Genomic DNA, 56,200 nt, shown 5'->3' with positions numbered 1-56,200 from the left:
CTCGGCACTGGCCCCGCCGCGCGCGCCGCTCTGCGCGAAGATCTCGCGCGCGAAGCCTGCCCAGGTCACTGCGCCGGCGTTGCTGAAATGATAGGTGCCGGTCGGCGCTGCCGGGTTCTCGACGAGCCGCATCGTGATCGTCGCGAGCGCGGCTGCGAGATCGGTCGCCGATGTCGGGCTGCCGTGCTGGTCGTCGACGACGCGCAGGGTCGGGTTGGTCGCACCGACGCGGAGCATCGTCTTGATGAAGTTATTGCCGTGGGCGCTGACCACCCAGGCGGTGCGCACGATCGCGTGTCGTGCGCCCGAGGTACGCACCGCGAGTTCGCCACCGAGCTTCGAGGCACCGTACACGCCGAGTGGGGCAACCGGATCGGTCACTTCCCAAGCGCCATCGCGCGCGCCATCGAAGACATAGTCGGTCGAGACCTGGACGATCGGGATGCCGGCCTTGGCGCAGCTTTCCGCGAACGCTGCGGGCGCCATCGCATTGACAGCCCAGGCGGTGACGACGTCACTCTCGGCCTTGTCGACCGCGGTGTAGGCACCGGCCGAGATCACGGCTGCCCAAGGCTGCCCGTCATGACCTTGGGCGACCATCGCGGTGATCGCGGCGGTATCGCGCAGGTCGAGCTCGTCGATGTCGATCGCGGTGACCGCCCAACCGTCAGGCCATGCATACCGCTTCAGCTCGGTGCCGAGCTGGCCGTTACCACCGGTAACGAGGATTCGCTTTACGTCGCTCATACCGACAACCCGCGGCGCTGGTCGGCCTTGTGCTCGGCCACGATCGCCTCCCACCAGCCCTGGTTGTCGAGATACCAGGCGACGGTTTTCTCGATCCCCGTCTCGAACGTCTCGGCAGGCTCCCAGCCAAGCTCGTTCTTGATCCGGCTCGCGTTGATCGCATAGCGCTTGTCGTGACCCGGACGGTCCGCGACATAGGTGATCTGCGTCGCGTAGGACTGGCCGTCGGCACGCGGGCGGAGGCGATCGAGGATCGCGCAGACGGTCTTCACGACCTCGAGGTTCTGCTTTTCGTTATTCCCGCCGACATTGTAGGTCCGACCGGGCTCGCCTTTCTCGAACACCGCGTGCAGTGCGCGGACGTGATCCTCGACGAACAGCCAGTCGCGGACCTGGTCGCCCTTGCCGTAGACCGGCAGGTCGGCACCCGCGAGCGCCTTGACGATCATCAGCGGGATCAGCTTTTCGGGGAAATGATACGGCCCGTAATTGTTCGAGCAGTTGGTGATCAGCACCGGCAGCCCGAACGTGTGGCCCCACGCGCTGACGAGGTGATCCGAGCCAGCCTTCGACGCCGAGTAGGGCGAGCGCGGGTCGTACGGCGTCTCTTCGGTGAATAGCCCGGTGTCGCCGAGCGAGCCGTAAACCTCGTCGGTCGAGATATGATGGAAGCGGAACGCCGCCTTCGCTTCGTCGTCGAGGCCGAGCCAATAGGCGCGCGCCTCGCTGAGCATCGTGAAGGTGCCGACGACGTTGGTCTGGACGAACGCGCCGGGGCCGTCGATCGAGCGGTCGACATGGCTTTCGGCTGCGAGATGCGTGACAATTTCGGGCTTGAACTCGGCGATCGCGGCCTTGACGGAGTCTGCGTCGCAGATGTCGCCTTGGACGAAGCGGTAGCGGTTCGAACTGGCGACACGCTCGACCGTCGACAGCGTACCGGCATAGGTCAGCTTGTCGAAGTTCAACACCTCATGGTCGGTGTTCTCGATCAGGTGACGGACGAGCGCCGAGCCGATGAAACCGGCCCCGCCGGTGACGAAGATGCGCATGGGTCTGTCCTTCAGGCGAGCGGCGCCAGCGGGCGGCCGTCATAGGGAAAGGGGCTGTCAAAGTCGGCGAGCAGCGGCTGCACCGCATCCTTCGGCGAAAGCTCGGGCGTGGTACCAGCGGGCATCGGCCAGTCGATGCCGCCCGAACCAATCGCCGGATCATTCCAGCGGATGCCGCCATCACTGTCAGGCGCGTAGGTGTCCGAGCATTTGTACGAGACTTCACAATTGTCTTCGAGCGTCACGAAGCCGTGTGCAAAGCCGATCGGGATGAACAGCTGGTGGCCGTTCTCGGCCGACAGCTCGGTGCCGACCCACTGGCCGTAGGTTGGCGAGCCCTTGCGGATGTCCACGGCGACATCGAAGATCGCGCCACGAATGCACCGCACCAGCTTGTCCTGGCCGCGTGGCGGCTTCTGAAAATGCAGTCCGCGGAGCGTGAAGGCCGGCACAGACAGCGAGTGATTATCCTGCACGAACGTGCAGTCTATCCCGATTTTCTCGAAGGCGGGCACCGAATAAACTTCGGTAAACCAGCCACGATCATCGCCAAAACGTTTTGGATGGATAAGCTGAACCATCGGAATGATTTAAACCCCTTGCATGAATATGCTTATCTCAATCACACTTAATCCAATGCGAAATATTTGCGATACAATATCAAACGTTTTACACAGTCAATACTTCGAATTTAACGCCTCTTCGTCGCCATCCTATTGATACTTCACATCAATCTGATAGTGCGGGAAAGCCTAACATTATGTCCACATTCTTCGAGTCAGGTTTCTACGTATCGGTTATGCCGATAGGCAATGCCATTTTGCCGCACCCTCGAACGTTGTATGTTGCTCAAAATTTGGCCCCCGCCGTGCCCTAGCCTTGTTCATCTGCATTACGACGGCGCGCGTCAACGCATTTTATGCTGCAACTGCTCAGCGAAACGAACTACCGTTCTTTACAAACCAAGAAAAGTCGTAAATGCCAGTTGCTTGGCATGACTTTTTCAAGATGTCCTTCTAGATCATTATGATCGCCTGATTGGAATAGCTAGCATTGACACCGGAGCGCGACTTGGGGCCAAGACTCGTTGATGCCGGACAGAGGATGACGGCTGCGGCGTGAGAAATGACAGACAAGAGGACGGTAGGGCAGCAGTCGTAGCGGGTACCGATGCGAAGCCAGTCCTTTAGGCAGCGAACATTACCTCGACCAGCCGCTCGAGCGGGTTCGTCCACCAATCAGATAGCCGCCGGCCTGCTAGCAGCGTTACCTGATCCGGAGACGAATTGCCTGCCCGCTTCCGAGGAATAAGGAGGCCGCGCAACAACGGGGGGAGCCTTCAGCGGACAGGTTTTACATTCCAATACCCAAGCCGCGGCCACGGCCCGGCCCAATCAAACCCGCCTGCTCCGGCCGACAATTGCGCCACTGGTCGCCCTCCTGGGCCGCAAGTCAGCGCCTGAGACAGCGCCGAACGCCGCACCGCAGAAGCGACGGCCGAGACAAAGAGGGCGCCGCATAAGCGGCTCAAACTCGCCTGACCCGGATGCCGTGGCTGGAGCGCAGCCGCGGCATCCGATTTCACTGCCGCAGACTGATCGATCCGTCGCTGTCGGTTTGCGATGTCAGCGGCAGCACGGCGGTGACCGCGGCGGCGAAGCTGCGGGCATCGCCCGTATCGACGGTGCCGCTGATGCGCGCGTTGGCAAAGCCCGCTGCATCGAGCCGGACGGGCGTATCGACGTAGCGATTGACGGCGGCGATGGCGTCTTGGAGCGTCATCCCGTCGAGCACGATCCGGCCCCGCGTCCATGCCGTCGCGGGCGTCGTATCGACGACTTTGATTGGGCTGACGCGCCCGCCGTTCAGCGTCAGCGCTTGCCCCGCGCGCAACCGCGCCACCGGGCGGTCATCGGCACTGACGCGCACACTGCCCTCGACCAGCGTGACGTCGACCGAGTCACCGTTGCGATGCACATCGAACTGGGTGCCCGTCGCCAATACCCGAGCGCCGCCGACATCGACGGTAAAGGGTCGCGCGGCATCATGCGCGACGGTAAAATAGGCTTGCCCGTGCTCGAGCGAAACGCGGCGCGCACCATCGACGAACTTCACCGTCATGGCCGTATCGGTATCGAGCATCACGCGTGATCCATCGGCCAGCATCAGTTTACGCTGTTCGCCAATCCGGGTCGCGTATCTATCGCCGCCCGCCGGCCACTCAGTGACCAAGGTGACGCCCACGACCACGAGTGCAAGCGCGGCGGCAGCCAACGTGCCAATCGAGAAGCCGCGATTACTCGATGAATGCGCGGGGCGGTTCATTGCCTGCTCGGTCGCGGCGAGGATTGCTGGGCGATCGGCAAGGCTGCCCGACTGATTGTAGAACCGATCGACCGCGATGTACGCGTCGCGGTTTCCCTCGAGTCGGCGCCATGCGAAAAACTCCTCGAGCGTCCGCGCGGACACGGGCAGCGTCTGGAGACGCGCATACCAGTGTGCCGCCTGCGCCCGCGCGCCGTCGCCGCTCACGTCATTGTCGTTCATGGATCTGTGCCGCCGCCTAGTCGCGCAGCCTGCTCATGCAGTGTGACAAAGCCTTACCCATCCGCCATTCGACGGTCTTGATCGAAATGCCTAGCTTCACCGCTATCTCAGCATTGGTCATATGTCGGAACCGGCTCAGGACGAAGACGTCACGCAGTTTGTCGGGCAGCTCGAGCACGATGCGCTCCAGCTCGACCGTGGCTTCCTGCTCCGACATCCCGTGACCGAAGCCGCCGCCTTGATCGGCGGTGATGGTCCTTGAATGCTGTTGGCGAACCGTCTCCCGCCGCTTGGCGTCACGAAACAGATTGAGAGCGGTCTGGAACAAGAACGCTCGCGGATGCGTGATCTCCGGAGCGCCGGGCCTGGCGGCGCGCACCCAAGTATCCTGTACAATGTCGTCGACATCGGCCGGCTGCAAACGCAATCGCCCGGCGATAAGCCGGCGGAGCCAGTCGGTATGGTCTTGATACAGAGATTCCATTTCCGGCCAGTGCACGCCCTCACTGGTGAGGCGCGGCGGCGCGTCGTCGTTATACCCTGCCATCAGCCCGCTCCATCTTGGCGAACGAACCCACCGATTTGACCAATCCAGCTCATCGGATCGCACGAATGTAGAGTATACTCCGTGGATATATACTCTTCAAGATCGTGCTTTCAGATAGATGAATGCGCGAGATATCCTAGCCCAAAACCTGCGAGCTCTTCGCCGCACGAAGGGCTGGTCGCAGGAGGAACTTGCGGATCGGGCGCAGATCGACCGCACCTATGTGAGTGCGCTCGAGCGCTGCATCTATGCGGCAAGCGTAGATGTCCTCGACCGATTGGCGAACGCGTTGGGTGTCAACGTTGCAGCCCTCTTCGACGAAGGTACTTCCGCCACCTCCAAGGAATAGGTCGTTGATGGAGGCATACCAGACGTTGTATCAGGCTCGCCCCCGAAGACTTGATCATTGTACGGGAACTAGGTCTGCGAACGTTCGCCTTCGCCCGACTCGATGCTCTCGCCTCGACGTAATCTGTCGCGACAAACTCATAGAGATCAGGGTGATATGAGCGTGATAGCACTCATACTCAGACCGCTTATCCGCTAGAAAATAAATTTGCCTACCGCTGATTTCACTCAGAACTATCGTCACGTCCCCCAATTATGACTTAGGGTCACTGAATCCATACCAAGAAGGTATTTTTCCGCCATCTCCAATACTTGACACTCGAAATCTGACATTTCAAACCTGCCGCCGGTGAGTGTTCAGGCTCACTGAGTACAGGAGACTGTCATGCAGACCGGAACACCTGACCGCATTCTTCGTCTTGGCGCCGTGCTCAATCGTACGGGCCTGACCCGCTCGACATTGTACCGGAAAATTCACACCGGCACCTTCCCCAAGCAGGTACGTATTGCGACCCGCTGTACGGGGTGGCGCGAGTCCGCGGTCAGTGACTGGATGCGCGACCCGCTGTGCTACAGCGTCGATGACCACGCGGGCGATTAAGCGGGCTGTCGGACCGGAGCGAACAGCCCACCAATCCTGCGATGGCGCGCGAAGCGAGTCCGTCGAGTTGTTCGACTGTTATCGGTGTGAAACACGAAACCGAGGCATTACCGGACACGCCGAACGCAAGAAAGCGCGCCACGCGCGCCTTCAGCTAGCAGGCCTGTCGACCATGCTGTTCATCGCCCGTCGCATCCGCATGGAATGCCAGCAGATGATCGGCCGCCCTGCTCAACGATCCACGCGATGATCTCCCGGTCGCTCCAGCGCGAGGCGAATAGCGTCAGCTTGTATAGATGCGGAAACGTCCACTCCTGGATCATCTGATAGATCATCGAGTTGCCGGGGGCCGTCGCGGCGCTTGACCTCATCGAGCTTTACGAAGCGGTCCGGGAGGCCCTTCCCGGTGCTCATCTGCCGGTCGCGCGGTTTCGAACAAAATTACGGTCGCTTTCGAGGAACGCGGCCAACATGGCAGGAATGAGTTCTGCAACCGGCTCCTCGCGTCCGTAGGTTTCGGCGTATAGCGCGGCATAGTCGTGCAGCATCTGATGCAGATCGGGCGTAACAGTGATCGACAGCTTGACCGGCGTCCGGTCCGGCAGCTTCGCCAGTTTCAATTCGGTCATATTGTGCTCCTATTGGCGCCACGGCGCGAGGATCAGATCCTTGTGGACAACCAGCCGCACGGCTGAGCCTGGCCGGATCGTGATCGTCGGCTGGATGTTGAGATTGCGCTGGGTGACCTCATCACCGGCGCGCGACACATTGCCTTGCATCGACTGACGGATTGCCTGCACGAGATCGCTATCGCCCGACAGCGACAGTTCCGAGCCAACCCCGAACACTGTCGATAGCGCGATACCTTTCAGCAATTGCCAAGTGTGAAAGTCGACCTTGTCCTGCAATCCGACATAACCCGACGGATCAGTGGCAGGCACGTTATCGATGCGCAGCGAGCTACCGTCAGGCATGATGATCCGCTGCCACACGATCAGCGCGCGCTTCTGCCCGAACGCCACGACGCTGTCATAGCTTCCCACCAGACGTGCGCCCTGCGGTACGAGCAGGATACGTCCTGTCGGACTGTCATAGACGGTTTCGGTCACCTGGGCTGTTACGAGGCCTGGCAGGTCAGAACGCAGCCCGGTAATCAGGCTCGCCGATATGACGCTGCCTGCGGACAGGAGATAGGGTGACGCGGCCGGCTCGATCCGGTGCGGATTACTGTCGCCCTTGGGATTGAGCGCCGCCACGAACGCCGCCTTGCGGTCCTGCGCGTTTGGGTGGGTGGTCGGATCAAGCGCCACCTTGGATGGCTCGGCCACAGTCGGCACGTCCCCAGGTGACGCCGGCGTAGCCACTGCGGCTGGCGAGGTCGTCCCGCTGGAAACGAGCACACCCGACTCGCGCGCGGCCTTGCCTTGGGCGAGAAGGCGTTCGCGTTCGGCCGCCTCCGTCTGATCGGCCTCCGTCTGATCGATCGCCGTTTGTCCGGTCGATGGCGACTCCAGCGCAAGCTGCCGCTGGCGTTCAAGGATAGGTCGCCCGAGATCGCCGGGGAGCGGCGGCCCCAGTTTGGGGGCATCGCCATAGGTGGAGGGCAAACCGTTCACTGCGTCGGCCGCCGCCTTGCCGTTCGGCTCGGACATGTCGGTCTGCTCGGAGGCATGGCGAAAGATCGTAGGCTTGAGCGCTATCCAGGTGATCGCGATCAGGCTGACCGAACCGATCGCGGCGATCGCAATGATCACGCCGCGTCGGAAGCGGATCGCGCGCGCCGGTTTTGCCCGGATCGCCAGTGTTTCCGGATCGACCTTTGCCGGGGCGGCCGGTTGGGCTTCCTCGCTCATGCCCCCCTCCCCTGCCGTCCGCCCTCATCGATGCGGGTGATGCGGACTACATCCTGATGTTTGGTGCCCAGCCGGAGTTCAGCGCGATCGAAAATGCGATCGACGACGTAGAAGCGACCCGCGACACGATAATTGACGAGGCTGACCTCGCCCTTTGCATCGACGAGGAACAGCGGTGGCGCTTCGCCGACCGACAGGCTTGGCGGGAATTCGATGAAGGTCTGCCGGCCGTCGTCGAACGCGCGCACTGGCCGCCACATCGGCGTATCGCCGCTGACATCGTAGTTGAATCGCAGCGCCTCGACCGTGAGACCCGACGCGACAGGCTTGGCCGCCTCGGTCGCTTCGCTGGCCCGGCGCAGCGCGATGAGCTGGTCGGCGGGGTACGTCCACGAAAGGGCCGCCATCGCCGTTGCCGTCGTGCTGGTCAGGGTCACATGGTAGCTGCGGCGGTCGGTGGTGATGACGAGGTTGGTCGACAGGCCTGGGGCGAACGGCTTCACAAGAATATGGGTGCGCCTGTCCGTGCCGCTGCCGCTGGTGGTATCGCCGATGACCCACCGCACCGTATCGCCCGACGCCACAGCGCCCAACGCCTCGCCAGGCTGGAGAGCGATGTCGGTCACGCGTTCGGGCGCGGTGTAGACCTGATAGATGGCCCCATCCGCATAGGGATAGACCTGTACGGCGTTGATGAACCCATATGCCGTCGGCTGCAGGGTCGCCGCACCATTGGCGGCACGCACGCGGCGTTCGTTTGCCGAGATCGGTTTGTATCGGCGGCCACGCGGTACGACAGGCTTTGCAGGCGGCACCGTTGCCACCACCGGCGATGGGACCGGCGTCGCAGTGGCGACTGATGACTTGGGCTGTGCTGCGGGCCTTCGTGGCTGGGAAGACGCCGGCAACGTCAGCAGCACGGTTGCGCTGGCGAGCAACAAGAAACGTCGGGTCATGGCTGTGTCTCCGGGCTGGGTTGAACGGGCACCGCGCCAAGACCGGGGTCGATGGGCGAACCCTGCGGCATGGTTGCGGACGCGGTCGAATTCTGCGCCGGGACCGAAGCCGGCGCCGGACCGGCGACGTCGAGTTCGCGGCTCCAGTCGATCGCATCGACGTAGAGGCCCAGCGGGTTCTTGCGCAGAATGTCGGCGGTCGATGGCGGCTTGGTGACGATTGTCAGAATCGCGGTCCAGTTCGATCGGCCCGTCTGATTGCCGCGTTCATAGGCGGTCTCGGTCCATTTGAGCTGGAATGATCGATCCGACGCCCGCACCACGCTGGTGACCTGCACCGACACCGTGCGTTCGCCGATCCGGGCGAACGGATCCTTGGTGCGGGCATAGTCGCCGAGGAATTGCGCGCCGCGGCGGGTCGTGAAGTCATAGGCGGCGAGCCAATTGGCGCGCATCAGTACAGGATCGAGCGATACGCCGCGCACGGTTTCGATGAACTTTGACAGGTGCCAGGCGATCTGCCGATCTGTCGGTCGAAAGGCGGCGTCGGCCGCAGTCACCGCGCGGGCCTCGCCAAGCCGGTCGACCTCGACGACATAAGGCGTGACCCTGCTTTGCGTCGATTGCCAGAGCAGCCCGCCCGCCAAACTGGTCGATAGCGCCAGACAGCCAAACGCCATCAACCGCCAGTTGCGCGCCTGTACCCGGGCCGATCCAATGCGATCGTCCCAGACCTGCCCGGCGCGCTGGTAGGGAGTCTCTGGCTCGGGAGATCGTCCATAGCGCTGGACGGCACGTTTGAAGATCATCACTCATCCCTTTCCTTGATGTCGGGTGTGGCGGATCCGCCGCCGCGATCGCCGTCCTTGATCGCCTGGAGGGCAACATGGCGGTGGTGGCGGGCGGTCTGTTCGCGACGCATGACCCGCGCCCAGGCGGGAGCGCCGTCGCTGGGAGGCGTCGTATCTGCAGACGACGATCCGCCACCGGGCGGGTTGAAGGCGCTCCGTGCGGCGGCACGGCCGCTGCTCGCGGCTTCGCTCAGGCCAAGCGCCTGCGACATGCGACTGCGTGCCGTGTTGCCGGCCGCGCGCGCGATGCCACCAAGGCCGGTGCCCACACTCGACGATCCAGCCGTTTCCTGGCCGAGCTTGTAGGCGGTCGACGCCGCCGATCCCATCGACGTGCCGGCGCGGACCGCGGCCAGCGCGCTGCTGCCAACGGCACCTGCTGCGCCCAGCGCAGCACCGCCGCCGACCGCCGCGATGCCAGCCGCGCCTGCCGTGGTACCCAGCGCGGCGCCCGCGCCGAGCTGCGGCGCACCGGACACCAGGCCCGAGGCGATGCCCGGCGCGAAGATGCCAAGGCCGAAGATGGCGAGGCTCGCAAGCACCAGCGACATGGCCTGGCCGATGTCGGGTTCCTGCCCCTGCAAGGCAGCCGTGAACTCGGTGAAGAAATTCGAGCCGATGCCGACGATGACCGCCAGCACCATGACCTTGATGCCCGACGATACGACATTGCCGAGTACGCGCTCGGCGAGGAAGCTGGTGCGGTTCCATAGCGCGAACGGCACGAGGATGAAGCCGGCCAGCGTCGTCAGTTTGAACTCGATGATCGTGACGAACATCTGCACGGCGAGTATGAAGAACGCGATGATCACCAGCACCCAGGCGAACAGCAGCACCGCAATCGTCAGGAAATTGTCGAAGAAGCTGGTGAACCCCATCATCTTCGCCGCCTGGTCGAGCAGCGGCCACGCAGCGGAAAAGCCGGTGGCAGCCAGCCGGCCCGGCTTGAGCAGATCATCGGCGGACAGCACGCCGCCGCCAGCGGTGAGACCCGCCTGCGCGAACGAGCGAAAGATGATGTCGGCGAGCGTCGAGAAGCTGTTCAGGATGAACGCGAACGTGCCGATATAGAGGATCTTCCGGATAAACCGACCGATGACATTGTCGTCGCCACCCATCGCCCAGAACAGGCCGGCCAGCGTGATGTCGATGCCGATCAGCGTGGACGTCAGAAAGCCGACATCGCCACCGAGCAGCCCAAAGCCGCTGTCGATGTAGGTAATGAACGCGGCCATGAAGCGGTCGATGACGTTGAGATCGTTCACGGTGGGGTTTTCCGACGCACGGGGGAAAATGCCGCGGGGCGTGACGGGGGAGCGTCGCCACGCCCCGCGACGACGGCGACGGTCAGGGGGAACCGCCGCCGTCAACCGGTCGGCGCTACTGGGGGCTGTAGGCCGAGCCGGAACCAAGGAACTTGGTGGTGGCAGCCCGCGCCTCGGCCTCGCCCTGGACACGGCGCGCCTGCTCGATCGCCTGGGCGCGATATTGCGACGCCATCAGGGTCTGGATCTGGAACTGCTGCTTGGCCGTGAGTGCGAGGAGCTGGTTGGTCGCCTGCTGGGCTTGCAGTGACCCTTCGGCGCCCTGGCTGCGCGCGACGATGCCGCGCAATGTTTGTGTATCCGCCTGGACATTCTCGACAACCTGGGACTGCACGCCCATCGTCTGCTTGTACGCTGCCATCGCCGTGTCGAGCCGCGCCTTCGCGGCGACCACGCGCTGGTTGCTGGTCAATGCCTGATCGAGATTGGCGACACGGAACTGGATGCCCTGCGCCTGCCCCATCAACTGGTCGATCTGCCGGAGCGTCTGGGTGATCGCCTCCAGCTCGGGAAAGCCGATCGTGGCAAGATTCTTCGCCTGGTTGATCAGACTCTGTGCCTGATTCTGCAGTGACCGGATCTGGTTGTTGATCTGTTGCAGCGTGCGCGCGGCGGTCAGGACATTCTGGCTGTAGTTCGACGGATCGAACACGACGATCGCGTGAGCGCCGGTTGTCGGCAGGGCGACCGCCATGATGAGCGCACCCGTTGCACCCAAACCAAGGGCAGAGGCGATCAGATATTTACGCACGCGACTATGGGATGACGGGGGTTTCATGACAGGCTCCTTGACCCGGGGGAGCACGCAATTTCGGGCAGTTTTCGGTATGCCGTCAGAGCCTGTCTGGTGACGGCACGAACATCTTTGGGCCGATCACCGCGGATGCTTGAGCCCTGCCCCCGACCTTCATGCTTTCGCGCCAACCACGCGGCAGACAGCACCGAGCGATCTGTCTGCATTCGTCGCCGAAGCTGGACATGCCTTGCATGTCATGGGGAGGTCGCGACGCGAGGCTGCCGTCGATCGACCTTGGCGCAGCGTCAGCGCCCGCCATCGAACTGGACGAATAGCGACGCCGCCCAATCCAACCCGGCATCGGTAAGAAATCGGGCGCCAAAAGTATCGGCGCCATGCTCGGCAAGCATCGCGTCAATACGGGCCTGGATCAGCGCATCGGACGCGCCACACAGTGCCAGCGCGATCGGTCCAAGCCCAAGCTCGAACAGGCGGTTTCCTCTCGCAGACTGCAGATAATAGTGCCGTTTGGGTATTGCGCGGGCGACAAGCTCGATCTGCCTGTCGTTCAGCCCGAACCGTTCATAGGCGTCCCGGCTCTGCGGTTCGATCGCTCGATCGTTGGGCAAGAATATGCGCTGCGGACAGCTCTCGATGATGGCGGGCGCTATGCTGCTTGACGCGATGTCAGCCAGGCTCTGCGTCGCGAACAGCACTGCGACATTCTTCTTGCGCAGGACCTTGAGCCATTCGCGGATACGGGCGGCGAACAGCGGATGGTCGAGAAAAAGCCAGGCTTCGTCGAGGATCAGCAGCGTCGGGCGTCCGTCGAACCGCTCCTCCAAACGGTGGAACACATAGGTCAGCACGGGTGCGACCACGCCCGCCTGCCCCATCAGCGCCTCGGTCTCGAAGCACTGGACGTCGGCGAAGGCACGGTCTTGTTCTGCCGCATCCAGAAGCCGGCCATAGGGACCGTCGAGAGTGTAGGCGCCAAGCGATATCCGCAGCGCATTCGACTGGAGGAGCAATGTGAAACCCGTCAACGTCCGCTCCTCGGGCGGTGCCGAGGCGAGGCTGCCCAGCGCCGACCAGATGGCGTCTTTGACATCCGGTGTGACGGCGACCTTCTCGCCGGCCAACAGCGCGGCGATCCATTCGGCCGCCCAACTCCGCTCGGCGAGGTCGTCGATCCGGCGCAGCGGCTGGAACGCCAGCGTTTCCCCACCATCGGCGCCCAGGCCCAACGCATGATATGCGCCGCCCATCGCAAGCACTGCGGCCCGGGCAGAGAAGCCCTTGTCGAAAATGTAGACCTGAGAGCCCGCATAACGACGGAACTGCAACGCAATCAGTGCCAGCAGCACGGACTTGCCCGCACCGGTTGGGCCAACGACCAGCATATGCCCAACGTCGCCGACATGGGTGGATAAACGGAACGGTGTCGAGCCTGCCGTCTTGGCATAGAGAAGCGCTGGCCCGTCGAGATGCGCGTTGCGCGCAGGGCCGGCCCATACCGACGACAGCGGCATCAGATGCGCGAGGTTCAACGTATGGACGAGCGGCTGACGGACATTGGCATAGACATGCCCTGGCAGCGAAGACAGCCATGCTTCGACCGCATTCACGCTTTCGCGGATGGTGGTGAAGCCGAGGCCGTTGACGATCCGCTCGACCTGCCGGACCTTGGCGTCGACACGGGCACGATCGGTATCGGCCACCGTGATCGTTGTGGTGAGGTAGCCGAAAGCGACATGATCACCGCCTAGCGCCTGGAGCGCCAGATCGGCGTCGATCACTTTGTTGTCCGCATCGCTATCGAGCAACGGGGACGGTTGGTTATACATCACCTCACGCAGCATCGCCGTGATCGACTTGCGCTTGTTGAACCACTGGCGCCGCAACTTCGTCAGCGCCTTGGTCGCATCCGACTTGTCGAGGGAAATGAAGCGGGTCACCCAGCGATAGCCGAAATCCTGATGATTGAGCGCGTCGAGAATGCCGGGGCGGCTCATGTTCGGAAAGCCGAGCACGGTCAGCGTGCTGATATGTCGGTTACCCAGCTTCGGTTCGAGGCCGCCGATCAGTGGCGTGTCGGCGAGCAGCGCATCGAGATAGACCGGAGTCTCGGGTACCGCGACCGGATGACGGCGATCCGATACCGCGCCATGGAGATATGTGAGCGTCTGCGCGTCATCGAGTGCCCGCACCTCGGGCATGAAGCCGGCGAACAGATCCAGCGCGCGATCGGTCTCGGCGACGAAGCTTGCCAGGGCGGCACGCCAGTCGCGCGCCTTGCCTGTGTCGGGCCGGTCGACCAGGGATCGGCCCGCCGCATCGACGCTGTCGACCGGTGGCAGCCAGGTCAGCGTCACATGATAGCGGCTTACATAGTGTTCGCCCTCGGCAAGGAAAGTGGCGCGCCGCTCGCGATCGACCAGCCAGGACGCGGGATCGGGGAAATCGCTGTCGGGATAACCCATTGCCTCGCACCGCTCGGCGTCGAAGAACAATGCCCATCCGGTGCCGAACCGCTGGAGGACGTTATTGGCGCGCGCGCAAGCCGACACGAGTTCGGCTTGGGTTGCGGATTCGAGATCGGGGCCGCGGAACGCCAATGTGCGCTGGAAGCTGCCATCCTTGTTGAGGATGATGCCGGGCGCGACCAATGCCGCCCAGGGTAGATGATCCGCTAGGCGATCTGCGCGGTGGCGATATTCAGCAAGGTTCAGCACGCGAGATAGCCTTTCTGACGAAGGTGACGCAGCAGCACGGGTGCGAAATCCGGATCACGCCGGGCGGCGAAGACGGCGAGGCTGTGCCCCGCCGCCCAAAGCAGAAGACCGGCCGGCCATTGTTGAAGTCCAAGGCCAACGGCCGCGCAGACGGTACCGTTGACGATCGCGATCATCCGGGGGGCGCCGGCCAGCAGGATCGGTGACCCGAGGCTGCTGTGAATCGGGGCATCGAAACCGACGACATGGCCATCGGCAATGTGCTGGCCGCTGCCCGTCATGCGATCAGCGCTCCGCCGCCGAACGAGAAGAAGGACAGGAAAAAGCTCGATGCGGCGAACGCGATCGACAGGCCGAACACGATCTGGATGAGCTTGCGGAAGCCACCTGCGGTCTCACCGAACGCCAGCGTCAGGCCTGTGGTGATGATGATCAGCACCGCGATGATCTTGGCAACGGGGCCCTGTACCGATTCCAGCACTTGCTGGAGCGGCTCCTCCCACGGCATGCCCGCACCGGCAGCCTGAGCATGGGTGGCGATCATCAGCGAGAGACAGGACGCGGCAGCGATCAGGAAGGTCGAGCGGCGGACGGGGATATGGGTACTATGCATGGTCTTCTCCTTGCGGACTGGGGCTAATGTCCACGACGGCGTAGCTGCCGCCGGGATCGACGCCCGTGACGCGGACGATCGATTGGATGCGCCGGGCAAGGCCGCGGCCGGCGATGAATATGACGATGTCGATCGCATCGGCGATCAGACGGCGGGGTACGGTAACGACGGCCTCCTGCACGAGCTGTTCGATGCGATAGAGCGCCGATGTCGCGCTGTTGGCGTGAACGGTGGCGATCCCGCCGGGATGGCCGGTGTTCCAGGCCTTGAGCATGTCGAGCGCTTCGGGCCCGCGCACCTCGCCAACGATGATGCGGTCGGGCCGCAACCGCAGCGTCGAGCGGACCAGATCGGCCATGCCGACGACACCTGGGCGCGTGCGCAGTGCCACCGTGTCGGCGGCCGGACTTTGCAGCTCGCGGGTATCTTCGATCAGGATCACCCGCTCGTCGAGGTTCGCCATTTCGGCGAGCAGCGCATTGGCGAGCGTGGTCTTGCCCGAGCTGGTGCCGCCCGCGACCAGGATGTTGCAGCGATCGGCGACCGCTTGGGCGAGCAACCGCGCCGCATCGGCCGACATGATGCCGTCGCTCACATAGTCCAGCAGCGTGTAAAGCCGGGTCGCAGGCTTGCGAATCGAGAAACAGGGCGCTGTCGCCACAGGAGGCAGAAGGCCTTCGAACCGTTCCCCGGCATGGCCGTCGGTGCGCGGCGGCAGTTCGGCGGACACGATCGGCGCATCGCCATGCACTTCAGCCCGAGCATGGCTCGCGACCAGACGGATGATCCGTTCCACCTGCATGGGGTCCATGCGGATACCGGTATCGCTGCGGCCTGCACCAAGCCGGTCGAGGCGTAGCGCGCCGTCCGGGTTGACCATGATCTCGACGACGCGCGCATCGTCCAGCGCCATGCCGATGTCCGGCCCCATCGCGGTACGCAGCATGGCGCGCCTTCGCTCTGCGGAGAGCGTATTGCTCATGGAATACGCTCCGGGTCATTACCGATCGTGCGTCGGCCTGCGGCGATCTGCCTGCCGACCTGTGCAATGAACGCCTCGAACCGCTTGGCGGCGATGGCGCGCCCCGCCTGGTCGTTCTCGGCAAGCGGCGCGTGGATGGCGAGTTCGTAGCGGACGAACAGGGCGAGCGTTTCAAGCAGGATATGACCGTCGCGCTCGATCCGGCCGAGTGCGTTGGTCATGCGGTCGAGCCGCATGCCGAACCGGTCGTCGAGTTCGTTGCTCCCGCGACGATTGAGCCAAGCGGTGACCGCATCGGCAAGGATCGCCGACTTGGACGTGCCCGGCTTCGCGGCCAGCGCGTCCAACCGATCACTGATCGGTTTGGGCAGGAAGAGCTGATGGCGGATTTTCGGCTCGGCCATGGTTCAGAAACCCGGCATCAGGTCTTTGGACGGCGCGAGTCCGGCGTCGACGGCAAAGGTTGCCCGCGCGTTTGTGATAGCGCGTGCCTGATCCATCGCCCGCTTGTCGGTAGCAGGGTCGGTACTGCCTTCGCGGAGTCCCAGCGGATCGTCCGTGGCGGGTGCGGGCGTCGGCGCTTCGTCGGGCTCATCGCCGGGATGGCGGGCCTGCTCCTGCCCGTCGCCAGCGCTTTTACCCTCGGTAGAATCTTCCATGCCGGCCAAGCGCGTATCGGTGCTGCGAACGGTTCCCGCCCAGTCATCGACGCGATGCGGCGGGCGATCAGCATAGTCGCCGTCCGTCAGCACAGGCGGGGGGAGTAGGCGCCCGGTAAAGGCCACGTCCTCATAATAGCGAAGCTTGGTCGCCCGGATTGGCGGCATGCCAGCGACCAGCACCAGTTCGTCGGTTGGCACGAGCTGCATCACCTCGCCTGGCGTCAAAAGCGCACGGGCGGTCTCCTGACGGCTGACCATGACATGGGCAAGCCACGGGGCAAGCCGATGCCCGGCATAATTGCGCATCGCGCGTTGTTCGGTGGCGGTACCGAGCGCGTCGGACAAGCGTTTGGCGGTCCGTTCATCGTTGGTCGCGAACGCGATTCGGACATGGCAATTGTCGAGAATGGCGTTCTGAGCGCCGTACGCTTTCTCGATCTGGTTCAGGCTCTGCGCGATCAGGAAGGCGCGGACGCCATAGCCGGCAAGGAAGACGAGACTGGTTTCGAAAAAGTCCAGGCGCCCGAGCGCTGGAAACTCGTCCAGCATCATAAGCAATTTGTGGCGAGCAGACGTGGAACCGTCGCTGGGATTCACCGCGTGGAGCTGCTCGGTCAGCCGGCGACCGATCTGGTTGAGCACCAGGCGAATCAGAGGTTTGGTACGGCTGATGTCGGACGGCGGCACGACAAGATAGAGCGAGACGGGCGATTTGCCCTCCACGAGATCGGCGATGCGCCAGTCGCAGCGTGATGTTACCGTGGCGACGGTGGGATCGCGGTATAACCCCAGGAAGGACATGGCAGTCGAGAGCACGCCGGATCGTTCATTGTCGGATTTGTTGAGCACCTCTCGCGCAGCCGACGCCACAACGGGATGCACCATAGGCGCATCCTCACTGCCGAGATGGTTGGTGGTCATCATCCGACCCAGGGTCGCGGTGAAGGAACGCTGGGGATCGGAAAGAAAGGTCGCGACCCGCGCCAAAGTCTTCTCCTCCTCGGCATAGAGGACATGCAGGATCGCGCCCACCAGCAGCGAATGACTGGTCTTCTCCCAATGGTTGCGCCGCTCCAGCGCGCCTTCGGGGTCAACGAGGATGTCGGCAATGTTCTGGACGTCTCGAACTTCATTGATACCACGCCGGACCTCAAGCAGCGGATTGTACCGCGCGGACCGCGCATCGGTCGGGTTGAACAGCAAGCAATGCGAGAAGCGCGCGCGCCAGCCGCCAGTCAGCGTCCAGTTCTCGCCCTTGATGTCGTGAATGACGGCAGAGCCGGTCCATCCCAGCAAAGTCGGCACGACCAAGCCGACACCCTTGCCCGAGCGGGTCGGCGCGAACGCCATAATATGTTCGGGGCCGTCATGGCGAAGATAGCGGGCGCCGATCCGGCCAAGAAAGGCGCCGCCTTCGTTAAAGAGCCCTGCGCGGCGTAAATCAGTGAGTGTCGCCCAGCGAGCGGAGCCGTACGTGGTTATGTTTTTGCGTTGTCGAGCACGCCACAACGACCCGATGACCGCTGCTCCGCAGCCAACGAACCCGCTGGCGCCTGCGATTACGCCAGCCTCGTCAAAGATCGTGGGGGCATAGGCGTCGAAGTGATACCACCAGCCGAACAGCGCCCACGGATGATAGACAGGATGTCCGAACGCGATGAACCAAGGTGCACCCAGTTCCGGCTGATGAGCCAGCGCCGCCGCTGCCCACTGGGTCGCGAACCAGATGCCCGCCAGAACTATAGCGAAGACGGTCAAGATCTGGCCGATAAGCAGTTTGGTCGGGGTCATGCGGGCCTCCGCCCGCGCAAAGATGATCACACACGGGCCGGCGTGTAGTTTCCCTTGGGCACCTTCCCGGCGTCAGCCCCCTTCTGATGCCTACCGGTACCGATGAAGGGCCTCTCGGTGCGGTTTTGGATTAAAGCCGCGTCTTCACTCAGTTGCAAAGCCTCGGCAACCCGATCAAGCAGGGCTTGGAGGTTACCGGCCTGCCGCGCTGACAACGACCGCTGGGGCACGGCGGGTGCTTTTTCCCGGTCACCTTCTCAATACAGCATCGTTTTCGGCAAGTAATCTATTCTAGGGGCCGCGTTGATAAGTATTGTGCGAGACGGGGGAGGGTCAGCTGCAACGTGTTCGTTGGCTTAAACCTGACGATGCAGGATCGCAGCCCCATATTCCGGGATCGCATGGCTAACGAGATGCCCCGACACCTCGATGGAGTAGCGCCAAACTTCATCGTCTGGATCGGAAAGGGCGAGCCGGAGCATCTTGTCAAAGCGACCTTCGCCAATCTGCTCGGGCAGGTTCTGAGATACGTCCTGCAGACTTAGCGCATGCGATCGAAAGAGCCGAGCATGACTTTCTGGCAAAATCGCAGGGTCAGGATCGGTAGCCGTTTCGATTGCGCTGCTCCTCATTATCACGATAGATGACGTCCACCGAATTGCGATCAAGCAGGTACTGCCATCATCCTCCAGTCTGCCGCCATACCTTATCGCAAAAGCGACCTGAACGGCGTCGAAGTTCTGCTAGTCACCTCCCGCAAGCGATCCAGGTGGGTATTGCCCAAGGGTAAGGTAAAGCGCGGAATGCCAGCGCATCAATCTGCCGCCCGTGAGGCCTTCGAGGAAGCAGGCGTCGTAGGCACGATCAGCGCCGTACCCGTTGGGACCTACCGTCAGGTCAAGACCGACGAAGACGGCCAAGCCAAAATGATAGCCATACGGGCGTTTCCAATGCTGGTCCGTCAGGAAAACGTCAGCTGGCCCGAAATGCGGCAACGAGAGAGACGCTGGATGCCCATCAACGCAGCGATTGAGGCCGTTAAAAATGGCGAGCTTCGTGCGCTGCTGATCACTTTCGCCGGTGCAATACCGGACTTCGCCTGATGTCGGCGATGCTCAATTGAGCATCCCTCGCGAGAAAGCCGGATCGGACACGAACGCCCACCTGCGGACATTCGTTTTGGCATTCTAGGTTTTACAAGCCGCCGTTTAAACGACAGGGTTGCGTACCAAATTCAAAGTCCTATTCTCGCTCGGGTATAATTGGAGCATCGCACTATGATCCCATTCCTGCTTATCGCGCTCACGGCAGCGGCGCCCTCAAAGACAGCCAATACCGAGCAGAGTTCACCTCAGAGAATATGCCGAGAATTTAAGACAACTGGTACCCGCCTTTCAAAGAAGGTATGCCGCACTGATGCTGAGTGGCGAGCGTATGATGTCAATCAAAAACACGAAGCCGAACTCCGCGATGATCTTCGAAACCGCACCTTTCGAAAAAACAGATAAGACATAAATGAAAGAGGGCAACGGCGCGTCCGCTTTCCTCTCCATCCCAGACATTCCCAAAATTCGATCCCTCGCGAGAATGCGGGATAGTACCAGAAGCGCCCACATCCGGTCGTTCGATGGTGTTCAGGCATCCACCAATTGCAGACATTCGTTTATGCTGGCAGTCTTACTAGAATGACGTGGAAACGACTTGGTCTCGCCACTTTGCTGGGTGGTATTGCTCTCCCCACGGGCTTCTACCCAATGAAGGCGGCTCTGACTGAGTGGTATTTGCATGCCGCTCCTCACGACGGGCTGTCCGGCTTAGGCGTACTTGCAGGGAGTCTCTATTTCGCTCTAGCTTGCGGACTAGTGACTTTCGGAACCGTTCTGAGCCTACGCCGTCAGCGTCCATAGCTGCCGTTTGGCCATTCCGCTTTCGCCCACTTGTACACATTCGTCGATGAGACCAGAATGCGTCCATGCGCTACGAACGCTTTGACGCTTGGTTTCGAAAAGAGTTCGATTGGACCTTCTGGTCAATCGTTGCCGTCGTAAGCGTTATGTGGGGCGCGACGATCTTGGATTTTGCGCTCGGCCTTGGGTGGGGTTGGGACAAAGAAGTCCTGTGGGTGGCTCCATTGATCTTACTGACCGCATTTGCGGTTCGTATCTGGAAAGTAGTCATCGACAAGCTCGTGGACCGCTTTCGGAAAGGCAACTAACCTCCATTCCGGCCATCCTGCTTACGGCCATTTGTTACCGTTCGCGGCGCAGGTAGCGCTTCCCGAAAGCCGACGTTACGATTGGTTCGAAATAGAGATGGGGGCAGCATGAAAGCCGCGTTTTGGCGTTTTGCACACCAGCATTATCAAAGCAGGACGCCGTTGCTCCTCGTTGATGCCGCAGCATTCGTATGGTTCGCGTTCTTCGCGCTAATCTATGGAGCGGCTCTGCTGGCTGGTCGCCGGATTTCATACAGGTGCTGATCGGTCTGCTTCTAGTAGGCGGTCCGTTGATGGTGGGGGTGCTACATCGCCGGATCAGGATCGAAGCGGCTAAAGCCCCGGACGCGCTGTATAGGAAGCGACTGCTCACAAGTCGGTAATTCACGGCGTCCGTTTTCCAGCGCATCGTCCCGAAAGCCGCCAGTCCGCTTTCCTTCCCATTGTCACCATTCAGCGTCCCGATGCGTGGAAAAGCCGGTCGAAATTGCCATTGTGCGACAAACAGGTCAGGCCGTCCGAAAACGTCCCTCGCGCAGACCGCAGGCGCCGCACGCGAGCTGCTGGGCGTAGAGCGGATCGCCGCGGTAGCCGACAAGGGCTACTACAAAGGGGAGGACATCGCTGCCTGCGAGACGGTCGGTGTGATCCCCTACGTCGCACGTCCGGAGCGTGGTCCTGCCATCGACCAAGGCTATTTCGGCAAGGACGCTTTCCCCTACGATGCGGCGCAGGACTGCTACACCTGCCCTGCCAGGCAGCGCCTCGATCCGTTCAGCCTCGGAGAAGGGCGTTCATTGCACCATCCGCTACGGCAACCGGCAAGCCTGCCGGGACTGCACACTCAAGCCACAATGCACGTCTGGTACGGCGCGGACCATCAACCGTTGGGAAGGCGAGGCGGTGCTCGACCGCATGGCCGAGCGGCTTGCCACCCGCCCCGACATTCTCGACCGGCGCCGCGAAACGGTTGAGCACCCCTTCGGCTCGATCAAACAGTGGATTAATCAAGGTGCGTTCCTGACGCGCGGGCTTGCTAGCGTGAACGCGGACTTCAGCCTCACCTCGATCGCCTACAATCTGAGGCGAGCCATCACGATCCTTGGGATCCCCGCCATGCTCCAGGCCATGCAGACCTGAAAGGCACGCGTCTGGCTGCCAGAAACACCCTTATAAGTCGGCTCTCAGCGGCCAAGGCGCAGTTCTTGCGATATCAAAGCGGGCTTAGGCCGAAAATAGCGTCAGCGACGGCGCTTCTGACACTCGATCGATTTCGCATTTCCCCAGAATGCGTTTTCGGACGGCCTGAGGTGTTTTGCGCCGCCTGCGCGGCCTTACCGGCGCTTATGCCCAGCGACGGATACTGCTAGAGCGGTGATCAGTCCGTGGACGAGATCAATCGTCGTCGACCAGGAGGTCGCAGCACACCCGCCAATGTTCAAACGGACGCTAGCGTCGGCACCAGCGGAAGGGTCAATTTGGCTAACGCCCTAGATAACACTTATGAGCGGATTGATACTTCCATTTTTATGTATCGCTCCAAATAGATGGTCTCGCGCAGTCTGAGATTGCCAGAGACCAATCAAATACCTAGATGCGCGTCCAGAAATGGAGCGCTGCTATGTCTGACACTACCCTCGATCTGAACCCCATTGAGCTCGCCACGGAATTGACCATCGCGTGGTTAGCAAACCCCAACATGCGTACCAATGCTGACGACGTTCCGGCCTTCCTGAACAAAATGTACGAAACTGTTTCGCTGCTGGTCGGCGGAAACGCTGCGGCTGCTGAACCTGAGGCACCTGCTCAAGAATACACCCCGGCCGTGACGGCGCGTAAGTCGCTTGCCAGCCCTGATCACATCATCAGCATGATCGATGGCAAGCCGTACAAGACGCTGCGTCGCCACCTTGCCACTAACGGCATGACGCCAGTGGAGTATCGTGAGCGTTATGGCCTGAAGGCTGATTACCCCATGGTCGCTCCGACCTATTCGGAAGCACGTCGCACGATGGCGAAAAGCATTGGCCTGGGTCGCAAGCCCGGTCAAACCAATGCAGCCAAGGCAGACGCCAAGCCCACCCCGGCTCCGCGCAAGCGCAAGACCGAAGAAACGGCAGCCGAATAAGCCATGGCATAGCTTCCCGGAAAACGGGAGCCGAGCCCCTGTGGAAATGCAGTCTACGTCCCTGGAGGCGCGTCCTCAGGGCCTCCAGGGTCATCAGACGGCGATCATGGCCACTAAAGGGCACGATGCGCAGGTAGCGGGTCTTCAAGGGCCCGGCTCGCTGCCACCAGCCGGAAAATGCCTGTAAAAGGTTGCGACCGAGACGCCGATCGCTTCGGCTACGTCCCGGGGACGATCGCCCGCAGCGAGCAGCTTCATAGCCGTGGCCCTCTTTTTTGGCGTCAGGACCGACTTGCGCCCCCTGCCGGGCCCGTTCTTGCCACGGGCTGCCAGTAGCCCGGCCATTGTTCGTTCGCGGATCAGCTCACGCCCCATTTCTGCGATCGATGCCAGAATGTGAAAGAGCAACCGGCCGGTCGGCGTCGCTGTGTCGATCCCGTCGGTCAGGGACCGTAACTCGATACCGCGGGTAGCAAGGTCAGCCGCCAGTTCGACAAGGCCCTTCATCGAACGGCCGAGGCGGTCGAGCTTCCAGACGACGAGCGTGTCGCCCCGGCGGGCTACGTTCAACGCTTCCGACAAACCTGGACGGTCGGCTTTCGCCCCACTCGCCGTGTCAATGCAGATCCGCTCGCATCCCGCAGCGGTCGGAGCGTCCGTTTGCAGCGTCAAATTCTGGTCCGAGGTCGAGACCCGGGCATATCCGATGAGCATCAGCGGGGATCCGCCATGTCAGCGCGACTGCTTCAGGAACGCGGTGAAGCAATCTGCGCTCTCACCCAGCGCGTCGCCGTTGGGGCCGCCGAAGGCGGGCGGTGGTACGCGAAGGTTCAGCCGGCCAAGACCGTACAGGACTTGAGCATAATCCAGCCCGGTACGGTCCTTCGTTTCCTTGGCCGAACTGTGTCCTGAGGCATAAGCGCGCAGTGCGTCGTCGATCGTCATGGTTCGACCCTTCTCAGCTAGCCAACAATGTTGGCGTTCAATGAGAATGAACAATGAGAACGTGTTTTGAGAAAGTGGAAATCCAGGCCGGCTATGATCTGTGGCCGCCGAGGATGATTCATTGGTGAGATCGCTAGCCACGTTGCCGCCAGCGGGATAACCGATGTCGTAAATTTGGAGATCACGCCATGCCTGTTGCGATGCTCGCGCTGCTCAGTGTCCCCGCCCCCCTGGTACCGTTCGCAACCCAGCGAACGGAGGTCGTGTCGTTCACCGCCAGGGATGTCACCTGTTCAGGGCAGCCGATAGCAGCCGATAGTATCGTTCGGCCTTTCACGGCAGTTGCGACGCGTTACGGTCTCGCTATTACCGGAAGCCCCTCACCCACATATCGGTTCTCCTTCGTAATCGATGCGCAGGGACGTGCTCGCACGATCCGCCGTGATATGACGGAATTGCCGGGTTGGTATGTCGACACGAGCGATCTTGCCCCTGCGCTGGCGGCTTCGAGCTTTCCAACCGGAATGCCGCAGGCGAAATGCAGCGTGTCCTTCAAAGCATCGGTCACGCTGATCGAGAAGGCGTCGATGCGGAATTTGTACGAGCTGGCGAGCCGTCCGGACTCCACAGGGTTCGCGCCTGCCCTGTTTGAACGAGTTCGCCCCGCAGACTCAAACTGCCCCCGCGAACCAGGCCAGTACCGGCGTCTTAACCTGCCGGCCTTCGAAAAGCTGCCGCAACCGGCGCGCCGACCAGCTTGGGTGTTTCTGGCATTCGACGTGAACGCCGCGGGTAAGCCTGGAAACGTCCAGACATTGGGTACGTCCGGCGATACAGGGCTCGAGCGCGCCGGTCGAGAAGCTTTGCTGGCCAACCGCTATGAGCCGGGAGCGGGTTTTCACGGATGCACCTATCACTTCTACCATAACGGCAGCGCCAACCTGGCGGCCCCCGTACCGGTGCCAGACACGCCCCTGGATACTGGAGACCAGCCGGGTTGTATCGTGGATCCCAAATCGATCCCGGGTCTTCTCGACGGAAGCGCCTACCCCAGAGCGTTCTGGCGCCGCGGGATCGAAGGGGCGGCCGTAATTGGCTATGATACGGCGCCATGGGGAGCGGTAGGGAACGTAAGGGTTCTAGGTTCTGAACCGGACGAGGCGTTCGGCGATACCGCGCGCAATGCGCTTTCCAATGCACGGGTAGTAGAAAGCGATTCAGGCCGTCGAGGCTGTGTTCAGCGGGTCAAGTTCAAGCTTCCGCTGAAGAGCACCCGGTAACGAGCACTGCCTGGCTGGCGTTCCTGATTGGGAACGCCACAGGCTTCTCAATTGGCGTTCATCTGCGAGAACGCCGAACGGTCAAAATTGCCCAAATTCGGACGTTTGGGCATGCGATCAGATCTCCCGATGGCCGCCATCCGTTATGATAGCTTACGAGCAGTAGTAGAAATCGCAGCAAGCGTCGCGCATCCATACTATCGACGTCGCCGGGTTAAGACAGATATGCTGTCTCTATGAGCTCCGATAACCCGTTGACGGCCCAAGATTTGAAGGACGAATTGGAAGTGTTACTACAACTCGCGGACGACCTCGGCCTCACGGTCGTTGGTGCGTTGCTAGCTTCCGCAATCAACGTGATCCCGATCGTTCGACATTGATATAATTCCTCCCCATCTCGACCATTTCAATTTAAACCAATAAGCTTTGTCGTTGATCAAACCGCCTTTTTAAGCGGCTCCGGTAACTTGTTGTCCGGGAGCATGTTCCGCAAATGCTCGTGTACCATGTGCTTGTTGAACGGCTTGGAGATGAACGTAGCCTTTTCGGGCATCTCGCCCGCTTTCGGTAGAACATGACCGGAAGCGATGACGATTTCGATCGCAGGCCAGCGTTCGGCGACATGCCGCGCCAACGCAAAACCGTTGGTATCGCCGGGCATGTCGACGTCAGAGAACAGCAGTACGATGCTTTCCCAGTTGGTGGCTAAGACGCGCTTTGCCTCGTCGCCGTCCATGGCTTCGTAGAAGCGGAATCCGGCGTCTTCGAGGATGGCAGTCGTATCCATCATGATGAGCGGATCATCATCGACAACGAGGGCGTAGGGTACGGTTGAAAGGGTCATGGAGCCCTAACCCTCCCGCCATAAGCAGAGTTGCGGCGCGCGAGGATTTTTGGTTGATTTCTTAGAATGCGACTGCGGCATGGCCGCATTTGCGGGCCATGCCAGGTGTCGTTTGCAGGCTACTAACCGAGTAGTTTTGTCACAATGGTCATCGTTGTCTACTGACACTAAAGGACTAAAAAACATAGCGTCCAACGACATAAGGCCCGTTGAGCGCGCGAACGGAGTGACGTGTGCGAGATATCCAGGAAGAAGCGCGGATCGTCCGCGAACTGACGCGCGGCGATGGCGGATCTGACCCTTTTGCCTCGGCCGTGCGGGCAACGCGCATGCCGATGATCATCACCGACCCCCGGTTGCCCGACAATCCCATCGTGTTTGTGAACGACGCCTTTGGGAAGCTGACCGGTTATGCCCGCAGCGAGATCATGGGGCGCAACTGCCGGTTTCTGCAGGGACCGAACACGGACATGGCCGACGTCGGCCGGGTGCGGGACGCGATACGTGCGCGGGAGTCGATCGAACTTGACCTGCTAAACTACAAGAAGGACGGCACACATTTCTGGAACCGGTTGCTGGTTTCGCCCGTGTTTAACGACGACGGGGGGCTGCTCTATTTCTTCGCCTCGCAGTACGACGTCACTCTTGAGCGCGAACGCCTCGTCAATCTTCAGCTCGATCGCGATGCCCTCGAAGCAGAGGTAGAACGCCGCATTGCCGAGCTTCAGGAGAGCGAGCAGCGGCTTCAATTCGCCCTGGATGCCGGTCGCCTGGGGGCCTGGAGCATCAATCTCGATACGTACCGGCTGACGGCATCTGCCGAGTGCAAGAGGATATGCGGTCGTGCCCCGACCGATCCTCTGACCCTCGACGAACTGCGAGAGTCGATCCATCCGGAAGACCGGCAGATGCAGGTCGACGGCATAGAGCGCGCCGTACGCGACCGATCGCTGCTGGACCTTGAGTACCGCTTGCAGACGCCGGCAGGCGAGGAGCGCTGGGTACAGATCCGGGGACAGGCGAGCTACCGCGCCGATGGCAAACCGTTGGCACTCGTCGGGACGACCCAGGACGTGACCGCACGGAGGCGCGCTGAGGAGCATCGGACCCTCTTGGCTAATGAGCTAAGCCACCGGGTGAAGAACACGCTTGCGTCCCTGCAGGCGATCGTCTCGCAAACGATGCGCCGGGCGACCTCTGTGGAGGAGGCCGGCACGACGCTGGAAGCACGCATACACGCGATGTCGGCCGCGAATGACTTGCTGATCAGTGGCAGGTTCGAGAGCACGTCTCTGCGTGCGCTGGTTGAGCGCACGCTTATCCCCTTCGGGGTGGAAGACGGTCAACGGTTCAAGCTTTCCGGCAAGGACCTTCAGCTCCCGCCACGCCTTGTCGTCGCATTCGCCCTTGCCCTCCATGAGCTTGCAACCAACGCCGCAAAATATGGCGCGCTATCGACCGCCGATGGGGTGATTGATCTGAGCTGGAAGGTCATGGACGGCTGGCAACCGCATGATCTCCACCTCACTTGGGTAGAGTCAGGAGGCCCACCGGTTGAACCGCCGACACGGACCAGCTTTGGAACACAGCTCATCCAGCGTGTTTTGGCGCACGAAACCGGCGGAACAGCTAAAATCTCATACCTTCCTGGCGGCGTCGTGTTCGAAGCCGTCGCACCGTTGGTCGACAGCGCCGACAACGACAACGACAACGAGCAGCATGATCGAGCCGAAGAAAGGAACTAAGGGGCTAGCCTCTCACAAAGCACTAAGCACAGTGCTTTCGGCTTGGCGTTATAGCCCCTATCCGTCTTGCCACTTATGGGTGAACAACGGCCCGTCCCCACAGGGTAGCAAGGACGGACCGGCCACGGCCGGAGGACGACCGCGGCAAGGCATAAACGATACCCGTCATATTAGTTTCCGGCGGTTTTTGCCGTTTTGCTTCGACTTCCCAACCCGGCCATTTCCAAAATTCGATCCTCTTTGAAAAGCCGACAGTTGCCCAATGTCTGCTATCGCCGCCCGCCTTCCCGAAAGCAGCCTGTCCGCTTTCCTTCCCAGGCCGGACACTGGCCGTGCGGGGAATACCCCCTCTGCCGAACCGCTATCACCAGCGCGTTGGTCGTTGTAGCGTGGCCATTGAACTTTAAGGCGGCTTGATGGCTGAGCTATCGGAACTGAGATACGCGGTGGAAATCGCCGATATAAGTTTGCCGCGCGCGTGGACTACGGTGGCAGTACGCTTGTCGATCCAGGGAGCCCTTTTTGAGCTGCGCCTTTGTCGGCGCGACCTGGGTTCGAGGGCTTTTCGGATATTTGATCGGCAGACCGGTGAACCTTACGCCGAATGACCGTACCCGAACGAACGGCACCTATCGAGGACAGGTCGCCCGAAAGCCGCCCGTCCGTTATCCTTCCCAACCCGGACATTCCCGAAATTCGATCCTGGGTGAGAAAGCCGGATCGCCCAACCATGGACGTTGACACCGCACTTCCGACTTCCCGATAACAGACGTTGATCGTGTGTCCGGTGACGCACACCGTCAGGTGCAGGGAGATTGTCGTGAAGCGTCGACTTATCTTAGCCGCTTGTACTTCGATGATGTTCGCGCCGTTCGCAGTTAACATCTATCTCATGGAAAACCGTCCGGTGGTGGCCGTAGGCCCCCGTTTGGCGGCCATTCCTTCCGATTGGCTTTGCGGGCGCGTGTATTCGGGACCTTACTGCGTCGAAATAACCGAACGTGACAGGCATCTCGAAAGGTGGTCAATCCTTTTATTGGTCCTTTTGGGTCTGCCCGCCCTTCTTTGTCAGATACCCGACGTGTTGAAACGAAAAAGATCGAGCGCGGCATCTCGCGCGTCGGAACGTCGGCTTTTCAAACAATAAGCGGCCATTCCGTTACCGTTCCCAACCCGGCCATTCCCGAAATTCGATCGTGAAACGGAAATAAAAACGGGCTCAGCGTCATGGCCCGATAGCGGGAGTGTCAGATAGGTAGCTTAGGACGACTTGATGGAGGTACGGAATTACCTCATCAGTGCGGCCTAATCGTTGACCGATTATCTCTGCTTGATGGAACGTCGAAATGGATAACCAACGATCGTCGCCTTCCCATGTACGGCTAACGCGTAGGCGCATTGGATCGACATTCGTCGTGGCGATCTTCCTGCTAGTGTTCCCCAACTTTACCGGAGCCATTTCTGCTTTCGGTCCAGGAATAGTTGGATTCCGTCACTATATTGACGGAGGCCTTTCGTCTTCGATGAACAATCTGTACCCGGGCACAAATTGTGAGATATATAGTAACGCCTTAACTGTTACTGATGTTTTACCGTCGATTTTTGATATGTGGGCCGAAACATACGCAAGGTCATATAACACGACAATGCACTGACTCTTCACAGGTTCAATAACTACTAAATGCGGCGCTCTTATAGACCCAGATGCTGATATTTTTCCTCCAAGCGACATGGACGTCGCACCAGCACGCTAATGCGCCATTGACCGCGCAATTAATACATTCCGGAAATTCGATCTCTTTTGAGAATGGCGTTTCGGCTGCTAGCGCCCGATCGTGTTGAAAAAGTTGGTCTCGGTGCGAGGTAGGTACGCGGTAGAAACTAAAGACAAAGCTGCCTGACGGATCAGGCGGGTGCCATCTGTGTGGACATTGGGATGAGTTGGGCCATCTCGCGGCGGCTCTGAACGGTGGCGGCGAGTATGAACTTGTCCTTGGTGTGGACCGGCGCTGAAAGCGGGACCCCGGCCAAAGCGAGACAACTACCTGTAATCTTTCAGGATGTATGAGTTGTAAAGGGGGGGGGGGGCGATCAAGACAAGCGTAGACGCAGTTTCAACAGCTTGGCAAAATCTGCCGGGGTCCTTTTTTCGGCGCTGATCCGCGCTCAAGCTCGGCAAGAACCCAGTATCTAGAATTCGTCGTCTACCAAAGCCGTCACCACCGACGCTCTCCAGGCGACGAAGATTGACCTGCGCCAATTGATTTATGCCGCGATACAGAAGCGCACGTTAGCGTCCCAACGCTGACGTCACCGTTCGCATACGGGCATCGATCTCGTGGCTATTGCGCCTTCAAATTATCCGGCCGCCGAGTCGCATAAACAAATGTGTTTGACATTGGCATCCGTACAATCGCACCGATAGAACCATTGTAAAATACGGAGATACTGTCCCCTGTCGACTTAATTAACTTGATATCCTTTGGGTTAATATCATTTTCGATGGAGCGGTTATACGGGTTTACGCTCTCTATTACCTGTAGTTTCGACCCTTCAGAATATTTAAAAACCACCGCTTCTGATAAGGAGCGAATGTATACCTGATAAAAAAAGCTTTGGTAAAAAGCAGGTGTTCCGAAGGGATATACATGTATATTGGATGCGATCCCTTGAGCCATGAAAACAGTTTCGCGATGGACGCGATCTATGCTTTCGCGCCGATTCGGCTGAGGAGTTTTCCATTGGCCATAATATTTTGAGACGCCTTTGGAACTATCCGCAACGGGGCGGGCCGGTGTAGCAGTTGGCACTGTCGGAACGTCTTGGGCTATCAGGGCGATCAGGCAGATAGCAGCAATCATGGTCAATCCCTTTGGAACGCTCGTTGCCCATGCAGAAGGCATCGACACGTCGCCGGCTTGAGGCTCGTTTGTGCCAACCGGAAGGTCCGAAATATGAGGTACCAGTAATTGGTCCTCCTCAGCGCCGGCCAAAAGCCGTGCTGCGGCCAACGATGAGGAGACTCCCAATTTGGCACGTGCCATCCTCAACCGCTTCTCTACGGCATGTGGCGAAATACCTAGATCGGTTGCCATCTCCTTCGCGGTCTGAGGGAGCAACCGGCGGCGCAGACACTCTTTTTCGTTTGCTGTTAATCTGGCGAGGGCGGCTTCTCGCTGCTTGTCAATCCGCGGACTGTGGGTGTCGCTCATGCAGACCTGCTACCGCAACGACGCCTGCCTTCCACGAACATAGTGTTGTTGATGCAAAAATCACGGGTTTCGCATCAGCCCAAGAACGGCAGGGAATCGGAGGCTCCGGCGATGCAAAAAACCGAGGCATCTAAGATACCCGCTCAGTGGCCGGTTTCCTAGGTGTGGCCTCCGAAGCGGAAGGTCCGCATTCCACCAGAAAGCAGCCGGTCTGCTCTCGTATCGAATGATTAGAGCCACCCTTTCAAGCGCCTGATCCGTAGTCCATGCCCTACCCCACTTTGGACGACATGCCGTTCTGGTCAGGATCCCCCATTCGGGTACATCTTCATACGGGTAAAAATCGTCGGGATCATAGCGCTCTGGGGTTCGTGACGATCCCGCGAGAGCCAGGTCCTTTATCATCCGCGGTGACGCTGAGCCCAGGTGACCGGCGTCAGCTTGGGCTGGGTACAAAAGCAAGCGTCCCGCAGCCAGTCGAGCTCGCCCACCTCTCCTGCCGTCGCGATCTCGGTCCACCATGTCCGCTTGTCAGCATGCCAGCGGTACCCCCTCGCCTTCAGCACATCCTTTGCCTCGAACGGGGCGTTCGTCGCCTCGATCCGGACACTTGGCTGCTCTGCCTGTCGGATGAGCTTGGCCAACGCCGTCTCTCCGTCGGGTAGCACGCGGCCTAAAAGATTAATCGTTGCCCAAACGTCGACTGCGGCCCGGTGGCCTTGATGGAACATGCCCTGCTGCATCAGGAGATGGCCAAGCTTGCGGCCGTCGAAGCCGAGTTCGCGCCAGGGCACCTCATTGCATGAACACGCCCAGGCATGGCTGGCGATGGTCGGCAGGCGCCGCTCGACACGAGGGGCATCGAATGCGGCATTATGGGCAATGGCGACAGTGGTGCTGGCGATCAGGCTCACGGCCTCGTCGACATCGATCCGTTTGCCGGCGACATCGGCATCGGTGATGCCCGTAAGCCGAGTGATCTCGGCCGGGATCGGCACGCCAGGGTCCTCGAACCACTGGCGAGGCTGGCCGACCTGCACGATCACGCCGCGTGCATCGAAGGCGATGCGCTGGATCGCAAGATCGATGATAGGATGATCCGCGTCGAGGCCGATGGTTTCAACGTCGATGACCGCGGCGGTGCGCACGTGCCCCTGCGGCTCTGTAATAGGATAGTCCGCGAGCGGAGGTAGCGCACGCAACACCTTGTAGCCGGGGTGTTCACCCAGCAGGGCGGCGGCGCGCTCGTGTGCGGATGTTTCATTGCCCATAGGCAGTAGCCATTACCCTGTCGTGACCCGCTTGCACCACTGCCCGGACAATGGGTTGGCGGATCGGTCGCGATGGGGATATTGATGGCCTTGCCGGTCACCCGATTGCGCCCCTCACGTGCCGGGCCGTCCTTGACCTTCAACTTGCCGAGGCCTGCCAGTGAAACGCCGTTGCTCTTGCAGGATGCGGCGAGGATCGTGGCGGTGCCGTTTAGGTATGCCTTTTGCATACCTCTCAATAGCTGGTACTTTAATCCCGTCTTGATAGCGTAAAAAGGACTAGACTAATAAGCTGCACATATAGCAGAGCACGGGATGTTCATCCGAGCCTATCTTCGCGCTTCTACCTCCGAACAGGATGCGTCGCGCGCCAAGAGTGCTCTCGACGTGTTTGCGGCCGAGCGCGGGCTTCGGTTTGCGGCACGCTATGTCGAAAACGAAAGTGGAGCCAAGCTTCACCGGCGAGAGCTGTTCCGCCTGCTGTCGGATTGCGAGCCGGGAGACGTGCTCCTGGTCGAGCAGGTTGATCGACTTTCCCGCCTCACCTCACCAGACTGGATCAAACTGCGCAACCTAATCGACGCCAAGCAGGTCCGGGTAGTTGCACTCGACCTGCCGACGTCGTGGATCCTGACGGCACCGACGGATGAGTTCACCGGCCGAATGTTCGCAGCGGTCAACGACATGATGTTGGACGTACTCGCCGCGGTTGCCCGTAAGGACTATGACGATCGCCGTCGTCGACAAGCCGAAGGACCCGCAAAAGCCAAGGCAGCGGGGCTTTATAAGGGGCGTCGCGAGAACAAGACCCGCAACGCTCCTATCTCGAGCCTTCTTCGCAATGGCCGAAGCTGGCGCGATATAATGGATACGACTGGGTGCAGTCGAACGCTGCTCGCCAAGGTTGCTCGTGATCGCCGTCGACAGGCAGAGGCTGACGCAGCAATTTCAGACGCGCACCCTTAATGCGTTCAGGCAGACTCTAGACCCTCATAATGAGGTGTCCGATTTCTCTACTACCGACCCTGTTTGAACGGGTTTTGTGTACCAATGCCCATGCCCACTCAGGGTATACCCAGAATGACAGTGGGCGCGTGATAGGTTCGGCCTGATGTCGGAGCTCGTATTGTGTCGTATCCCTTAAAGTGGCACATGCTCCTTACAAGCATTGAGTAGGAACACCGCGATGGCTACGCAATCCATAGACGTTAAAGTTGCCAGTAACGGTCGGATGATTCTGCCGGCATCGGTTCGCAAGGCGATGGGGCTCCACGGAGATGCAAAGGTCATTTTGACGGTTGAGGACGATCAGGTCCGTCTGTCGCCGATCGGACACGGGGTTTCTCGCGCTCAGGCGCTTTATCGAGAGCATGCCAAGCAGGCCCGAACAATCGACGACTTCCTATCTGATCGCAAGGCAGAGGCCGTCACCGAGGCAGGCGAGTCTTCGCATTCGGACCGGCAGGGAGATCCAGTATGACATCTGTTGTAATGGATGCATCCGCAGTGCTGGCGTTGGTTCGGGATGAACCAGGCGCCGACAAGGTCACACCTCACATCGGACGAGCAGCGATTTCCGCCGTCAATCTGCAGGAGGTTATCAAGGAACTCCTGCTTGGTGGTTTGGGCGCAGCCACCATCCGCGAGATCCTAGACGAGCTTCGTCTCGATGTACGTCCTCACGACGTGGAGGCAGCATATGCGGCCGCTGATCTGCACACTCAAACGAAAGAGTTTGGGCGCGGCCTTGGTGATCGCTCCTGTCTAGCGCTTGCGATCCTACTGGGCGTTCCCGCCCTCACTGCAGATCGCGAGTGGAAGAAGGTAAAGGCCAAAGGGCTCAAGATGGAGCATATCCGCTAGCAGCCGTCGCCAAAACCGGTCAGCGAAGGATTCCCGTTTTCCCGTGTCGTTTAGGCAATTTCGAGAAAATCGATTTGGGAACAGATTTCGAGAAAACGGCACCCAACACCCGTGCTTTTCATGGCGTTGAGCTGGGGATTCCCCACTCGACCTTCGTTTTTAGGAAGACCGGGTCGGCCCCGCAGCAGCCTCCGACCGTAAAGGCAGTGTCAGCGGGTTGTCGGAATCGAGGGCGTCGGGCTGCCCGAACGTTCGCAGGTCGGGACGGCGACCCGCTGGATGATTGCGAACAGGACGATCAAAACCGGAAGAACGAGCAAACTGGCTTCCGGTCCGGTGGTGCCCCCCGTCAGCAATGGCGAGCCGTCAAGGGTGGCGGACAGCAGGCTGGCTGGGGGTTTGCTTCCGCTGTTGTTAAACCCGAAGATGAAGCTCTGACTGAAATTCCACGAGGCGTGAAAGCCGAGTGCGAACCAGAGGGAACCCGTTTTTAGCAGGCTGTACGATAATGCCAGGCCGAGCAGTCCAGCGGCGATGATGCCAAGTACTGTCTCGCCCTCGTTTCCGATGTGCCCGTACATGAACCAGGCACTACTCAAGACGGCGGTTGGCCAAAAAGAGAGCGCGCGGCAAATTTGCACGAAGGCATAGCCGCGATGCAGACCTTCCTCACCTGCTGCTTGAGCCAGCCACAATATCGCAGACATCATCAAGCCCGAAATCGCTGCTGATATGGTCGGGGTGGCGATCCCGAACGTGACAGCACCCAACAGCCACATCAAACCTGCCATAATTGCGAGTAGTATGAAGCCGGTCGCGAGCCCCCAAGCTGTGAGCTTCATTGCGCTGCCGAATGCCCATGCCGAGAGTTGAAACGGCTCTTTGAAGATTCGGAGAACCAGCGCGGTCGGCACAATAACCAACCCAAGCAGCAACAACACTGCCCTCGCCGTGCCTGTCGCCGTGCCGCCTTGCGCGAGTTGAAGAAGGGATGCGCCGAGGAGGCCCTTCGCCACAGCCGAGACGAGAAGCGCGCCGACAAATGCCAGGGTTAGATAGCTGACTGCCTTTCCAATGGCGCTTAGCCTTGATCGGGAACCCGATCGAGTTGCCAAGAACGATTTGGTCGTCATCGGTCCTCCTGCCGCGCCGCGCGATCTTCGTGTGTTGCTGCGGTATAACACAGCGGTCAACGAGGCATTCCGACGGCACCTCGCTTTTCTCGAAATTCGATCCTCATGGGAACGTCGCGGCCGTCTCGATCCCGTTCCCAGCTGGGAAGGCTGAATAAGCAGCCTCCTCGTAGTTACCCTTTTGTTGGGTGCGCCAGCTCCATCCTTATTGAAGGCACCTCGCTACCTGCCGCGAGGCAAGGTCGCATGACGTGCCCGGTTTCCACGAAGCCGAGCTTGCGAAGCACCCGGCCCGAAGGAGGATTGTCCTCAAAATAGCCAGACGTGATGACGGGAAGACCGAGACGTTTGAAACCAAAGGCAACGACCGCCCTAGCGGCTTCGGTCGCTATGCCACTCCCCCAATGGGCAGGGGACAGCCAATAACCCAACTCAGCGGCGTCAGCGCCCTCTTCCGGCGTCAGGCCGATCGCACCGAGAAGCGTGTCGGACCCTCGCAGAGTAACAGCCCATACCCACTCGGCAGGAACGACATAATCTAGGAAAAAGCGGGCATCGGCTGGACCATACGGATGCGGGACACGCGCCAAGCGGCGTGCCACTTCCCAATTTCCGACAACGCCAACTATGGCGTCAATGTCGCGATCGTCAGGACGCCGAAGGGATAGGCGTTCGGTGGCGAGATCGGGTCGATTGCCCAATGACAAGTCGGTGTTCATTGCGTCTGAATAAGCTGGCTTACGTAGCAATCGCAACAGCGGGCGAATTACTGATGGCGCCCGTGTTCATGTGATCGCGCTCACTGACGCAGAACTGACTCCGCATGCCGAATTCCTGTTCGGTTGCAACCGGCGGGATGCCTTCGCATCGCGGCGCGTGTCCTGAAGTGCTCTTTTTCTCGTTTCCCGATCCCGATTGAAACCATTATCGGAGTGGCGTGAAGCTCACTGAAGGGGGACATATGCGTTTGGTGATTTGGGCGATTGGTTCGGTGGCTTTGTTGATAGCATCGACCGCAAGTGCACAGAATATGGAAATTCAGTCTTTGATTGATCGTTTCGACACCGCTCGCCTTCAGCACGACTCGGCCACCCTCACGAAGACTCTTGCAGCTGACTACGAGGAAATATCACCAGTTGGCGAAGTTGATGATCGCCAGAAGGTGCTGGGGTTCTACGCTCCTGAGTTGAAGCGTACCGCGCCAGCGATGACCAGCGAACCTTTGGTCATTCGGTCGCGCGGCGACGTCGCTATTATCACGACGCGTAAGTCATTCGCTATTCCAGGTGGACCAGTTCGGTCGGTTCGCGTTCGTTACGTTGCCGAGCGGGCAGCAGGCAAATGGCTGTTGGTTTCCGCGCAGTACACCCCGATCCCGCCAGCAAAGGCGGGTTGATTCACATCGCTAAACTGCTTGCGCCAGGCAGGCTTCTCAGAACGTCGCGTTTTGGGAAGCCTGCCATAATCCCAGTTCACCATCGATTCCGGGAATGCCTGGACCGTCTCGATCGCCGTTCCTAATCGGGAATGGCGCTTACGCTGCTGTCTGTCGCTTCATGGCCCATGCGAAGGGGCTGCTCACCAGCACAAACATCATAAAAGCGATTTGCTCGATCACCTGCGGGGAGTCAGCCAAAGATTGCAGGAGCGGTGGAAAGTATCGCGCCTGAATCCAGACGTTATGAGTAACATCAGTTACAATGATTCCAACCGTTAGTGCGACGCCGATGTTAGGGCGCGCGAACAAAAGGATGATGGCGGCAGGATCGATGAAGGCCAGCATCGTCCAGAAGGTAGCACTTGCCTTCGGAAATCCTCCGTAATCCCAATGTAAACCGTGGTGATATATCGCGTACCAATGGTTGTAGGTCGCGCCGAGTAGGCAAAGTGCATAGAAGGTCCGCAGGATTAGCCTGCGACGCGGTGTTCGAGGGTGAAGCGTTCTATGCATGGCTCTACCCTCATAGGCAGGGCTACGATCGTCAATGCTGCCGGCTCGATCGAACAGCGCCATTCTCGTTTCCCGATCCCTCGCGAGAAAGCCGGATCGTACCAGAACGCTCAATAGCAGCCCTTGCTGCCGATCATCGCGCCTCCTAAACCGGACTGGGATCGCGAGGAAATATCATGACGATTAGTGGCCGGGTTGCGGACCGGATCGGAGTTAGAATGAGTATCCTCGGCCCGATGACGTTGCTGCTAGCTGCCCCTGCCCATCTTCCGATTATTTGGGATATTCTCGCATTCGGAGTTGCGGTGACGGCAACAATCGTTGGCGGGTCCATGCGGTCACAGTCTCGGCGGCATCGGCAGGGTGAAAACCCGCGTCAGCTTTAGAAAGGCCACGCCAGAAGCCTGCCGATAGGAATTCGGCCAGTTTTCGGCGTTCGTGATACGGAAATCACACATTCCGCATAGAAAGGTGATCGCCCAGATTACTGGGGCTGGTTTGGAACTCGCGCCTTGAACGCGCCGAAAAGCAGCGCAAAAACCGGAATAATGATCGTGGCTTTAATGAGCAGCGAACGGCAGACTTCGGCCCAGTTTCCTGACCAAAAACCTTGGATAGCGGAACCAATCAGGAGGAATAGAATACCGGCCACAAGCCCGTATCGCCACCCATTCAATCGGGTCATTTTCGTCTCCTGCAACGCCGTTCGGACAGTATCATAAGCAATTCAAATCAGGCAATGACGGCGTCTCACCGATGAGACATCTGTTACAAATTTCACCGGTTTTGCATTGACGCCGAACCGTAGGATCGGCCCAGGTCGAGTTTCAGTTTTCGCAGCCGACATCGCTGGCGGGCCGATGCTGAAAGATATAAATGACCGGTATGAGCGACGATCCAAAATTGTACCGAGAGCGTGCGGACACCGAACGTGCAGCGGCTGAGATTTCCACGCTACCTAACGTTCGCAACAGGGCACTTCGATCAGCAGAGCGATGGGAAGAAATGGCTCAGCGCGCTGAACGTGTTCAAAGCCTAGCTGCGGAACGGTATAGCCATTCGGGCACTGTGCGAGCGAAATAGCTGCTCCCCTCCAATCCCGGCCATTTCCGATGCGGAGATCAAAAGTTTTGCATCAGGCGAGGGTCCAATCGGCTGATTGTGAGCCGCCACTTGCAGACCTAGGCAGGGTTCGGCAGGCTGGCTGAATGACCAAAATCCTCTCCTCGATCGCGCTGATGCTTCTCTCCGCCACATCCTCACTTACCGCAGCGCCTACCCAAGTTGTTGTCGAACGATCGCAGCACCCCGGTGACGCACTGCGCTCTCGCCTTGGCGTGGTGCTGCCTACGGCGGACACCATGATTATCATTTACGGTGTCGCACAGCATCATACGAGAACCGAATGGAGCATCGTCGCCTCGCGAAGCAAAGACGGAAAGTGGACGGTCGAACGAGCGGAAGAAGAAGGGCCGGGATTGCTTCCAATAAATCCCCATCCGCTTTCCGCATCGAAAACGACACTTTCATTAGACACAGGCAAAGCGCTTGATCACTTGCTAAGCGACCGTCAGGCCTACCTTGAAAAGGTCAGCGGTGGCGATATGCCGATCGGAGGTTACGCTTCAACGATGGAGATCATCACCCCCAAGCGAACCCTAACGATCGATTGGACAGGCAAGCTCGTCGGCAAGCTAGGCCAGATCGTCGATACGGTAATCAGCCCCAGTTAAGGCCCCTATAATGCAAAATTCACACAGACCGTGTGGAAAGTCGTGAACAGCGCGGTCGGTGTCAGCGATTTCCAATCTCGAGCGGTTCGAGAACCAAATGAGCCCGAAGGTGGCCGTTGATGGCCTTGAGGCGGCGAGAGACGGCTGTTGGAGGTCAGGTCTGGCGTTCGGGGCGCGAGAAGGCCGGTTTTACGCTTACCGCGGCGATGACGCCCGGAACACCGACCAGAGTGATGGCCCGTCTGATATTATAGGCAAGCGCGGTCAGGCTGAACTCGCCGCGAACGTTCTCGAGCCGGCGCATCAGGAACGCGCCCTGACCCATCCACTGTTTGATGGTGCCGAAGGGGTGCTCGACGATGTTTCGCCGGTGGTCCAGCATCTCGGGCCTGGCCGCCAACCGCGCCGCCATGCGGTCGAGAACGGCCTCGTTCTCCAGGCGCGAGACGCGGCGGAATGACCGAGTACAGCGCGATCTCAGCGCACACGCCTTGCAGGCATCGCGGTTGGCATAGTCGACCTTCACATTGTCGCGCGACTTGCCCCTGTAGCGCGGCGACAGCGCGGCCCCAGCCGGGCAAACGAAGACGTCCCGGGCAGGCTCGTAGCGGAACACGTCCTTGCCGAAGAAGCCCTCACGCGCGGCGGGACCGCGGATTGGCTTGGGCACATAAGCCGTAACCCCGGCCGCCTCGCAGGCCTCGATATCCTCGATCTTAAAGTAGCCCCGGTCGGCGACGGCCTCGATCCGCTCGACGCCAAGCGCTTCCATTGCCGCTGTCGCGGTTTGCGCGAGCAGGCCGAGGTCGAGGACCTGGTTGCTCACCGCCTGCTCGGCGATCAGCTTGTGCTTCACGTCGACGGCGAGCTGGATGTTGTAGCCGCCCCCCACTTTGGTCATGCGCGCCATCGCGCGGGCGTCCGGATCGGTCAGCGAGATCTGGTCGGCGCCGGTGCGATCCAGTTCGGCGAGCATCTCCTTGTGACGATCGCGCTTGCCCTCAATGGCGGCGATCTTCTCGGCCAGTTTGCCATCGCCATTGCCGGAACCGCCGCCCGGAGTGCGGTCTTCGTCGGCATCGCCCTCGTCGGGCCGTTTCATGTAGCCGGCGAGCCTCTCGTCCGCGTCCTGGATAGCTTTGGCGAGCGACGGCCGGGTGAAGTTCCGGGTCTTGTTGTTGACCGCCTTGATGCGCGTGCCGTTGACCGCCACGAGCTCGCGCCCGAACAGATCGAGCTGACGACACAGCACCACGAACTCGCGGAACACCGTCTTGAAGGCGGCACGGTTGTCGCGGCGGAAGTCGGCGATGGTTTTGAAATCCGGCTTGAGGTGCCGTAGCAGCCAGATGACCTCGATATTGCGGTGCGTCTCGGCTTCCAGGCGCCGGCTCGACCGGATCCGGTTCAGGTAGCCGTAGATGTACAGCTTGAGCAGATCAGCCGGATCGTAGCCCGGGCGGCCCGTTGCCCTGGGGTGTACACGGACGAACTCGGCCGACCCAAGGTCGAGCCCGTCAACAAAGGCCTCGATGAACCTGACCGGATTATCCGGTCCGACATAATCATCCACCGCTTCGGGCAGCAGCAGGAGCTGCGAGCGGTCCGTTCCAGACAGATGCGCCATGCCACAAACATACCATGCGTCGCGATCTACGGGAATCCTCAGGCCGGGTTCTCACACAGTCTGCACGGGTTTCGCATCACGCGAGGATTGTATGAATCTGTGCACTTACCGCGATGCGTAATTCCGATGCATATTATTAACTGGCTCATCGCTATTGAGCTGATTTACCGTTACGCCATTCTCCAAGCGCTGGTGTGAGCGCGCCGGATAGGAAATGTACCTGCGTCGTGACAGCTTGCGCAAGTTCTGGAACACGAAGAGCAGCAGCCACCATATCGCGGTCGGGCGCGTAGTCCGGACTCTCTGGTTGAAGCTCCAGGAACAGATCAGACCCCGGGTAGGCAGACTTTAGCTGAGTCACGAATTCCTTGGCTAACGCGTCCGTGTCTTTCATGCACATGAAGCCACTCAGCCTCGCCTGGCTGGCAATGGGGACTTCCGAGGTTGTCGCGGACATAGGACCGATCAACGACATCATCTGATCGGCCTCGTCCTTCTTCCCCAAACCCCGCAACGCGCAAGCTTTGATCCAGGCGAACTGCGCCTCGCTGCCTGGCTGCTTTTCGGACCCCTGGTCCTGAGGATTCGATTGGGAATACGTTGCCCAGACTTTATCGATAAGTGGGAGCGCGCGAGCAAAATCTCCGCTGCGTGCAAGATACTGCGCTAAATTGACCTCAACGTTGACCTTTTGATCCGGGCTTGTTGCGGGATCCGCTATGAGCGGTTCGAGCAGCCCAATTGCCGCAGCGGGATCGGTATCAAATACCATGCCGGCCAGCCTCAACGTCAAAAACACCCTTGGGTAGGCGGTCTGTACCGTGTGGGGAAGATTGGCGATTTCCCGACGCAACATCTCAGCGGCCTCCATGCGGTGCCCGGTCTGCTTAAGCGTACGCGCGTACTGAAGCTTTGCTGCCAACTGCCATGTGCCTGACAACTTCTCGGCCTGCCCTTTGGCAACGGCACCCGGTAATCCAGCCTCGAACCCGGTTCGAGCATGCAAAAGAGAACGGTCGCGGAGCAGTCCGAGGTCAGCCCCTGCCCAGGAGAGCAAGGCTGGCCACGTGAAGCGTAAACGTTCGTCACCCAGCACGGCTAGGGCATCGTTCGAATCGCCAATCTGACGTAGGACGGTTACATTCCCATCGGGAAGACGGAGCGTCAGAACGGCTGCATCACCTGCAGCATGAAACTCTATTTCGCCAGATCCGTCGCTCCACCGCACGGGGGCATGAGGAAAGGTGGTCGCCGCCTTTGCCACGTCCTGCGCCGACGCGGCGTACGGCGAGAGCAAAAGACACAACGCGATCATACTGACCTTTGAGCAAGCCGATGAGGCAGATCCATTGCGTCGCGCCTGATAGTTGACGGCCATTGTAAATCCTTCTCGTCGAACGATGTGCTAAGTGACGTGCTTCCGTAGCGCGGCTCTGCCCGGCTTTGTCGGCTAACTTTACTTGCGGGACGACCTTGATATCGTCGCCTGATCAACGCCAAGCAGGGCAGCGACGGTGCGCTGCGTATCGCCAGTGGCGAGCCGTTGTAGCGCTTCAGTCTGCTGGTGAGGGGTAAAGGCCACGCGCCGGCCGAAATTAACGCCCCGGGCCTTGCCCTGGACCCTGCCAGCAGCCGTCCGTTCGACGATACGATGACGCTCATAGCTCGCCGCGACCCCCGGCACGGCAATGATGACGTCCGCGAACTGCGAGGTGGTATCCACCATCGGCTCCACGATCGAGCGGAAGCCCGCACCAACCTCTCTCACTGTATGGAGGATGTTCAACAGGACACGAATGTTGCGGGCGAGACGATCGGTGGAGGTCACCATCAACACGTCGCCGGCATTGAGCGCGGCGATCGCAAGCTTAAGCTGCGGCCGTTCGGCCGTCGCGGCGCTGACCTTCGCGGTAGATATTGGTGCAGCCCCCCACGTCGAGTTGGGCGAGCTGCTGTGCCAGGTCTTGGCTGGTAGATGAGACCGTGCATAGCCATAAATCATGCCCACAATGTGCACTGGATTTATGCCTCACGGAAGTGCCCGGTTTCGTGCGGTTTTTTCATCTGATGCAAAATCTGTGAATTATGCATCATGACCGCAAAATTAGCTGTGACTTGGGTTTGTCGCTTTAGGGCGCTCCGCCGCTGTCATGTCGCCCTTTGGGCGGCATATGCGTTTCAAAGGCTGACAGGCGATTCCTGGGTTGGAGCAGCGCTGCTTGCCATCAGTAGTCGTACAAGCGCGGCATTCGCGCTTTGTGTCTATGCATCCTTGTGGCGCCGCCAGCAGTAAGGTGAATGCTAAAAACATCGTTTCGTCCTTTAATCACGGCAAGCACGCCAGCTTGCGGTCACGCGCACTACGCCGTCAAGCAGCTGATCGCTGATTCAAAGTCTATGTTTGAAAACCTACGGTTAGGTTAGAGCGACAAGATAAGAGGCAAGGATCAAACCCAGTGCTAGCGATGCGGCCGCTCCCCACAGGTGTTCACGTCGGCCGGAGCGTCTAGCGACACGCCATTCACCGACCGCTGCGATGCCCGAAGCGACGGCACCGGTAACAAGAACTGCGGTCCACATTCCTCCGTATTGTATCATCATGCCTCCTCAGCATCTGCTTATGGCCACACCGCTGCGAGCAACAATCGCCGCTGTGTAACTAGCAGCCGTTCGCCAGAGCGTATTGAGCGATGCCGCGACGCCGGTAGAACATCGATGCTGACAGGGCGGCTAATCCCATGACTGAACCGAGGGCACGGAGTTGGAGGATGTTTTCGGGCTCTGCCGCAGCATGCCCCCCGAAACTGCCAAGAGCAAAACCAACAGCAAGAAATAGCCCGGCTACACGAAGATGGGTCCGGTGCCCCAGCCGCCCGACGATGGCCCACCCCAGAAGTCCGTAAATCGTGACGTTTGCGCAAACTGTAGCGACAGTGGGCATGCGGGATGTTTCCTTAGATCGGGACAAGGAAGCTAACCGGGCAAGATCGTGATCGCAACCTGTTCGCCCATCTCTATAACTCGGCACCCGCGATGGAATGTACCTCATAGCCTATCAGCATTCTTCGCCTGACCGCAGGCATAGCGCGATCGTCATCTGATCGCGGCGGAGTTCTTTGGACAACCTTTCATCAATCGGTCCTTGCAGAGCAGCCAGCATGCCGCCGATAACCGCACTCGATCCGGCGAAGGGCCAAGCAGCGGACACGGGATCAAATCCGGCGAAACATATAGGTCGTCGCGTGACGTGCCTGCCCGTCCGGATCCCACGCGAAGTCCGGGATGACGCCTGCTACCTCGAAGCCGACAGAGGCATAGAGCGGCTCGGCCGCGTCTCCGGTTCGCGTATCGAGCGTGACCAGCGTCTTGCCAAGTTCCCCCGCGTGCTCGATCGCTCGGGCCATGAGGGATCGTCCAATGCCGAGACGCCTAGCGGTCGGATGGACGATCATCTTGGCGACCTCGCAGCGATGCTGCTGGTTCGGCGGCATGGCGGTCAGAAGTTGGACCGTGCCGATGATGTCACCGCTGCGCTCCGCGCCGAACACCACTCGTCGGCCCGCTGCCACCTCGGGTAGGACGTTGTCCAGCCAGAAGCGAGCGGCATCCTTGTAGGACATGGGGGCCATGAAACTGATGGCGGCTCCCTTATCCACGCTGTCCGCAAGAATCCGCGACAGGGTTTCGACATGCCCCTCGATGGCTGCGGCACCGAGTTCAATAACTTGCGTTTCCATGCGGGGCTCCTCAAGCCATAGCGATGATGTAGCGGGCCGCGCGGTCGCTGGTCTCGAAGATGGACGCGCCTTGAAGTCGATAGCGAAGGCAGTCGCCCGGACGCAGTTCGTGGCGAACGCCGTCCACGGTGAGCGCGAGCGCTCCCGCGAGCAGAAGTAGGTGATGCTCATGTCCCGAGATGGACGGGCGGTCGTAGGTGATGCGCCGGTGCGGCTCGATCTCACCCTCGATCATTTCGAGCTTGAGCTGCCCACTGGGCGGCGAGACGGCACGGCGGGTGAAGCCGTTTGACGGGTCCGTCCAAAGGCTTTGTTCCTCGCGTCGAACCGCTGGAGGAAAGCCGGGTTCGAGCGGCGCGAGTAGTTGTGAAAGCGGCAGGAAAAACGCGGAGGCAAGACGGCCGAGGGTCTCTGCGGTCGGACTGACTTCCGCATTCTCAATCCGTGACAGCGTGGCACGACTGACGCCGCTTTTCGCAGACAGGTCCTGGAGGCTGATACTTCGGCTAGTTCGAACGCTCTTGAGATGGTCAGCTAATACGCGATGAGATTGTGAGACGTCTTTCATATCCGGGATTAAATCCCATATATGGTCATAAGGCAAGGGTTGGTCGATGCAAACGCGGTGGAAGTGGTAGTAGACGTGGTCGCGCAGCATTTCGGCGGCCCGACCCTATAGGTCGAAAAGGCGTCCAGCCTCTCGACTGGGAAGGCCCGGGGAGACGGCCGGGGCATTCCCAACGGGATGCTGAAACGGGAAAGTTGCTCGCCCGTGGTTCAAAACAAGCTACCGCTCCGAAAAGGAGGCTTCAGGGCCATAGTCGCTCTCGCACCCAACTCACGCTATCGGTCATTCGGCGATAGCGCAGACGAATATGCCTGCGCTCCTCGTCTGCCTGCCAGAACTCGATCTCCTCTGGTTTGACGGCGTAAACGGCCCATGCCGGTGCAACGATTGAAGGATCCGCTTCGATACGACGGCGCTGCTCCGCCAAACCGGTCTCCAACGCCTCATCATTATCGAGCACCTGACTTTGACGCGCCAGCAAGGCGCCTGCCCGCGATCCGATAGGGCGCGCCAGAAAGTCTGCTCCGGCAACCTCCCGGCTCAACTCGATCACCCGACCACGAAGCCGAACCTGCCGACCGAGCGGTTGCCAGTAAAAGGTCAGCGCCGCTTGAGGTTGCATGGCGACCTGGTGCTCTTTTGCACTGAGCTTCGTGCTGGCAAAATGCCAGCCATCGGCATCGATATTTTTCAGGATTAGGATGCGAGCATCCGGACGGCCATGCGCATCGACGGTTGAGAGCGTCATGGCATGCGCTTCGGGTATGCGGCTTTTTATGGCGCCGATCAGCCATTCTTCAAATAGTTGAGTGGGATCTTCTGGCGCATTGTCGACGTCGAATTTGTCGAAAGGTCCCGCAAGGGACTTCAAGCCACGAAGCTGGTCCTTGAGCAACAACGCCTCCTCTGGTTCGCTGGCCGCCGCAAGCGGCACATAGGGGAGTGCCGATCAGCAGGGCAATATCGCGGATGTCTACAACGCGGAGATTTAGCCTTCTCAATTGGAACCCAATCGAGAACGTGCTGGCGTTAACGCCGGCCGTTCTTAATCGGGAAGTCTACGCGCCAGCACCACTTCAATCTCGACCAGCGTCCCCATCGGCAGGCCAGCGACCGCGACTGTGGGTCGTGCTGGCTTTTGCTTCCCGAAGGTCGCAGAATACAGATCGTTCATGGGCGGGAAGTCGGCCATGGCGGTCAGGAACACCGTCGTCTTCACGACTCGCTCAGACGAGCTGTCGGCGAGCAGCAGCGCCTCATTGATGTTGGCGAGGCAGCGGCGGGTTTGTGCGGCGACGCCGCCCTCGACCAGCGTCATGTTGCTATAGTCCAGCCCGTTCCTGCCCAAGAGGGATAGTAGGTCCCCGACGCGGACGGCATCGGAGTAGGGGCCGATCGTTCGGCCACTCGGCAGCGATATCGGCTCGATCGGATGCGTCGTCGTCATACGCTTAACTCCCCCGCCATGACGGACACGCACGAACCGTGGAGCGTCGCCATGATGCCGGCCGGGGTGCGCCGCGCCTCGACCTGGAGGAGGCTGGGGCGACCCATCTCCACACCCTGAAGGATAGTGAAATTCGCTGCCTCGCTCGCGGCGTCGAGCGACAGCAGCAGGCAGGCGAGCGGAGCGTTCGCGCTGCCGGTTGCCGGGTCTTCCCACGTGCCGGCCAGCGGCGCGAACATGCGGGCGCGCAGCGTGGCATCATCTCGGCTATAAACGTGGACGGAAAAGCGATTGCCCAGATGCGGATGCGCCGCCAGCGCCGATCGAAAGGCGTCTATATCCGGTGAGCAGCGCGTCAGGGCATCGGCAGCCAATTCAGCGATGACATAGGCATTGCCGTTCGATGCGACGATCGGCGGGTGCGTCCGCGTTACCACGTCGCCGGGATCGAGCCGGAGGACGGCAGCGATCAGCTCGGGTGTCAGCGTCTCTCCTGTCGTCAGAGGCTGGGGCGTTGTGATCGAGGCGCCGACTGCGGTGCCAGCATCGTCTCGCGCGATCCGGACGAGAACGAGCCCGGCCGCGATCTCAAAAGTTGCCTTAACAAGGTCGGGATTGTGGCGGGCGAGAACGAAGGCCGTTCCGACCATTGGATGTCCCGCGAAGTCCATTTCGGCCGTTCGGTTGAAGATGCGGACGTGCGCCGTATGCGCTGGATCCGACGGCGGCAAGACGAAGGTCGTCTCGCTCAGATTGAACTCGGCCGCGACCGCCTGCATCGTCGCCGTGTCCAGCATGTCACCGCCCATGACGACCGCCAGTGGGTTTCCGCCAAAGCGGGTCTTCGTAAACACGTCGGCGGTGAAGAAGGGCAAGGTAGGCATGACGATCTCGCTGTGATTTCGGCACAGAATTGACACGTATTTCGTCATTTGGCAAACCGACGACTTATGAACGATGCTGACCTATTCCGCGCCCTTGGCAACGAACGCCGCCTGCAAATCCTCGGATGGCTGCGCGATCCGGTGGCGCACTTCCCACCGCAGCGCGACGGCGACCTGGTCGAGGATGGCGTGTGCGGTCAGTTCATCGCCGACAAGATCGGGATAAACGCCTCCACGCTAAGCGAGCATATGCGTGTGCTTCAGGCGAGTGGGCTAGTGACCGCAAAGCGCATCAAGCAATGGACCTTCTATCGTCGGAATGACGAAACGTTTGCCATGATCGCGTCGATCGTGGATGCGATCTGAAAGGCATTTCGATATTTAGTCATATCACGGTTGGAGTGAGCGACCTCGATCGTGCCGCGGCCTTCTACGACGCGCTGCTGACGCCGCTGGGGCTTGCCCAGCGGGAGGTTGAGCCTGACGGCGGGCAACCCTCCCGGTGCTGGCATATGCCGGGTGTGAACCTGCCCCGGTTCTACGCCTATCTGCCGTTCAACGGCCGCTCCTGCTCGGCCGCCAACGGCGGTATGGTGGCGTTCCTGGCCCCCTCGCCCGAGGCCATCGAGCATGCCTATGCGGAAGGGCTGCAGCGGGGCGGCTCGGACGAAGGCCCGCCGGGCCCACGCCCTCATTATGGCCCCGATTATTTCGGCGCGTACCTGCGCGATCCGGATGGCAACAAGGTCCAAATCGTGCATCGCGGGTGAGTTTCTAAAAGGCTTTCGCTTTCCCTTTTCTCGATTATTGTCGTCACTATGGTAGACGAGGCGCAGGATGAAAATTCGCGATGCGGTCCCGGCCGATGCCGAGGCGATTACCGCCATCTATAATGATGCCGTCGCCAATACGACGGCGATCTGGAACGACACGCTGATCGAGCCGGCCAACCGGCTCACGTGGCTCGCCGATCGCGCGAAGCAGGGCTATCCTGTTTTAGTCGCGGTCGATGACAGCGATACGGTCGTCGGCTTCGCCTCGTTCGGCGACTGGCGGTCATGGGACGGCTATCGCTACACCATCGAGCATTCGGTCTATGTTCGCGCCGACCAGCGCGGCGCTGGGATTGGCAAGCTGATGATGATCGCGCTGATCGACCGCGCGCGAGCGATCGGCAAGCATATCATGGTGGCCGGCATCGAGGCGACGAACACTGGCTCAATGCGGCTGCACGAGAAGCTGGGCTTCGAGAGCGCTGGCGTGCTGCGGCAGGTCGGCATGAAGTTCGGCACGTGGCTCGACCTCGCCTTTCTGACCTTAGCGTTGGACACCCGTCCGCCCCCGGATGCCTGATGACGGCGATCTGATCGCGCCGTTTGTCGCCGGCAGAGACGCCGGACTGCTCACAAACGACCTGGGATGAGCGGCAACACTGCACAACGTCAGCTATTGCACCGCCCCCTCGAAGCCGGCCGGGCCGCTTTTGTAGATATCAGCGCTAATCGGCACGCCTCTGTCAGCGATAAATGTCACGTCGCTGGGCGTCGCGGCATTCCCGGAATCGATCAAATTTCGAGAGTGTCCGGGATGGAAAGGAGAGCGGACATTTAAGCGACCGTCGGCGCCCGCTACCAGAGGATATGATCGGTAATCACGCCGAATCTTACCAGAAAGCCCAGCGCCGCGCCTAACATCAGTAGGGTCATGTACACGGCGATGGCTCGCGTCCGGCTTCGACGGTCCGTCTGGTAGCTCATTTTCGATCGCCTCTTAGCTGACCCTGCTGCCAACGTGAACGGTACAACAAACGTCCGCAATCGGGCGTTCTGGTCGATCCCAGATTTCCTGTTTGGGATCGAATTTCGAAATTGTCCAGGTTGGGAAGGAAAGCGGAGAGGCCGGTTTCGGCGCCTCACCAGTGCTAAGCAAACATAGACAAGATGTTCATAATTAATGCGGTATTATATTCCCTTACGGAGGTGGCCATTGATACGATTGATTTACATCAGCACCGCGCGCATGGCCCTGTCGAAACAGGAACTGGACGAAATCCTGCGAGTTTCACGGCGGAACAATCAGGCGGTCGGCGTCACAGGCCTTTTGGTCGTTGGCGGTCGCCGGTTCCTACAGGTTCTGGAAGGCCCCTTGGAATCTGTTATGAAGACCTACGATCGTATCAAAGCCGATGATCGGCACTTTGCCGCGGTTATATTGAGCGATCGGAAAGTTGCCGAGCGCAGCTTTTCCGAATGGGCGATGGGCTATCAACCGGCTGGCAACCCTCGCGCTGGAGGCACAGTCGCGAGTGACGTAGCAGCACTCATCGCGCCAATTACGGATCCTATTGTCCATGCTTACTTCGCAGAATTTGCGAAGAAGCACGCTGCCTGAACGAAAGTCTATTCTCGGGCGCTTTTATTGTTAGCCTGGGCGTCTGGTTGTGGGCGTAAAGGGAATGGCCGGAATGGGAAGATGGCGTCGAAGAATATCGACGCCATCCAATCGCTCTCGTCTTAGAAACGAACGCCCATTGCATAAACGACTTGCTGTCGGGTCGGCTTTAGGCTGGCATTCAACGCGTCGGTCTCTGCTGAAATGCGACCGTACTTGGTGTAAACGTATTCGAGTCGACCATAGACGCCGCTCCCAACTGCCGCTTCAATGCCAGCGCCTACATGGAAGCCATCGAAGTTGTGGCCGAAATTTTCATCGGCCAAGATCAGTTCGTAATCTTGGTAGTCAACCGTTACGCGGCCGTTTGAATACCCACCCTTGCCGTAGATGAGGAACTTGTCGTCCAGGACTGCGCCAACGCGCGCACCAGCTGTGATATTCCGACCCGCACGAACGCAAAGCCGATCTTCACCGTACAGTTCACCACATGCTTTGGTTGTAGAGCCCTCAAGCCCAGCATAAGCGCCAATGACCATTTTATTGTTGGGACTGTAATCGTAGCCAAATTCGCCGCCATAGGTGAAACCGCTCTTGTCCGCAGACCGGCTGACGCGATTACGGTTATCCTGAATAGTGGCGCGAATATCGGGGTTGTCCCAACCGGCGCGCAACTCGATGCGAGGCCCGTTAAATGTCTGAACAATATCCTGAGCATAAGCCGACGTGGATACGAGAGCCGCCGCAACAGCGACGCCAATGGCAACGGTCTTCATTATTTCCTCCCGGAGCCGGAGCGATCGCCAGCTACGGTCTTAAAAGCCGGCCAAGGTTAATAAACCGGATAAAATGGCACCATTTCTGACCAAAATCCAAATTCGTGGGCGGCATCGGGCATCGTGCGATCAGAAACCCGTCAGGTATTCGGTGTAGATGCGGTTCATGGTCAATGTGGTCGACGTGGCTGGTGCTGCGTTGCCGACCTACGGGAAATAGCCTGTCGGAGACGGAGAAACGGGAACTATAGCGCCTAACGAATGGCTGTTATCGGGAGCCCGGACTGCCAACCTGAACGTCCGTATTCGGCGTAAAGGGGAATGAACGAGATGGGAAGGATAGCGGCCTGTCCGGCTACGGATGGCGATCAGCGGTAAGCTGCCGTTCGTTCAGCGAGCGGTAGCAAGAGGCTGGTTGGCCAGCCCCTTTTGTGCACCCGCCTGTCCGTTTTTGCGCTGAGAGAACATCACCGGACTTCCGCCTCTACCCCGTCGATCAGCGACCATCCATGCGCGTCCGCCATAGCGCGAATGGAAGATGCTATTGCGCAACAATTCAGCATAAATGTCTTGAATAGGTATTGTTTGGGTATTGACGGATATGACAAATTAACGAAATCTGTCGTTCGAACCGGTCAAAGCGTCAGGGCGCAGCCGGATAAGGGGTAAGTATATGATCACCGACCAAACTGTGTCGCGCATTGCTCTAGCGGGGTCGCTTTTGTTCTGCGCTGTCCCGGCAATGGCGCAAAATCAGGATGTTGCAGGGGGTCCCGCTCAGACACCGGCACAGGCTAAGGTCGAGGCGGATGCCGCGACCGCGCTTTCCGCACCCAATCCTACGTCCGCATCGGACGACACGTTAGTCGTGACCGGATCCCGCATTCAGCGTCCGAACATGACATCGGCCGCACCGATCACCTCGGTCACCGCGCAGGACATTCGCGCGCAAGCGCCGACCAACATCGAAGACGTGCTGAACCGTCTTCCGCAGATCGCGCCGGACGCGCAGCAGAACTACCAGGATTCGGACGGCCGCCAGCGCATCAAGCTGCGCAGCCTAGGCTTCGAGCGTACTCTGACGCTGATCGACGGCAAGCGTATCGGCACGCAGAACGGCGCGGACGTCGGCATCATCCCGCCGTCGATGCTTGAGCGTGTCGACGTGCTGACCGGCGGCGCCTCGTCGGTCTACGGTTCGGACGCGGTAGCCGGCGTGGTCAACTTCATCCTGAAGAAGGATTTCGAGGGGTTGCAGATCGACGGCAACTACAATTTCTACAATCACGACAACAAGGACACGATCGTGTCGTCGCTGGCGCGCGCGAACAGTTTCGGCAGCCCGCGCGGCATGACCAACGACGGCGGCCGGGCTGACATTACCGTGACCGCGGGCAAGAAGCTGTTCGACGGCAAGCTGCGCCTGTCGGGCTTCGTCAACTACCGCCACACCGACGCGGTCGATTACGACGCGCGTTCCAGCTCAGCATGCCAACTAATTCAGACCGGCAAGGATGGCCCGCTCTCCTGCTCGCTGTCGACTTACTCGCGCAGCGGCTACATTTCGCCACGCTCGGGTGCGAACAACGGCGCCACTTATGTCAACGACCCGAACGGCACGCGCACCTTCGTCCCCTACGGCGTCGGCGCGGGCAATGCGGCGAACCCGTATGACGGCTATTCCTATCAGCGCGGGTCGGAGCGGTGGAACGCGGGCGGCTTCGTCAGCGCCGATCTCACCTCCGATATCGAAGTCTACGGATCGGGAATCTGGTTCCGCGACAAGTCCGTGAACGTTTATCCGGCGCGGATCTACAGCTATACCGTCTATGGCGATCAGCCGTACCAGGTGAACTGCAACAACCCGTATCTGTCGGGTTCGCAGGCAACCGCGATTTGCGGCGGTGCAGCCGGTACCAACGACAAGGCACCTCTCGAACTCCGCTATCGCTTCAACGATCTCGCCGACATCCCCGATACCTATATCAACAGCGGCGTTCGCGCCACCGGCGGCTTCCGCGGCAAGGTCGGCGATGCGTGGACTTGGGACGTCGGCGGCGTCTATGCCCGTAACCAGCAGGTCGTGAACTACGGCAACCTGCCCGATTACAACCGCGTCAACCAGTCGCTCGACGTCGTCAACGTCAACGGCGTGCCGACCTGCGCTAGCGGCGTCGCGGGCTGCGTGCCGTTCAACGCGTTCACCGCCAACACCCCCGGCCAGCCGCTCGCCAACTGGCTGTTCACCGCACCCGGTGGCAGCACCAAGGGTGTCGGTACGTTGTGGGATGGCCTGATCTCGGTAACCGGCGATCTCGGGAAATACGGCGTCACCTCGCCGCTTGCCAACCAGGGCGTCGCGATCGCGCTCGGTGCCGAATATCGTCACGATAACTACACCTCGACCGCCGACACATTCTACCGCGATCTGAACGGCGGCAGCGATCTCGACATCTCGCAGGGCGTCTGGGAATCGAACATCGAGGTGCAGGCGCCGCTGATCGAGGACCGTCCCTTCGCGCATCTGCTGCAGGCGAACGGCGGCTACCGCGTGTCGCAATACAGCAGCAATCCCAAGACATTCAATACCTGGAAGATCGAGGGCATATACGCACCGGTCAGCGACCTCACCTTCCGCGGCTCGTACAACAAGGCGCAGCGCGCGCCGACGGTAATCGAGATCGGCCAGTCGCGGAACATCAGCTACGGCCTGCAAGGCGGCTCGCAGAACGATTTTTGCGCGCCGACCGTCACGACCAATCCAACCACCGGCGCGATCAGCTACGGCACGCCGGTCGCATCGCGCGACGTCTGCCGCGCGACGGGCCTGTCCGACGCGCTGTACGGCAGTCCCACGCTGCTGTGTAACCAAGGCGACGGCAACCAGTGTACCGTCCAGTCGGGCGGATACACCGCAGATCCGGAGACCGCCTACACGCTGACCTACGGTCTGGTGGTGAAGCCCAGCTTTATCCGCGGGCTGGTCTTCTCGGTCGATCGCTATCAGATCCGAATCGACAACTCGCTCGGGTATAACGATTATACCTACTACACCGATGGCTGCCAGCGCTCGAACGGCGATCCGTTCTTCTGCTCGGGCATCGTCCGCCAACCCGGCACCGGCATCCTCTACGCCCCGGCCAGCAGCAACCCGACCAGCGGATTCATCCGCCAAGGCACGACCAACTATTACAAGTCGATCTCGCGCGGGATCGATTTCCAAGCGCAATACACGCTGGGTCTTGGCGGCGCGGGCAAGGTCGACTGGAGCTTCAACGGCTCGCTGACGACCTTTGCCGGGAGCCAGGATTCGCCGCTCCAGCCCAAGCGCAACTGCGTCGGCTATTACGGCAATGGCTGCAGCCAGTTACTACCGAAATGGTCGCACGGCCTGCGCACGACCTACACCACCGGCGACGGCATCTTCAGCACGTCGTTCAACTGGCGCTATGTCGGTTCGTTGACCAGCGCCGACAATTCCGGCGACGAAGCGATCGGCGGCACGCCTGATCGGGCACGCACGACCTTCTACCACATCGCGCCAGCCAGCTATTTCGATCTGGCGCTCTCGTTTGCGATCGCCAAGGACTTTTCGTTGCGGTTTATTGCCAACAACCTGCTCGACAAGACTCCGCCGATCCTCGCGAATTCGTACGACATCAGCCTTGCACGGAGCAACACGATCCCCGCGCGCTACGACTCGCTCGGTCGTAACATCGCGGTTGGCGCTACCATCCGGTTCTAAAGCCGGACGCAATGATTACAGGGCTCGCCAGCGGCGGGCCCTTTACGTGTCACTGGTTTCGGATGGATGGGCAGGCGAACCGAGATCTGCGACGGTTGGCACGTACTGTGAGCCGGTGAAAAACAGGTCACGATCTGACGCGAGGGAACGTTGTCGTCGCGAACATTGTGTCTATGGAAACCAACCCCGGCGCGCTGCCTTCGGCCCCTACAGTTTATGAGTCTGCATTCAAAATTCGGTAAGCGGCACGAGACCGACGTCGTTGCGCTTACCGAACACGGTCTTCTATTAAGATGAACTAATGACCAAAGCTGAGAAGCAGGTCGGGCTTTTCGAATGTCCACAAATAGGCGACGGCGGACGAGGAGCTCTCGAAGGATTGACCCGGCCGTCTGCTGCCATTCGCCTGCCTACAGCGGCAAACGATGCTGCTTCACCTCAGCATCCGTCGTTCGATAGCCTGGCCGCCCTGAGATCACCATGCATTAAGAATGAGTGACAGCTCCGGCCGCCGAGGACCCATACTCTTGGGCTTGCCCCGATGATTGATCGGGCGGGAGTGTATCGGATCAACCAGTCAGCTCGAAAATCCCTTTGGGCTTATCGTGAGTTGATTGCCGTTCTTCGTACCGGTGCGCTGACCGCGCTCTATCAAACTCCATACCTGCTTAGGTGACGGCAAGGCTGTAAAAGATTGGAAAGCTGATACCGTTCCTTCGACGTCCTCCAGAGAAACCGAATACGTTCCGTTCTTATTGATCTGCCCCATTATCGATGGATACACGCTCACAACACGGCCGGCGTCGTACAACGCGAGCACGTAACTGCTGGGAGCGCTGTCCGGTCGATACATCCCGTATTCTGTGCGCGCATCCCCGTCGCGACACCAAGTCGCACGAACCGAAGGCTCGGACTTCGCCTCTGCCTTCTTCTTGGCCGCTAGACTGCTGCCCATTAGCGACATCAGCAGGTCTGCTCCGTCCGGCTTGGCCTGCTTTGCTTTACCGAACGTCAGGGGTGTTGCGCATATTTTCACCGGCGCGGCGGCGGGCGCTTCAGTGCCAACGGCTTTGGGCCAACGAACTGCGGCAATCACCTGCTGAAGACGTGCGTCCAGTTGCTCTGCTGTTAGTGTTTTGGCGCTCATGCGAACGCCGACGATCCATTCACCGACCGGCACAACTGCCAGCGCAGTACTCCGGTATTGACCTGCAGGAGTCGCATAGACCTGGCGCAGCGAAGACGCACTCCTTGCGCCGCCGACGGCGAAGGCAATCGGATCGGCGGTCGCAGGCGACGCGTTCTTGAAAAGGTCTCGCGTTTCGAGCGCCGTTTGCGATCGGTCGAACCAAAGGCCGACGTCAGCTATCGCGGGGTGAAACAGGTAGATGGTTGCAAAGGTGCTCTTATCCGGGGTGTCGTACTGCGCAGCTACGTCATGCTCAGTCTGCGTCGTATCAGTAAGCGCGGTACGGGACATCCCCGCGAGTTGCGGCATCAGGATCAAACCTGTTTCAGCATGCTTCCAGCCCTTGTCCGTCGGCACAGCCAAGTCCCGCGCATCAACAGGCACTGCAAGTCCCAACGCAACAGCCACCATCCACCACTTCATGCGCGTGCTCCCCTAATGTTCGCGATATTGATCGACGCTAGTCGGTAGGACAAGCACCGCGAGACGCCGTTACAAGATAGCGCCATGCCCGAATAATATCATAGCGACAGAGGAAACTGCCCCGCTTCGCTGTCGAACGGGCGATCGAGTGCGCTGTGGACACCCATCCAGCAGGAATGGACCGCACGGTGAATCGTCGAGAGCGTCGAAAAGTAGGTTTTACGCCGCTTCTTGTTCATCGCCATATTCGTGCCGAACGCGCACGGTGATCGAACACGAAAGCATTCATTTTCGATTTAACTCGTTAGCTGCCAATCATATGATCTTTAACGATTTATTAAGAATACAACCTTGCGGTTGGATCATAAGCGCTTGGCGATACGTCACATTCGGCCAGCAGCTGAGTGACACTGGTCACAATTTGACCTGCTCCCCAGAATTCATGCCATTGGTAAGTTAGCTCGTCAGATGGAGACGAGTGATGCGGCGAGGCCGATTTACCGAGGATCAGATCATTGGCGTGCTACGCGAGCATGAGGCCGGCGTGAAGACCGCCGAACTGTGCCGGAAGCATGGAATCAGTGACGCGACGTTCTACAACTGGAAGGCGAAGTACGGCGGGATGACCGTGTCGGAGGCGGCGCGGTTGCGGGCGCTCGAGGACGAGAACCGCCGGCTGAAGAAGCTGCTGGCGGAGTCGATGCTCGACGTGTCGGCGCTGAAGGATCTGCTGGGAAAAAACTGACC

The 56,200-nt window shown here is 60.1% G+C and carries 55 protein-coding genes and 3 pseudogenes (1 of these 58 cut by a window edge); 19 read left to right on the top strand and 39 right to left on the bottom strand.

All coding sequences use genetic code 11. The features are described from left to right. The 5 genes from rfbD to BM244_RS00275 form a co-directional block, all read right to left on the bottom strand. On the bottom strand, nucleotides 1-747 hold the 5' portion of the coding sequence (gene rfbD, locus BM244_RS00295; protein WP_093396706.1) for a dTDP-4-dehydrorhamnose reductase. Its footprint begins 177 nt before the window's first position; 747 of the gene's 924 nt are visible here — the first part of the coding sequence; it begins with the start codon at nucleotides 745-747; its stop codon lies beyond the left edge, outside the window. Continuing rightward, on the bottom strand, nucleotides 744-1,799 hold the full coding sequence (gene rfbB, locus BM244_RS00290; RefSeq protein WP_093396704.1) for a dTDP-glucose 4,6-dehydratase: 1,056 nt from the start codon (nucleotides 1,797-1,799) through the stop codon (nucleotides 744-746). The genes rfbD and rfbB overlap by 4 nt, the downstream gene beginning before the upstream one ends. Nucleotides 1,800-1,810: 11 nt before the next feature. Then, on the bottom strand, nucleotides 1,811-2,380 hold the full coding sequence (gene rfbC / locus BM244_RS00285; protein WP_175517973.1) for a dTDP-4-dehydrorhamnose 3,5-epimerase: 570 nt from the start codon (nucleotides 2,378-2,380) through the stop codon (nucleotides 1,811-1,813). Between the two features lie 1,000 nt (nucleotides 2,381-3,380). After that, on the bottom strand, nucleotides 3,381-4,346 hold the full coding sequence (locus BM244_RS00280) for a FecR family protein (protein ID WP_093396701.1): 966 nt from the start codon (nucleotides 4,344-4,346) through the stop codon (nucleotides 3,381-3,383). Between the two features lie 16 nt (nucleotides 4,347-4,362). After that, a complete protein-coding gene (locus BM244_RS00275; protein ID WP_093396700.1) occupies nucleotides 4,363-4,893 on the bottom strand; it encodes an RNA polymerase sigma factor in 531 nt (176 codons plus the stop codon). Nucleotides 4,894-5,011: 118 nt separating this feature from the next. On the opposite strand from BM244_RS00275, the gene BM244_RS00270 reads away from it, so the two are divergent. Both BM244_RS00270 and BM244_RS00265 read left to right on the top strand, forming a co-directional pair. Further along, nucleotides 5,012-5,242 (top strand): helix-turn-helix domain-containing protein, encoded by a 231-nt coding sequence (locus tag BM244_RS00270; RefSeq protein WP_093396698.1) that lies wholly within the window; start codon nucleotides 5,012-5,014, stop codon nucleotides 5,240-5,242. A gap of 384 nt (nucleotides 5,243-5,626) precedes the next feature. Then, on the top strand, nucleotides 5,627-5,842 hold the full coding sequence (locus BM244_RS00265; protein ID WP_093396696.1) for a helix-turn-helix transcriptional regulator: 216 nt from the start codon (nucleotides 5,627-5,629) through the stop codon (nucleotides 5,840-5,842). 179 nt (nucleotides 5,843-6,021) lie between these two features. Here BM244_RS00265 and BM244_RS23840 read toward each other — a convergent pair whose 3' ends face one another. From BM244_RS23840 to BM244_RS22510, 14 genes are all read right to left on the bottom strand, one after another. Next, a complete protein-coding gene (locus BM244_RS23840) occupies nucleotides 6,022-6,165 on the bottom strand; it encodes a hypothetical protein (protein ID WP_368086054.1) in 144 nt (47 codons plus the stop codon). Nucleotides 6,166-6,252: 87 nt separating this feature from the next. Continuing rightward, a complete protein-coding gene (locus BM244_RS00255) occupies nucleotides 6,253-6,471 on the bottom strand; it encodes a DUF2274 domain-containing protein (RefSeq protein ID WP_093396693.1) in 219 nt (72 codons plus the stop codon). Nucleotides 6,472-6,480: 9 nt separating this feature from the next. Then, a complete protein-coding gene (locus BM244_RS00250; RefSeq protein ID WP_093396692.1) occupies nucleotides 6,481-7,695 on the bottom strand; it encodes a TraB/TrbI/VirB10 family type IV secretion system protein in 1,215 nt (404 codons plus the stop codon). Further along, entirely contained in the window at nucleotides 7,692-8,651 is a 960-nt protein-coding gene (gene trbG / locus BM244_RS00245) for a P-type conjugative transfer protein TrbG (RefSeq protein WP_093396690.1), read from the bottom strand. The genes BM244_RS00250 and trbG overlap by 4 nt, the downstream gene beginning before the upstream one ends. Beyond that, nucleotides 8,648-9,460, bottom strand: coding sequence for a conjugal transfer protein TrbF (gene trbF / locus BM244_RS00240; RefSeq protein ID WP_093396689.1), 813 nt, complete (start codon nucleotides 9,458-9,460; stop codon nucleotides 8,648-8,650). Before trbF ends, trbG begins: the two co-directional genes overlap by 4 nt. Beyond that, the gene (gene trbL, locus BM244_RS00235) at nucleotides 9,460-10,767 is read right to left on the bottom strand and encodes a P-type conjugative transfer protein TrbL (protein WP_093396687.1); all 1,308 of its coding nucleotides are present in this window, start codon (nucleotides 10,765-10,767) and stop codon (nucleotides 9,460-9,462) included. The genes trbF and trbL overlap by 1 nt, the downstream gene beginning before the upstream one ends. Before the next feature lie 115 nt (nucleotides 10,768-10,882). Beyond that, nucleotides 10,883-11,605: a P-type conjugative transfer protein TrbJ gene (trbJ, locus tag BM244_RS00230; protein WP_093396686.1), complete on the bottom strand. Its 723-nt coding sequence runs from the start codon at nucleotides 11,603-11,605 to the stop codon at nucleotides 10,883-10,885. 263 nt (nucleotides 11,606-11,868) lie between these two features. Further along, nucleotides 11,869-14,298 carry a conjugal transfer protein TrbE gene (gene trbE, locus BM244_RS00225; RefSeq protein WP_093396684.1) on the bottom strand — a complete coding sequence of 810 codons (2,430 nt, stop codon included), beginning with the start codon at nucleotides 14,296-14,298 and terminating at the stop codon, nucleotides 11,869-11,871. After that, complete coding sequence (locus BM244_RS00220) at nucleotides 14,292-14,579, bottom strand: VirB3 family type IV secretion system protein (RefSeq protein WP_093396682.1); 288 nt, start codon at nucleotides 14,577-14,579, stop codon at nucleotides 14,292-14,294. Before BM244_RS00220 ends, trbE begins: the two co-directional genes overlap by 7 nt. Continuing rightward, nucleotides 14,576-14,911 carry a TrbC/VirB2 family type IV secretion system protein gene (locus BM244_RS00215; protein ID WP_093396681.1) on the bottom strand — a complete coding sequence of 112 codons (336 nt, stop codon included), beginning with the start codon at nucleotides 14,909-14,911 and terminating at the stop codon, nucleotides 14,576-14,578. The genes BM244_RS00220 and BM244_RS00215 overlap by 4 nt, the downstream gene beginning before the upstream one ends. Then, a complete protein-coding gene (gene trbB / locus BM244_RS00210) occupies nucleotides 14,904-15,893 on the bottom strand; it encodes a P-type conjugative transfer ATPase TrbB (RefSeq protein ID WP_175517970.1) in 990 nt (329 codons plus the stop codon). The genes BM244_RS00215 and trbB overlap by 8 nt, the downstream gene beginning before the upstream one ends. Next, nucleotides 15,890-16,297 carry a ribbon-helix-helix domain-containing protein gene (locus BM244_RS00205; RefSeq protein WP_093396679.1) on the bottom strand — a complete coding sequence of 136 codons (408 nt, stop codon included), beginning with the start codon at nucleotides 16,295-16,297 and terminating at the stop codon, nucleotides 15,890-15,892. The genes trbB and BM244_RS00205 overlap by 4 nt, the downstream gene beginning before the upstream one ends. A gap of 3 nt (nucleotides 16,298-16,300) precedes the next feature. After that, nucleotides 16,301-18,346, bottom strand: a complete 2,046-nt coding sequence (locus BM244_RS00200; protein ID WP_093396677.1) for a conjugal transfer protein TraG — start codon at nucleotides 18,344-18,346, stop codon at nucleotides 16,301-16,303. A 356-nt stretch (nucleotides 18,347-18,702) separates the two neighbouring features. Next, nucleotides 18,703-18,978: a hypothetical protein gene (locus tag BM244_RS22510; RefSeq protein WP_139226831.1), complete on the bottom strand. Its 276-nt coding sequence runs from the start codon at nucleotides 18,976-18,978 to the stop codon at nucleotides 18,703-18,705. Nucleotides 18,979-19,026: 48 nt separating this feature from the next. Here BM244_RS22510 and BM244_RS00185 point away from each other — a divergent pair, with 48 nt between their 5' ends. The 4 genes from BM244_RS00185 (at nucleotide 19,027) to BM244_RS00165 (ending at nucleotide 22,689) form a co-directional block, all read left to right on the top strand. Further along, nucleotides 19,027-19,449, top strand: coding sequence for an NUDIX hydrolase (locus tag BM244_RS00185; RefSeq protein ID WP_093396672.1), 423 nt, complete (start codon nucleotides 19,027-19,029; stop codon nucleotides 19,447-19,449). Nucleotides 19,450-20,318: 869 nt separating this feature from the next. Continuing rightward, complete coding sequence (locus BM244_RS00175) at nucleotides 20,319-20,561, top strand: hypothetical protein (protein ID WP_093396668.1); 243 nt, start codon at nucleotides 20,319-20,321, stop codon at nucleotides 20,559-20,561. Between the two features lie 723 nt (nucleotides 20,562-21,284). Next, on the top strand, nucleotides 21,285-21,701 hold the full coding sequence (locus tag BM244_RS00170) for a transposase (RefSeq protein WP_093396667.1): 417 nt from the start codon (nucleotides 21,285-21,287) through the stop codon (nucleotides 21,699-21,701). A 481-nt stretch (nucleotides 21,702-22,182) separates the two neighbouring features. Next, nucleotides 22,183-22,689, top strand: coding sequence for a Ros/MucR family transcriptional regulator (locus BM244_RS00165; protein WP_093397993.1), 507 nt, complete (start codon nucleotides 22,183-22,185; stop codon nucleotides 22,687-22,689). 144 nt (nucleotides 22,690-22,833) lie between these two features. Here BM244_RS00165 and BM244_RS00160 read toward each other — a convergent pair whose 3' ends face one another. After that, nucleotides 22,834-23,403 (bottom strand): recombinase family protein, encoded by a 570-nt coding sequence (locus BM244_RS00160; RefSeq protein WP_093396665.1) that lies wholly within the window; start codon nucleotides 23,401-23,403, stop codon nucleotides 22,834-22,836. 18 nt (nucleotides 23,404-23,421) lie between these two features. Beyond that, nucleotides 23,422-23,634 carry a hypothetical protein gene (locus BM244_RS00155; protein ID WP_093396664.1) on the bottom strand — a complete coding sequence of 71 codons (213 nt, stop codon included), beginning with the start codon at nucleotides 23,632-23,634 and terminating at the stop codon, nucleotides 23,422-23,424. Nucleotides 23,635-24,080: 446 nt separating this feature from the next. Between BM244_RS00155 and BM244_RS00150 the strand changes: the two genes are divergently transcribed. Next, nucleotides 24,081-24,914, top strand: coding sequence for a TonB family protein (locus tag BM244_RS00150; protein WP_175517968.1), 834 nt, complete (start codon nucleotides 24,081-24,083; stop codon nucleotides 24,912-24,914). A gap of 436 nt (nucleotides 24,915-25,350) precedes the next feature. Here the strand turns inward: BM244_RS00150 and BM244_RS00145 are convergent, their stop codons facing one another. Then, nucleotides 25,351-25,758 carry a response regulator gene (locus BM244_RS00145; protein ID WP_056047997.1) on the bottom strand — a complete coding sequence of 136 codons (408 nt, stop codon included), beginning with the start codon at nucleotides 25,756-25,758 and terminating at the stop codon, nucleotides 25,351-25,353. A gap of 233 nt (nucleotides 25,759-25,991) precedes the next feature. On the opposite strand from BM244_RS00145, the gene BM244_RS00140 reads away from it, so the two are divergent. After that, nucleotides 25,992-27,503, top strand: coding sequence for a PAS domain-containing protein (locus BM244_RS00140; RefSeq protein ID WP_093396661.1), 1,512 nt, complete (start codon nucleotides 25,992-25,994; stop codon nucleotides 27,501-27,503). A gap of 2,342 nt (nucleotides 27,504-29,845) precedes the next feature. On the opposite strand, the gene BM244_RS22505 is transcribed toward BM244_RS00140, so the two are convergent. From BM244_RS22505 to BM244_RS23440, 3 genes and pseudogenes are all read right to left on the bottom strand, one after another. After that, entirely contained in the window at nucleotides 29,846-30,715 is an 870-nt protein-coding gene (locus tag BM244_RS22505) for a LuxR C-terminal-related transcriptional regulator (RefSeq protein ID WP_139226830.1), read from the bottom strand. 401 nt (nucleotides 30,716-31,116) lie between these two features. Further along, entirely contained in the window at nucleotides 31,117-31,986 is an 870-nt protein-coding gene (locus BM244_RS00130) for a 3'-5' exonuclease (RefSeq protein WP_093396659.1), read from the bottom strand. An 86-nt stretch (nucleotides 31,987-32,072) separates the two neighbouring features. After that, nucleotides 32,073-32,216, bottom strand: a pseudogene (locus BM244_RS23440) (HU family DNA-binding protein); the annotation flags it as partial. Nucleotides 32,217-32,301: 85 nt separating this feature from the next. Between BM244_RS23440 and BM244_RS00120 the strand changes: the two are divergent. The 3 genes from BM244_RS00120 to BM244_RS00110 all read left to right on the top strand — a co-directional run bounded on the left by BM244_RS00120 (nucleotide 32,302) and on the right by BM244_RS00110 (nucleotide 33,849). Then, nucleotides 32,302-32,952, top strand: coding sequence for a recombinase family protein (locus BM244_RS00120; RefSeq protein ID WP_093396656.1), 651 nt, complete (start codon nucleotides 32,302-32,304; stop codon nucleotides 32,950-32,952). 220 nt (nucleotides 32,953-33,172) lie between these two features. Further along, nucleotides 33,173-33,466, top strand: coding sequence for an AbrB/MazE/SpoVT family DNA-binding domain-containing protein (locus BM244_RS00115; RefSeq protein ID WP_093396655.1), 294 nt, complete (start codon nucleotides 33,173-33,175; stop codon nucleotides 33,464-33,466). Further along, a complete protein-coding gene (locus BM244_RS00110) occupies nucleotides 33,463-33,849 on the top strand; it encodes a type II toxin-antitoxin system VapC family toxin (RefSeq protein ID WP_093396653.1) in 387 nt (128 codons plus the stop codon). The genes BM244_RS00115 and BM244_RS00110 overlap by 4 nt, the downstream gene beginning before the upstream one ends. Nucleotides 33,850-34,058: 209 nt before the next feature. On the opposite strand, the gene BM244_RS00105 is transcribed toward BM244_RS00110, so the two are convergent. After that, the gene (locus BM244_RS00105) at nucleotides 34,059-34,982 is read right to left on the bottom strand and encodes a CPBP family intramembrane glutamic endopeptidase (protein ID WP_093396652.1); all 924 of its coding nucleotides are present in this window, start codon (nucleotides 34,980-34,982) and stop codon (nucleotides 34,059-34,061) included. Nucleotides 34,983-35,155: 173 nt separating this feature from the next. Next, nucleotides 35,156-35,701 (bottom strand): GNAT family N-acetyltransferase, encoded by a 546-nt coding sequence (locus tag BM244_RS00100; protein ID WP_093396650.1) that lies wholly within the window; start codon nucleotides 35,699-35,701, stop codon nucleotides 35,156-35,158. A 218-nt stretch (nucleotides 35,702-35,919) separates the two neighbouring features. Here BM244_RS00100 and BM244_RS00095 point away from each other — a divergent pair, with 218 nt between their 5' ends. Further along, nucleotides 35,920-36,378 (top strand): YybH family protein, encoded by a 459-nt coding sequence (locus BM244_RS00095; protein ID WP_254784184.1) that lies wholly within the window; start codon nucleotides 35,920-35,922, stop codon nucleotides 36,376-36,378. A 138-nt stretch (nucleotides 36,379-36,516) separates the two neighbouring features. Here BM244_RS00095 and BM244_RS22495 read toward each other — a convergent pair whose 3' ends face one another. After that, nucleotides 36,517-36,996 (bottom strand): hypothetical protein, encoded by a 480-nt coding sequence (locus BM244_RS22495; RefSeq protein WP_139226829.1) that lies wholly within the window; start codon nucleotides 36,994-36,996, stop codon nucleotides 36,517-36,519. 421 nt (nucleotides 36,997-37,417) lie between these two features. Further along, nucleotides 37,418-37,618, bottom strand: a complete 201-nt coding sequence (locus BM244_RS22490) for a hypothetical protein (protein ID WP_139226828.1) — start codon at nucleotides 37,616-37,618, stop codon at nucleotides 37,418-37,420. Nucleotides 37,619-38,141: 523 nt separating this feature from the next. Here BM244_RS22490 and BM244_RS00085 point away from each other — a divergent pair. Further along, on the top strand, nucleotides 38,142-38,666 hold the full coding sequence (locus BM244_RS00085; protein ID WP_093396647.1) for a hypothetical protein: 525 nt from the start codon (nucleotides 38,142-38,144) through the stop codon (nucleotides 38,664-38,666). A gap of 154 nt (nucleotides 38,667-38,820) precedes the next feature. Here BM244_RS00085 and BM244_RS00080 read toward each other — a convergent pair whose 3' ends face one another. The 8 genes and pseudogenes from BM244_RS00080 to BM244_RS00045 form a co-directional block, all read right to left on the bottom strand. Beyond that, on the bottom strand, nucleotides 38,821-40,293 hold the full coding sequence (locus BM244_RS00080; RefSeq protein ID WP_093396646.1) for an IS1182 family transposase: 1,473 nt from the start codon (nucleotides 40,291-40,293) through the stop codon (nucleotides 38,821-38,823). 151 nt (nucleotides 40,294-40,444) lie between these two features. Continuing rightward, nucleotides 40,445-41,671, bottom strand: coding sequence for a hypothetical protein (locus tag BM244_RS00075; protein ID WP_139226827.1), 1,227 nt, complete (start codon nucleotides 41,669-41,671; stop codon nucleotides 40,445-40,447). Between the two features lie 78 nt (nucleotides 41,672-41,749). Beyond that, nucleotides 41,750-42,295, bottom strand: a pseudogene (locus tag BM244_RS00070) (recombinase family protein). A gap of 1,210 nt (nucleotides 42,296-43,505) precedes the next feature. Continuing rightward, nucleotides 43,506-44,030 carry a GNAT family N-acetyltransferase gene (locus BM244_RS00065; protein ID WP_093396642.1) on the bottom strand — a complete coding sequence of 175 codons (525 nt, stop codon included), beginning with the start codon at nucleotides 44,028-44,030 and terminating at the stop codon, nucleotides 43,506-43,508. Between the two features lie 10 nt (nucleotides 44,031-44,040). Then, a complete protein-coding gene (locus BM244_RS00060) occupies nucleotides 44,041-44,688 on the bottom strand; it encodes a helix-turn-helix domain-containing protein (RefSeq protein ID WP_217649066.1) in 648 nt (215 codons plus the stop codon). Nucleotides 44,689-44,839: 151 nt separating this feature from the next. Further along, nucleotides 44,840-45,493: a pyridoxine/pyridoxamine 5'-phosphate oxidase gene (locus BM244_RS00055; RefSeq protein ID WP_217649065.1), complete on the bottom strand. Its 654-nt coding sequence runs from the start codon at nucleotides 45,491-45,493 to the stop codon at nucleotides 44,840-44,842. A gap of 150 nt (nucleotides 45,494-45,643) precedes the next feature. Further along, nucleotides 45,644-46,045: a RidA family protein gene (locus BM244_RS00050; protein ID WP_093396641.1), complete on the bottom strand. Its 402-nt coding sequence runs from the start codon at nucleotides 46,043-46,045 to the stop codon at nucleotides 45,644-45,646. Next, on the bottom strand, nucleotides 46,042-46,977 hold the full coding sequence (locus BM244_RS00045; protein ID WP_254784183.1) for a PhzF family phenazine biosynthesis protein: 936 nt from the start codon (nucleotides 46,975-46,977) through the stop codon (nucleotides 46,042-46,044). Before BM244_RS00045 ends, BM244_RS00050 begins: the two co-directional genes overlap by 4 nt. 18 nt (nucleotides 46,978-46,995) lie before the next feature. On the opposite strand from BM244_RS00045, the gene BM244_RS00040 reads away from it, so the two are divergent. The 4 genes from BM244_RS00040 (at nucleotide 46,996) to BM244_RS00025 (ending at nucleotide 49,320) form a co-directional block, all read left to right on the top strand. Continuing rightward, nucleotides 46,996-47,295 (top strand): ArsR/SmtB family transcription factor, encoded by a 300-nt coding sequence (locus tag BM244_RS00040; protein WP_093396639.1) that lies wholly within the window; start codon nucleotides 46,996-46,998, stop codon nucleotides 47,293-47,295. Beyond that, nucleotides 47,292-47,699: a VOC family protein gene (locus tag BM244_RS00035; RefSeq protein ID WP_368086053.1), complete on the top strand. Its 408-nt coding sequence runs from the start codon at nucleotides 47,292-47,294 to the stop codon at nucleotides 47,697-47,699. The genes BM244_RS00040 and BM244_RS00035 overlap by 4 nt, the downstream gene beginning before the upstream one ends. A gap of 67 nt (nucleotides 47,700-47,766) precedes the next feature. Beyond that, entirely contained in the window at nucleotides 47,767-48,282 is a 516-nt protein-coding gene (locus BM244_RS00030) for a GNAT family N-acetyltransferase (protein WP_093396636.1), read from the top strand. Nucleotides 48,283-48,924: 642 nt separating this feature from the next. After that, nucleotides 48,925-49,320, top strand: a complete 396-nt coding sequence (locus tag BM244_RS00025; RefSeq protein WP_254784182.1) for a BLUF domain-containing protein — start codon at nucleotides 48,925-48,927, stop codon at nucleotides 49,318-49,320. A gap of 122 nt (nucleotides 49,321-49,442) precedes the next feature. On the opposite strand, the gene BM244_RS00020 is transcribed toward BM244_RS00025, so the two are convergent. After that, nucleotides 49,443-50,096 (bottom strand): outer membrane protein, encoded by a 654-nt coding sequence (locus tag BM244_RS00020; protein WP_093396632.1) that lies wholly within the window; start codon nucleotides 50,094-50,096, stop codon nucleotides 49,443-49,445. A gap of 898 nt (nucleotides 50,097-50,994) precedes the next feature. Here BM244_RS00020 and BM244_RS00015 point away from each other — a divergent pair. Further along, nucleotides 50,995-53,841, top strand: a complete 2,847-nt coding sequence (locus BM244_RS00015; RefSeq protein WP_254784181.1) for a TonB-dependent receptor domain-containing protein — start codon at nucleotides 50,995-50,997, stop codon at nucleotides 53,839-53,841. Nucleotides 53,842-54,418: 577 nt separating this feature from the next. On the opposite strand, the gene BM244_RS00010 is transcribed toward BM244_RS00015, so the two are convergent. Next, on the bottom strand, nucleotides 54,419-55,453 hold the full coding sequence (locus tag BM244_RS00010) for a hypothetical protein (RefSeq protein ID WP_093396629.1): 1,035 nt from the start codon (nucleotides 55,451-55,453) through the stop codon (nucleotides 54,419-54,421). A 481-nt stretch (nucleotides 55,454-55,934) separates the two neighbouring features. Between BM244_RS00010 and BM244_RS00005 the strand changes: the two are divergent. Beyond that, a pseudogene (locus BM244_RS00005) lies at nucleotides 55,935-56,186 on the top strand (transposase); the annotation flags it as partial. Nucleotides 56,187-56,200 lie beyond the last annotated feature (14 nt).

The sequence above is a fragment of the Sphingomonas sp. OK281 genome, assembly GCF_900115295.1.
In the GTDB taxonomy this organism is placed as follows: Bacteria; Pseudomonadota; Alphaproteobacteria; order Sphingomonadales; family Sphingomonadaceae; genus Sphingomonas.
The sequence above is the reverse complement of the archived record's forward strand: the minus strand, read 5'-3'. Positions and strand labels throughout refer to the sequence as shown.

Bases quoted from the DNA above. Each gene is read 5' to 3' on its own strand.
- rfbB (WP_093396704.1), bottom strand. From the start codon at position 1,799: ATGCGCATCTTCGTCACCGGCGGGGCCGGTTTCATCGGCTCGGCGCTC.
- rfbC (WP_175517973.1), bottom strand. From the start codon at position 2,380: ATGGTTCAGCTTATCCATCCAAAACGTTTTGGCGATGATCGTGGCTGG.
- BM244_RS00280 (WP_093396701.1), bottom strand. From the start codon at position 4,346: ATGAACGACAATGACGTGAGCGGCGACGGCGCGCGGGCGCAGGCGGCA.
- BM244_RS00275 (WP_093396700.1), bottom strand. From the start codon at position 4,893: ATGGCAGGGTATAACGACGACGCGCCGCCGCGCCTCACCAGTGAGGGC.
- BM244_RS00270 (WP_093396698.1), top strand. From the start codon at position 5,012: ATGAATGCGCGAGATATCCTAGCCCAAAACCTGCGAGCTCTTCGCCGC.
- BM244_RS00265 (WP_093396696.1), top strand. From the start codon at position 5,627: ATGCAGACCGGAACACCTGACCGCATTCTTCGTCTTGGCGCCGTGCTC.
- BM244_RS23840 (WP_368086054.1), bottom strand. From the start codon at position 6,165: ATGATCCAGGAGTGGACGTTTCCGCATCTATACAAGCTGACGCTATTC.
- BM244_RS00255 (WP_093396693.1), bottom strand. From the start codon at position 6,471: ATGACCGAATTGAAACTGGCGAAGCTGCCGGACCGGACGCCGGTCAAG.
- BM244_RS00250 (WP_093396692.1), bottom strand. From the start codon at position 7,695: ATGAGCGAGGAAGCCCAACCGGCCGCCCCGGCAAAGGTCGATCCGGAA.
- trbG (WP_093396690.1), bottom strand. From the start codon at position 8,651: ATGACCCGACGTTTCTTGTTGCTCGCCAGCGCAACCGTGCTGCTGACG.
- trbF (WP_093396689.1), bottom strand. From the start codon at position 9,460: ATGATCTTCAAACGTGCCGTCCAGCGCTATGGACGATCTCCCGAGCCA.
- trbJ (WP_093396686.1), bottom strand. From the start codon at position 11,605: ATGAAACCCCCGTCATCCCATAGTCGCGTGCGTAAATATCTGATCGCC.
- BM244_RS00220 (WP_093396682.1), bottom strand. From the start codon at position 14,579: ATGACGGGCAGCGGCCAGCACATTGCCGATGGCCATGTCGTCGGTTTC.
- BM244_RS00215 (WP_093396681.1), bottom strand. From the start codon at position 14,911: ATGCATAGTACCCATATCCCCGTCCGCCGCTCGACCTTCCTGATCGCT.
- trbB (WP_175517970.1), bottom strand. From the start codon at position 15,893: ATGAGCAATACGCTCTCCGCAGAGCGAAGGCGCGCCATGCTGCGTACC.
- BM244_RS00205 (WP_093396679.1), bottom strand. From the start codon at position 16,297: ATGGCCGAGCCGAAAATCCGCCATCAGCTCTTCCTGCCCAAACCGATC.
- BM244_RS00200 (WP_093396677.1), bottom strand. From the start codon at position 18,346: ATGACCCCGACCAAACTGCTTATCGGCCAGATCTTGACCGTCTTCGCT.
- BM244_RS22510 (WP_139226831.1), bottom strand. From the start codon at position 18,978: ATGAGGAGCAGCGCAATCGAAACGGCTACCGATCCTGACCCTGCGATT.
- BM244_RS00175 (WP_093396668.1), top strand. From the start codon at position 20,319: ATGCGCTACGAACGCTTTGACGCTTGGTTTCGAAAAGAGTTCGATTGG.
- BM244_RS00170 (WP_093396667.1), top strand. From the start codon at position 21,285: ATGCGGCGCAGGACTGCTACACCTGCCCTGCCAGGCAGCGCCTCGATC.
- BM244_RS00165 (WP_093397993.1), top strand. From the start codon at position 22,183: ATGTCTGACACTACCCTCGATCTGAACCCCATTGAGCTCGCCACGGAA.
- BM244_RS00160 (WP_093396665.1), bottom strand. From the start codon at position 23,403: ATGCTCATCGGATATGCCCGGGTCTCGACCTCGGACCAGAATTTGACG.
- BM244_RS00155 (WP_093396664.1), bottom strand. From the start codon at position 23,634: ATGACGATCGACGACGCACTGCGCGCTTATGCCTCAGGACACAGTTCG.
- BM244_RS00150 (WP_175517968.1), top strand. From the start codon at position 24,081: ATGACGGAATTGCCGGGTTGGTATGTCGACACGAGCGATCTTGCCCCT.
- BM244_RS00145 (WP_056047997.1), bottom strand. From the start codon at position 25,758: ATGACCCTTTCAACCGTACCCTACGCCCTCGTTGTCGATGATGATCCG.
- BM244_RS22505 (WP_139226830.1), bottom strand. From the start codon at position 30,715: ATGAGCGACACCCACAGTCCGCGGATTGACAAGCAGCGAGAAGCCGCC.
- BM244_RS00130 (WP_093396659.1), bottom strand. From the start codon at position 31,986: ATGGGCAATGAAACATCCGCACACGAGCGCGCCGCCGCCCTGCTGGGT.
- BM244_RS00120 (WP_093396656.1), top strand. From the start codon at position 32,302: ATGTTCATCCGAGCCTATCTTCGCGCTTCTACCTCCGAACAGGATGCG.
- BM244_RS00115 (WP_093396655.1), top strand. From the start codon at position 33,173: ATGGCTACGCAATCCATAGACGTTAAAGTTGCCAGTAACGGTCGGATG.
- BM244_RS00110 (WP_093396653.1), top strand. From the start codon at position 33,463: ATGACATCTGTTGTAATGGATGCATCCGCAGTGCTGGCGTTGGTTCGG.
- BM244_RS00105 (WP_093396652.1), bottom strand. From the start codon at position 34,982: ATGACGACCAAATCGTTCTTGGCAACTCGATCGGGTTCCCGATCAAGG.
- BM244_RS00100 (WP_093396650.1), bottom strand. From the start codon at position 35,701: ATGAACACCGACTTGTCATTGGGCAATCGACCCGATCTCGCCACCGAA.
- BM244_RS22495 (WP_139226829.1), bottom strand. From the start codon at position 36,996: ATGGCGCTGTTCGATCGAGCCGGCAGCATTGACGATCGTAGCCCTGCC.
- BM244_RS22490 (WP_139226828.1), bottom strand. From the start codon at position 37,618: ATGACCCGATTGAATGGGTGGCGATACGGGCTTGTGGCCGGTATTCTA.
- BM244_RS00085 (WP_093396647.1), top strand. From the start codon at position 38,142: ATGACCAAAATCCTCTCCTCGATCGCGCTGATGCTTCTCTCCGCCACA.
- BM244_RS00080 (WP_093396646.1), bottom strand. From the start codon at position 40,293: ATGGCGCATCTGTCTGGAACGGACCGCTCGCAGCTCCTGCTGCTGCCC.
- BM244_RS00075 (WP_139226827.1), bottom strand. From the start codon at position 41,671: ATGGCCGTCAACTATCAGGCGCGACGCAATGGATCTGCCTCATCGGCT.
- BM244_RS00065 (WP_093396642.1), bottom strand. From the start codon at position 44,030: ATGGAAACGCAAGTTATTGAACTCGGTGCCGCAGCCATCGAGGGGCAT.
- BM244_RS00060 (WP_217649066.1), bottom strand. From the start codon at position 44,688: ATGCTGCGCGACCACGTCTACTACCACTTCCACCGCGTTTGCATCGAC.
- BM244_RS00050 (WP_093396641.1), bottom strand. From the start codon at position 46,045: ATGACGACGACGCATCCGATCGAGCCGATATCGCTGCCGAGTGGCCGA.
- BM244_RS00045 (WP_254784183.1), bottom strand. From the start codon at position 46,977: ATGACGAAATACGTGTCAATTCTGTGCCGAAATCACAGCGAGATCGTC.
- BM244_RS00040 (WP_093396639.1), top strand. From the start codon at position 46,996: ATGAACGATGCTGACCTATTCCGCGCCCTTGGCAACGAACGCCGCCTG.
- BM244_RS00030 (WP_093396636.1), top strand. From the start codon at position 47,767: ATGAAAATTCGCGATGCGGTCCCGGCCGATGCCGAGGCGATTACCGCC.
- BM244_RS00020 (WP_093396632.1), bottom strand. From the start codon at position 50,096: ATGAAGACCGTTGCCATTGGCGTCGCTGTTGCGGCGGCTCTCGTATCC.
- BM244_RS00015 (WP_254784181.1), top strand. From the start codon at position 50,995: ATGACATCGGCCGCACCGATCACCTCGGTCACCGCGCAGGACATTCGC.
- BM244_RS00010 (WP_093396629.1), bottom strand. From the start codon at position 55,453: ATGAAGTGGTGGATGGTGGCTGTTGCGTTGGGACTTGCAGTGCCTGTT.